This window comes from Geothrix fuzhouensis (genome assembly GCF_024609325.1).
GTDB classification, from domain to species: domain Bacteria; phylum Acidobacteriota; class Holophagae; order Holophagales; family Holophagaceae; genus Geothrix; species Geothrix fuzhouensis.
Genome location: NZ_JANHMQ010000001.1, coordinates 112956 through 169348, shown reverse-complemented (window position 1 = coordinate 169348; position 56393 = coordinate 112956). Strand labels below are relative to the sequence as shown.

Below are 56393 nucleotides of genomic sequence, written 5' to 3'. Positions count from 1 at the left end.
AAAGGCACGTAGAGGCCCTCATTGGGCGCCCAAGCCAGGCTCAGACCGACGATATGACCTCGCGTGGGATCGAGGCTGGTGGTCTCCGTGTCAAGGCCGAAGCGGCCCGCGACCCGGCAGGCGGCCACGGCCGCTTCCAGGTCCGCCAGGGTGGTCGCGGCTCGGTACTTCCGCTCGTTGCCCGCTTGCTTGGCGCTCTGGGTGAACTCTTTTGTGAGGGTCTGGAAGCCCAGGGCCTTGAAGGTCTCCCGAGCCTTGGCCTCGTCCACGCCGGGGTAGACCAGATCCTTGGGATGCAGAGGCAGCGTCAAATCCGTCACCACGGTGACGAGCCGCCTGGTCAGCTCCAGCCACTCGGCCGCGGCATCCAGGCCCTCGCGCTGCTTGGGTTTCAGCTCCGCCTTCGCGGCGATGACGCCGTCCAGGGCGCCGTACTTCTCCAGCAGCAGGGCCGCACCCTTCTCGCCAATGCCCGGCACGCCTTTGACGTTGTCGGAGGCGTCGCCCACCAGGCTGAGGAAATCCACGACCTGCTCGGGCCACACGCCCATGCGAGTCTTCACGCCCTCGCGGTCATGCCAGATCTCGCCGTCCTTGGTGTTCAGCACCTGGATCTGGAGGTTATCGTCCACGAGCTGCAGCAAGTCCTTGTCCGGGCTGACGATGACCGCCGGCAGGCCGTGAGCCGCCGATTCCCGGGCCAGCGTGCCCATCACGTCATCCGCCTCATAGCCCGACAGTTCCACGATGGGGATGTTCAGTGCCTCGACCAGCTGGCGGATCATGGGGATCTGCGGACGCAGATCCTCGGGCATCTCGGCGCGGTTGGCCTTGTACTCAGGATAGATCTCGTGCCGGAAGGTGGGCCCCGGCATGTCGAACACGCAGGCGATGTGCGTGGGCTGGTGCTTCTCCAGCAACTGGAGCACCAGGCGCGTGAAGGTGTAGGCGGCGCCGTTCTTCAACCGCGGATTGGCAAAGTAGCTTCGAAAAATGAAGGCAAAGGTGTCGATGAGATAAAGGCGGTCCTCAGCCACGGGTCACCTCCAGGTCCAGCGGCGAGGTCTCGCGTATCCGCGCAGCGGATACCGAGAAGATGAAGGCAAAGGTGTCGATGAGATAAAGGCGGTCCTCAGCCACGGGTCACCTCCAGGTCCAGCGGCGAGGTCTCGCGTATCCGCGCAGCGGATACCGAGAAAATGAAGGCAAAGGTGTCGATCAGGTAAAGGCGGTCTTCGGTCATGCCCTCAGTCTGGCAGGACTCGCCTCAGGGTCGCTTCAGTCCGTAGGCCCGGCGCAGGATCGCCTCCCACCAGGCCGCGGGCAGGAGGGCCTTCACCTTGCCCACCCAGAAGGCATCCCGCCCGATGACCACGCGCCGCGGGGGACGTTCAGCGACCAGGGCCTTCAGGATCTTCCCGGCGCAGCGCCCCGCATCCATGGCGAAGCGCTCGCTTTGATGCTTCCGCACCGCCAGGTAGCGGGCGAGGATGGCTTCGTAGCGCGTGCCGCGGGCCCGCTCGGGTAGGTCGCCCCAGGCCTTGGTCAGCGTCTCCCGGAACTCCGTGCGGATGGCGCCCGGCTCCACCAGCACCACGGCCACCTCCTCGCCGATCTCCAGGCGCAGGCTTTCCGCCAGGGCCACCACCGCATGCTTGGAGGCATTGTAGGGGCCCGCCAGGGGGATGGACAGGCGTCCCAGCATGGAGGCCACTTGGAGGATCCGCGCACCGGGTTCCCGCCGCAACAGGGGCAGGAAGGCGTTCGTCACTTGGTGCAGGCCGATGACATTTGTTTCGAATTGTGCGCGGAGTTCCTCTGGGCGCAGAAGCTCAAGCGGTCCTACCTGGCCATAGCCGGCGTTGTTCACCAGGGCCTTGAGGGACAAATCTTCACAGGCGGTGACTGCGGCAGCGATGCTGGCCGCCTCGGTCACATCAAGCGGCAGCACGCGCAGGTCTTCACCCGGGGGAAGGTCCGCCAGCGTCTCCACCCGCCGCGCCGTGGCGACCACGCCCCAACCGGACGCGCGGCAGAGCGGCACCAGGGCCCGCCCGATGCCTGTCGAACAACCTGTGATGAGGACCCAGTTCCGCATGCAGCCATCTTTCCACACCCAGAGAAACGGGGCGCATCCGCGCCCCGTTTCTCTGGTGCCACCTGCGGTGGAACTACTTCTTCTTGGTACGGCCTGTGGCCATACGCGAGGCGGCCGAAGCATCCTCCGTCTGAATGGACTACTTCTTCTTTGCAGGAGCCTTGGCGGCAGCCTTGGCTTCGATCTTGGTTGCCACCTGCTTGTAGGTGACGGTCACCTTGTCGCCGACCTTGAGGGCTTCCTTTCCGCCGGTACCACTGTCGGTGTAGAAGCGCCAGGCTTCCTTGCCGAGGTCCAAGGTGAAGCTGTCCGGGCCCACTTCCTTCACGGTGCCGGTCTTCTGATAGCTCGCGGCGGCAGCGGCCCAGCCGAGGGCAGCGCCCAGCATGACCGTAGCGGTTAGGACGGCGAGAGACTTCATACGCATGGTACTCTCCTTGAAAAGGTGCCCCAAGGCTAGCAGCCCTTAACGAAAGGGCAAGTTCTACACGATGGCCAGCAAGCCCACCAGCCAGAAACTCAGGTCCACGCTCAGTTCGAACCGGTGCCTCCCGGCGGTGAAGCGCTCATGGAAGAGCCACAGATACAGCACCGGGTAGGCGGCGCAGACCACCAGGACCAGCGCCACGGCCAGGGGATGTCCATTCTGGCGGTTGTCGAAGGTCAGCCAGAGAGTCCCAGCCAGAAGGATGCCCAGCAATCCCACCAGCACCGCCTTGGTGGCTGCTTTGCCCATGAGGATCGGCAGGGTCTCCTTGCCGACGATCTGATCATTCTGCATGTCCCGGATTTCGTAGATGACGGTGCGGACGAACGCCAGGACGCCCACCAGGAAGACGGCGGCGAAGGCGCGCAGGTCCCAGACCCGCCCCTCCTGCCAAACCGGCATAATCACCGCCACCGTGGCTAGCGCCAGGGCCACCACCACATCCTTGGAGCCGGGGATGCTGCGCAGGCTGAAGACGCGACGGCCCACCTGGAAGCGCCGCTTGTAGCCCGCACCCACCACGGAGGCCCCCACTGCCACGACCAGAGCCTTCAGGCCCAGGGTGGCCGCCAGTCCCAGCGTGAGGGTCAGGGCCACCAGACCCGCGGACAGCAGGATGCTGCGATTACGCTCTAGGAACCGCGCCCGCGCTGGGCCCTTGGCGCCAAGCCCCAGCGGGTCCAGGTAGGGGGTCAACAGGTACATCGCCAGTACGTAGGTTCCCGCCAGGAGTGGGTAACGCCAGCCCAGGGGCAAGCCCAGCCACTTGTGCACACCGAGGGTCATGAAGCCCGCCCCCATGGCCAGCAGCGAAGAACTGCCGAAGGCCGCCTGGAGGAAGCTGCGCCAGCGGCTCGGGCCGTCCCCCAACTGCTCAAGCACATCCACCACCTCGTCCACCAACCAGGTGGGCGTGGAGGCACCAGCCAGCACGCCTACGGTTTCCCGGCCGGTGAAAGCCTTCAGATCCAATTCCGCCGCGGTCTCCACGTATTGCACGGGCTTACCGTAGTGGTGGGCCAGTTCGGCCAGATGCTTGGTGTTGCTGGAGGTCTTGCCGCCCACGACAATCACCGTATCCACCGTGCGGGCCAGTTCCTTGGCCTCGTCCTGGCGCATCCAGGTGTCTTCGCAGATGGTGTTTTCAAAGACTCCGTCCACGGCCCGGGTCCGGATGTAATCCGTGATGGCGTGGTAGTCCTTCACGGTGAAGGTGGTCTGGGCCACCACCAGCACTTTCCTGAGCTGTGCATCCGTGAGGGCCTCGGCTTCGGCCATATTCGACACGATCAGCGACCCACTGTCCGCAAAACTGCGGTGGGCCAAACTTTCCGCATGGCCATGGCTGCCCAGAATCACGGTGAAGTAGCCCTTGGGGCTCCACTTCTTGATCTTGTGGTGGACCTTGGCCACCTCGGGGCACGTGGCGTTCACGATCTTCAGCTCGCCCTTGGCCTGGCGCTCCTTGAGTCCGCGCAGATCCTGGATGGGGATGCCATGCGCACGGATCACCACCGTTCCGGCTTGGACCTGGTCCGGGGCCTCGGCCACCGCCACCCCCCGCTTGCCGATGAGGGCCAGCGCCTGGGGATTGTGGATGAGGGGCCCCAAGGTCTGGACGGTGCGGCCGTCGTTCCGCATGGAAGCTTCCAGTACCGCGTCCATGGCGCGCTTGACGCCCCAGCAGAACCCCGCAGTCTTGGCGACGATGACTTTCATGGGTGCCCCAGAATCCTGACCGGGTTGGTCAGGTTATTCATCATAGCGCTCCCACCGACCCAACGCACAGCGTGTCTGTCGCCACATCCACAATCCTTGAAATCCCGAATTCCTTTACGCTGGGGTCCAGGCCGGCCTTTATTTCAAGAGCCTGAGGGGATCCCAGCCATGGACTCCGACCACCCTGACAAGGATTTCCCCCTGAAGGAGGACATCCGTCTGCTCGGGCGGCTGCTGGGGGACACGGTCCGGCTGCAGGAAGGCGAGGAGACCTTCCAGCTCGTCGAGCGGATCCGGCAAAGTTCGGTGCGCTTCCACAGGGCGCTGGATCCAAGCGCTGATATTGAGCTGAAGGCCATCCTGAAAGACCTCAGTCCCGGACGCGCCATTCTGGTGGTTCGCGCCTTCAGCTACTTCTCCCAGCTCGCCAACCTGGCGGAGGACCAGCACCACATCCGGCGCTCCCGCGCCCACCACATGGGGAGCGCCCCACCCAGGCCCAGTTCCCTGGGCCACGCCCTTAACCGGGCCGCCCGTGCGGGGCTGGATGCAGTTGGCCTGCGGGCCTTCTTCGCCAGCGCCCAGGTCCGCCCTGTGCTGACCGCCCATCCCACCGAAGTACAGCGCAAAAGCATCCTGCATGCCCAGATGGAGATCGCCCGACTGCTCGATGAGCGTGACCGCCATGCCTCGACTCCAAGAGAAACGGCGCTCCGGGACGAACACTTGCAGCGGCAGGTGTTGCTGCTCTGGCAGACCCGCATGCTGCGGCCCCAGCGGCCGGCGGTGGCCGACGAGGTAACCGGCGCCCTCTCCTACTTCGACCGCACCTTCCTGAAGGAGGTTCCTGCCCTCTATGCGGATCTGGAGGATCGGCTCGGGCTGGACCCGGCCTGGGGTGAGACTGAGCTGCCCCCCTTCTTCCAGGTCGGCAGCTGGATCGGCGGCGATCGGGACGGCAATCCCTTTGTCACCGCCCAAGTGCTTCAGCAGACGCTGCGGATGCAGTCCCGCACCATCCTGGAATTCCTGCTTCGGGAGACGCGCGCCCTCGGCGAGGAACTCTCCCTCAGCCTGCAAGTCACCCGGGCCTCCCAGGAGGTTCAGGACTTGGCGGAACGGTCTCCGGACAAATCTCCCCAGCATGTGGACGAAGTCTATCGGCGGGCCCTCTCGTTGATCTTCGAGCGGCTCTCGGCCACCCATCGGAACGAGGTGGCCTCTGAGGCAGCTCCCCTACCCGGACCAGTGGAGCCCTATCGCACACCCGTAGAGCTGACAGCGGATCTGGACACGCTGGACCGTTCTTTGCGCGCCCACGGGGGCCGGCTGCTGGCCCGGGGCCGCCTGCGGGACCTGCGCCGGTCGATATCAGTGTTCGGCTTCCACCTCGCGCCGCTGGACCTGCGGCAGAGCTCCGAGGTCCATGAACGGGTGGTGGCCGAGCTGCTGGAGGCCGTGCGGCCAGGCACCAGGTACCTGGGCTTGGGCGAAGCGGAACGGGTGGCCTTGCTGGTGTCCGAGTTGGGTAGCCCGCGTCCTCTCGCCTCGCCCTACTTGCCGTACAGCGAGGAGGCCCAGGGCGAGCTGGCTTTGTTCCGCGCCGCTGCCGAGGCCCAGCAACGCCTGGGGGTGGAGACCCTCCCCAGCTGCATCGTCAGCCACACGGAGAGCGTCTCCGATCTCTTGGAAGCCGCCGTGATGCTGCGGGAGGCGGGGATCCTGCGCCCAGCGCAGAGCCGCCTCGACAGCAACCTCATCCCCCTCTTCGAAACCATCGAGGACCTGCAGCGTTGCGGCGACATCATGGATGGATTGCTCCGGCTGCCCTTCTACCGGCGGCTGCTGGACAGCCGCGACAACGTGCAGGAGGTGATGCTGGGCTATTCAGACAGCAACAAGGACGGCGGGTTTCTCACCTCGCGGTGGGAGCTCTATAAAGCTGAGTTGCGCCTGGTGGAGGTGGCCAGGCGCCATGGCATCCGCCTGCGACTCTTCCATGGCCGCGGCGGGTCCGTGGGCCGGGGCGGCGGACCCAGCTACGAGGCCATCCTCGCCCAGCCGCCTGGTGCGGTGCGCGGCCAGATCCGCCTGACCGAGCAGGGCGAGGTGATCGCCGCCAAGTACGGTCATCCGGCCGTGGCCCGCCGCAACCTTGACGTGCTGGTAGCCGCCACTCTGGAGGGGAGCCTTCCGGATGCCGATGGCGTGAGGATGGACCCCCGCTTCCCGGAAGCCATGGATGCGCTCTCGAACGAGGCCTGCCGGGCCTATCGCGATCTCGTGTACGGAACGGAGGGCTTTGAGCAGTTCTTCTGGGAGTCCACGCCCATCGCCGAGATTGCCCAGCTCAACATCGGCTCGAGGCCGGCCAGCCGGAAGGCGGGCCACGCCATCACGGACCTCCGCGCCATCCCCTGGGTCTTCAGCTGGAGCCAATGCCGCCTGATGCTGCCGGGCTGGTACGGGTTCGGTGCGGCGGTCGAAGCCTTCCAACGGGAGCGCGGCGAAGTCGGTCTGACCTTGTTGCGGGAGATGCACGCCCGCTGGCCCACGTTCCGCGACCTGCTCTCCAACATGGACATGGTGCTCGCCAAGGTGGACCTTGGGATCGCCTCCCGCTATGCGGACCTGGTGAGCGATACGGCCTTGAGAGACCGGATCTTCGGCCGCCTGCAGGAGGAGTGCGCTGCCTCCATCCGCGCGCTTAAGGCCATCACCGGGCAACGTGAATTGCTGGAGGACAATCCCGCCCTGAAGCGCTCCATCCAGCATCGCTTCCCCTACCTCGACCCCTTGAACCACCTCCAAGTGGAGCTGCTGCGCCGCTACCGGGCCAGCGACAGCGACGACCTCACCGTGCGCAGCATCCTCCTCACCATCAACGGCATCGCCGCGGGCCTGCGAAACAGCGGCTGAACCTGGACCTCGGAGGCAGGCCCAGGTTCACCAAGCCGTAGAGCCGTTCAGAACCCTGCCGTTCCCTGGGGCGAGCCGACGCCCGTGACGTAGTCCCAGCCCACCAGGCACGGGAAGCCGTTGTTCCCGGAGGTGATATCGCGGAAGGCCGGAGTGGCTGGGGGATTCAGGTAGTTGGCATAGATGGCCGTGAGCAACTGGGTGGTGTTGGTGAAGGTCCCGCCGCCCAGGTTCACCATGCCGGCCATGCAAGGTGAGGAGACGCTGGTGCCCCCCACCACCCACCACCCGGATCGCCCCTGGTAGCGTGTGGTGTCGTACACCGCCACACCCGTTTGCGGATCCGCGTCGGAGGAGATGTCCGGCACGCCGCGGCCGGAACCCGTCATGGATACCGCCGTCTGCCAGCTGGGCTTGGTCTCATAGGGGCTGTTGCCACCACCCCCGGAGCTCCAGCCGGTCTCGCCGGTGAAGGCGCCGTTGGCATCCGTGGCCACACTGGTGCCCCCCACGGCCACGACATACCGTGAGGTGGAGGGATAGATGGTCTTGCCGCCGGTGTCCCCGCTGGCCGCGAAGAAGCTGGGGCCATTTATGTTGAAGTGCGTGTCGTAGGCGGTCTCCCCCGAGGATTCACTGCCGCCCCAGCTCATGGACACCTGCTTCACGCCCGCGAGGGACACTGCGAGATCCACCGCGGCGTAGAGGTTCGCGTTGCTGTTGGACTGGGCCTCCACGAGGATGATCTTCGCGTTGGGCGCCATGGCGTGGACCCACTCGATGTCGAGCGCCGCCTCCAGGGCCCACCCGGCATTGGTCCGGGGTTTCTTCCCACCCTGGTAGACGACCTGGAAGACCGTGTTGGAGGAGGCCGTGGGGTTGGTGGATGTTTCCTGAGGCAGGCCGAACGAGGCGGAGAAGGTGTTGAAGTCGCTCAGGGCCGACGGGTAGTCGTAGGCGTCGATGATGGCGATGACATCGTGGCCCCCGGTGGCGGGAAGGTTGTAGAAGTCGCGGAGCTGCGTCGGGGACATGCCGCCCCCGGGCCCCAGTCCACCGGCCGGACGGAGCAGCACCAGGTGGTTCGTATGGGATCGGATCCCGATGTCCTGCCGGGCCTCCAGGCTGGTATCCGGGATCAGGATGTCTCCATGGATGACCGGGGGAGCCTCCTGCCCCGCGAGCGGAGCCAGAGCCAGCCCTAGGCTGAAGATCAACGCAAATAGAATCGTCCGTCGCATGCCGCCCTCCTATGGCGTCGTGCCCGGGAGCCCCGGACATCATTCAAGACTCCGTGGTAATTGATACCGTGTCTCACATATATGAAACGGCACGGGAATCTACTGCCACCCTCTATCGTCGTCAAGGCATCGTGACGGGATAGGCGGAGGCCTAATGAGGAACTGTTTATTCCTCTACCCCACAACCTGGCCAGTTGTTCAGCCAGTTTCAGTCTGAAGAAGATCTCCGCGAAAGATGCGGATGCACCGTTCGCGGAGAGATGAAAGCGCCTGGATCAGGCAGTGCCCGGTGGATGGGCCCTCTACTTCCTGGCCGGCACCTGAATCATGGGCGTGGCTCCCCCCATGGGCGTGATGATCAGGTTGCCCTTGGCGCCGATGTCCCGCAGGGCCTGGATGCGCTGATATTCGATGATCTGGGGCGTCAGGCTCTGGCTCACGATCTGCTGGGCCTTGGCCTGGCCTTCGGCTTCGATGCGCTTACGCTCCGCCTCCTGCTTTTCCTTCTGGAGCACGAAGGCCATCTTCTGGGCATCCTGGTCCGCACTGATCTTGTCGTTGATGGACTTGGTGATCTGGTCCGGCAGGATGACATTGCGGAGCAGCATCTGCTCCAGGGTGATGCCACGGGCCTCGAAGGCCGCCTTGAGCGTCTTCGACACCTGGTCCACGAAGGCCTGGCGCTTGGACGTGTACAGTTCGGTGGCGGAGAGGGCGGCGGCGGCGTCCCGCAGGCTGGCGCGGATCTCGCTGCGGACGATGCGCTCCTCCACGTCGGGGCCGATGGTGCGGTAGATCTCCGGCAGGCGGGCCTGCTGCAGCGAGTAGAAGATGGTGGCGTCCAGCTTCACGGTGAGGCCGTCATTGCTGATGACCGAGATGGAGTCGTCCCCCTTCCGCTGGCCCTCGTCACCGACATTCGACATGGTGTAGTTCCGGGTGCGGACTTCCATCTCCACCACCTGGGCGAAGGGGTTGATGAAGTGCAGGCCGGAAGGCAGGGGCTCGCTGTTCACTTTGCCGAACAGCACCTGGATCCCCGCCTGACCCGGGGGCACGATGACCGCCATGGATGCGAGGAGAACAACCACACCCAGCCCGAGCCCCACCCACTGGACGATGATCAGACGGGCGGACAGGGGATACCCAACCTTGGTCTTCCATCGCCAAGCCAGCGCACCCACGATGAACAGCAGAAGAGCAAAGAGAACCAAAGAGCACCTCCAAGGGGCGGATCAGGTTAACAGGGCGTTCTTCGGCGACCTGGGCAAGAGAAAGGCCCCCACCTCGCGGCGGGGGCCTTTCCCGGTTCATTGAAGCGTCAGTCCTCGACCACCGCGAAGGCGGGGGCCGCGTCCACCTCCGTGCGGGCAGGCTTGGTCTCCTCGGCGGTCCTCCAGCCCCAGGCGCCGATGACGGCCTTGAAGGTGAAGATGATCACGGCGAGGGCGCCGAGGCCGAAGAGGGTGTCGCCGGGCATGCGCAGCCAGGTGAAGGTGCGCATCAAAGGCGACTGGACCACCGCGGCACTGCGGGCATACCAGGTGCCGTGTTCGAGGCTCTGGGCCACCTGGTAGAAGCCGCTGGGGATCAGCGACAGCGCCAGCATCAGGACCAGGCCCAGGTTCAGGCCCCAGAAGCCCCACTTCAGCCACTTCTCGTCCCAGGCCTTGTCCGGCGTCATGCCGCGCAGGGCGAAGAGCATGAGGGAGATCGCCAGGAAGCCGTAGACCCCGAAGAGCGCGGCGTGGCTGTGGATGGGCGTGGTGTTGAGGCCCTGGCCGAAGTAGAGCACGGAGGGCGGATTGATGAGCATGCCGAAGACACCGGCGCCCAGCAGGTTCCAGAAGCAGACTGCCGCGAAGTACTTGAACGGCCACTCATAGCCGCTACCGAGGGCCCGGCCGGCCTTGAGACTCATGGCGATCTCGAAACCCACGATGGTGAGCGGCACGATCTCCAGGGCGCTGAACACGGAGCCCAGAGCGGAGATGGAGGCCGGGGAGCCAGTGAAGTACAGGTGGTGGAAGGTGCCGATGACGCCACTGCCCAGGAACAGACCCATGGAGAGACTCACGGCGCGCAGGGCAGTGCTTTCGCGGAGCAGGCCCATGCGGGTGGAAAGCAGCGCGATGGCGACGGTGGCGAAGACCTCGAAGAAGCCCTCGACCCAGAGGTGGACCACCCACCAGCGCCAGTACTCGGCCATGGCGAGGTGGGTCTCACGGGTGTACATGAAGCCCGCGGAGTAAAAGAGCGGGATGGCGATGGCGGACAACACGAAGAGCTTGAGCAGGCCCAGACGACCCTTCTCGCCCTTCAGGGCGGGCAGCAGGGCACGCACTACCAGGACCAGCCAGATGACCATGCCCACTGTCAGCAGGATCTGCCAGAGGCGGCCCAGCTCGACGTACTCGTAGCCCTGGGTGCCCAGCATGAAAGAACCTGACAGCTTGCCCACGATGGCCTGGTGGGCGCCCACGAGAGCCCCGACGACGACCACCACCAGAGCGGCCAGCAGGCCCGCCACACCCAGCCACTGGCCCTTGGGCTCCTTGCCGCTGAGCTTGGGACCGAGGTAGAGACCCGTGGCCAGCCAGCAGGTGGCGATCCAGAAGACGGCCAGCTGCAGGTGCCAGGTGCGGGAAGCCGCATAGGGCAGGATGTGCGAAAGATCCAGTCCGTAGAGGCCGTTGCCCTCCACCGCGTCATGAGCCGTCAGGACACCCATCCCGACCTGCACGAGGAACAAGGCCATGGCCACGGCAAAGTAGATGGCTGACCACCGCTGGCTGGGGGTGGCCGGGGCGGGCGGGATGGGCTTGGGATCGGGGAACTCCTCGGCCGGCTGGGTGGCGTGATGCCAGACCATGAGGCCCACGCCCAGAATCAGCAGAATGATGGAGAGGATGCTCCAGAGGTGGCTGATGGGCGTGATGGTGTTGCCCACCAGGGGCTCCTGGGGCCAGTTCTGGGTGTAGCTGTGATCGGCGCCGGGACGACGGGCCGCGGCGGCCCAGGCCGTCCACAGCCAGAAATCGGCTACCCGTTCCCCCTCCTGCATGGTGGGGATCCACCGGGCAGGAATGGCCGCACCCTTGTCGCCTTCCACCGCGACCTTCGCCAATTCGGCGCGGGTCGCCAAATAGGCGGCGGCCTGGGCGGCATTCAGCGTCAGGGTGTTGGTGGATAATTCATACCGATTATTCTGAAATATTGATATAGTGCTTGCCTTGGCATCCGCGACGGAGACCCCCTGGGCTTTCACGCCGTCGAGCGTGTGGGCGGCCCACTGGTGCAGGGCCTTGGCGGACCAGTCCGGCGCCAGGTAGGCCCCGTGGCCCCAAACAGATCCGATGTGCTGGCCGCCGTGGCCCAGGTAGCTGACCTGGCCTTCGAGGATCTGTCCGGGGCCCACCAGCTGGGTGCCGTCCTCTGCCACAATCCGCTGCGGGATGGGGGGCGCATTCTGGGCGATCTGCCGCCCACCCAGTCCCAGCACGCCGAAGCCCGCGAGGAGCACCAGCAACACCAGCCACCACCTTGCCTTCATTGGAACCTCCGTACATGCCCGCTCTGGGCGCCGAAAAGCAGTGTTCCACAAATTCTCCACATTTAGGACCATTAATTCTTAATTGTGATCTTCGCCACGCCCTCTGGCCGGTTCGAATGCCTTGTGCGCTCTGGCAAAACCTCTAGCCCCCGAGGGCAGAATCCAAGTACCTTGACCTTGGTACTCCGGATCTCTGAAAGGGAATTTCCGTCTTATGGCCCACCCCGCCCTACTGCCCGTCGTCCTCACTTGCAACACGGACCTGCGCTTCATCGACCTGATCCAGGTGGTGGGTGCGGAGTTCCTGAAGCATCTGAGCTTCACCCAGGAGGATGGCGAGCGCCTGTGGCTGGCGATCCAGGAGGGCATCGCCAACGCCATGCGCCATGGCAACAAGCTGGACCGGGACAAGCCTGTGAAGGTCACCTTCACGCCCAAGACTGATCGTTTCGAGATCCGCATCGAAGACCGGGGGCCCGGCGTGGACCTGGAGGCCCTGCCCGATCCCAACCTGCCGGAAAACCTGCTGAAGCCCGGTGGTCGCGGGGTGTTCTTCATGCGTCAGGTGATGGATGAAGTGCACATGGAGTGCCACCCTGCGGGTTCAACCCTGGTGCTTGTGAAGGCCAGGAAGGTCCGCGAGCCGCATCCGTGACGACGAAGCCGGTGGACTGGCGGCGCCGGGCCCTCTGGCTCGCCGGGCTGACCATCGCCTACAACCTGGTGGAAGGCCTGGTGTCCATGGCGTTCGGTTGGGCGGACGATTCCGTGGCCCTCTTCGGCTTCGGCGCGGACAGTTTCATCGAGGTGGCCTCGGCCCTGCTGGTGCTGTGGAAGCTGCTGGATCACGGCAATCTCGAGCGCGAGCGTAAGGCCACGCGCGGCATCGGCTGGCTGTTCCTCTTCCTGGCCCTGGGCATCGCGGGCGGGGCTATCCTGCAGCTCACGGCCCGCACCCATCCGCCCACCACGGTGCCGGGCCTCATCATCTCGATCCTGTCCCTGTCGTTCATGGCCTTCCTCTGGCGCGCCAAGCTGAAGACGGCCAAAGCCCTGGACAGTGCCACGGTGGAGGCGGACGCCGCCTGCAGCCTGGCCTGCATCCAGCTTTCCGTGGTGCTCTTCCTCGGCAGCCTGCTGTTCCTGCTCGTCCCCGCCCTCTGGTGGGTGGATGCCGCAGCCGCACTGGGTTTGGCGCTGCTCATCGGGAAAGAGGGCCTTGGCATGGTGCGCGCCGCGCGGAGCGCGGCCTTCACGGGCGGCTGCGGCTGCGGGCACTAGGAGCTAAGAGCGCACCTGCTGGTTGATGAAGCCGCATTCGGCCGGCACGCTGATGTAGAACATGGACAGGCCTTCCGCCTCGATGAAGGTGATCAGGCGCTCCGCCTCCTCCTCCGTGGCCATGAAGGTCACCTCGACGGGCAGGTCCCCGGCCAGCTCGATGAAGTGGTCCGCATGAATCAACCCGTGGCGGCCGAAGCCCGCGATGGCCTTGAAGGCCGTGCCGCCTTTGAGGCCGAGCCGCCGCGCTTCCTTCAGGAGCCATTCATAGACCAGGATCCCGTGGTGAGTCCGGTCTTCCTGGACGAAGAAGGTCAGGTAGGTGCCCTTCATGGTTCCTCCTCAGGCCTTCATGAATGCCTTCACCGTCAACAGCCCCAGCAGGGTCATGGCAAGGGAGCCCGCGAGGTGGAGCGCCATGTGGCCGGCGGCCCAGGCGTACTCGCCCCGGGTCAGGAGATGCACCGCCTCGGCGGAGAACGTCGAAAAGGTGGTGAGCCCCCCCAGGAACCCAGTGATGATGAGGAGCCTCGCTTCAGGCGCCAAACCCGGATGCTGGGTGAACACGGCTACAGCCACGCCCACAAGGTAGCCCCCCAGCAGGTTCGCCGCCAGCGTCCCAAGGGGCAGTGAGGGAACAAATGGATTCAGGAGGGCGCCCAGGCCCCAGCGCAGCCACGCGCCCAGAGCCGCACCAACACCCACCGCCAGAAAGGAATAGAAAGCCATGCCTGTGTCCTCCAGGAGTCACAGGCGTCATCAGCCGATGGGGCGGTTATGGGGCGGACGCCATCGCCAGGAACCAGCCTATCACTTGGCCAAGTCGCTCGCCTTCACGAAGCGCACCTGGCCTTTGCTACGGGGCACCAGCTTCTCCAGGGCCTCGACGGTCTCGGGGTAGATGTGGCCGATCATGAGCACCGAACCATCCTTTTCCGCGAGCTTGATGGCCCGGTCCCACTGCTTCTCCATCTCGGGGAAGGTCTTGTCGTCGTCCAGGAATACTTTCCGTTGGACGGCCGGAATGCCCAGCTGCTCGGCCACATCGAAGGCCACGCTGTCCTTCTCCGTGCGGCTGTCCACGAAGAAGAGCTTCCGGGATTTGAGTTCCTGGAGCACCCAACCCATGCGCGTGCGGTCGGGCGTGATACGGCTGCCCATATGGTTGTTCACGCCCGCGCGGTGGGGGATGCCATCCAGGGCCATCCGCACGCGGCGGCGGACCTCAGGTTCCGGCAGGTTGTAGAGGATGGCATTGGGACCCGGATCGCGGCCCGGCCCCGGGTAGCCGATGGGCTCCATGGGCAGGTGCAGCATGACCTCCTTGCCTAGGCGGTACGCGATGTCCGCGCTGTCTCGCGTGAACTCCTGGTAAGGCAGCACCGCCACGCTGAAGGGCACAGGCAGGCTGCACAGCCGCGTCACCAGCTCCGGTTGCACGTAGCCGAGGTCGTCGATCACTAGGGCGAGGCGGGGCAGCGTGCGTTCCGACTCAGGGCTCTGAGGCTTGGCAGCCTCGGAGGTGGCCCTGGCCTTCGGCTCGGCGGCTTTCTTCTCCGGTTTTTTGGGTTCAGGTTTGGGGGCCTCATGTTTCGCCGGCGCCTCGCGCCGGCCGCAGCCCTGCTGGCCGAGCATCACGCCCGCGCCCAGGCCCAACAGCAGCGTGAAGGTGGCCCAGCCCAACAGGGCCAGGGTGGACGTGCGCTTCCCCTTGCCTCGCGCCAAGCTAGGAAGCCTTCGCGGGCGCGGGTGCGGCAGGTGCAGGCGCCTGCAGGGCCGCCATCACCTTGGCCAGGGCATCGTCCGAGTCTGTGAGCTTCAGGACCTGGTCCGGCGCCACGCCCTGGCGGTCCAGCTTCTCGCCACCGAGGCCCACCCAACGGCGGGACACCAACTCCACGGCCCCACCCTGCTTCAGGAGGAAGCGGCTCCGCTCCACACCCAGACCGGGCGTTTTTTCGCCAAAGGTCTTGGCGCCGCCCTTCTTCAGGCAGGAAGCCAGAACTTCGGGAAGGCCCAGGGTCGAGCGGCCCACCAGGAGCGCCAGATGGGCGAAGGGCGTTCCTGTGCCGACCACGGCCACTGCCCGGTCGGGTTTGCCAGCCTCCTGAAGGGTGCCAAAGGTCCCCTTGACGCCCAGCACGCCCGCCACAGCGGTGGCCTCCTCTGCGGATCCATTCCGACACTGGCGCAAATCCAGCACCAGCGTTTGGCCATGCTCGACCGGTGCCAGCAGCTTCTTCAGTTCCGCAGCCCGCCCTGGGTTCAGGTCCGGTAAGGAGATCATCACTGCACCAGTCCCCTGCTTGAGAGTCACGGCGGCCTTGGGCAGGCGCTGTCGCTGCAGGGTCGTCTTCGTGAGATCACCCGTGGCGTTGTAGCGGTAGAGGTCGAGGGTCGATCCGTCCGGGCCGAACATGCGGCGCTCCAGCGCCCAGGCACTGAGCAGGCCCACCGAATCCCCGTCCACCTTGCGGATCACGTCTCCGGGCTGGATGCCCGCCTTGGCCGCGGGTCCGCCGGATGTCACCGCCAGTACCGTGGCATAGATGCCCCGCTTCATGACCACCAGGCCCGCCTCGGCCGGTCCAGGATCCGGCAACCGGAGGTCCTCGGCCGACAGATAGGAATTCATGGGGTGTGAGCGCTCCAGCACCGCCTGGATGCCACCGGACACCACCTTCTCCATGTTGGGGGGGTCCACGTAGTTCTGCTGCACCAGGGCCAGCACATCCTGGATGTCCGAGAGGCCCGCCAGGGGATCCTGAGGCGGGGCTTTGACGCCCGGTTTGGGTTGCGCCCGGGGCTGCTCGCCCTGCTGGAGCACCGGCAGGGTGAAGGCGGCCACGAGGGGGAAGGAGAGGACCGAGAGCCAGGTTCGGGCGTGCATGAAGATAGTCTACGTGGAAATGGGCGCTCGGCTGTCAGCTATCAGCCGTCCACGAAATCCCGGCACTCGCTGGATTGGAGAGCAGCCCTACCCCTGGGCGCTGCGGAACCAGTCGCTCCCGGACTGGAAGCCCTTCTGCTTCACGGTAGTCTGGGCGTGGCGGGCCAGGGCCAGGTCGATGAGCCGGGTCAGGAGTTCGGCGTAGGGCACTCCGCTGGCGGCCATCATCTTGGGATACATGGAGATGCTGGTGAAGCCGGGGATGAAGTTCAGCTCGTTCAAGAACACCCGACCCGAGAGTCGCTCCAGGAAGAAGTCCACCCGGGCCATGCCGTAGCCGTCCGAGGCCGCGAAGGCCTTGGCGGCCAGTTTCCGCACCAGATCGGCTAGTTCCTCGGGGATGTTGGCCGGGATTTCGGTCCGGCTCTTGCCATGCAGATACTTGTCTTCAAAGGTGTAGAACTCGTCGGCCACGATCACCTCGCCCGGCTTCGAGACCAGGGGCTCGTCGCCCCCCAGTACCGCCACCTCGATCTCGCGGATATCCAGTCCCTGCTCCACCAAGACGCGCCGGTCGAAGGTGAAGGCCCGGTCCAGAGCCGCGGCCAGATCCTCGGCCCGCTTGACCTTCTCCACGCCGATGCTGCTTCCCAGGTTGGCTGGCTTCACGAAGAGAGGCAGGCCCAGCTTGGCGCACTCCGAAAGGCAGACAGCCTGCTCGCGCCGCCAGCGTTCCTCGGTGAGTCCCACGTAGGGCACCACGGGCAGGCCTTCGGACTCCCAAAGGCGCTTGGTGATCCACTTGTCCATGCCGGCGGCCATGGCCAGCAGGCCAGCTCCCGTGTAGGGCCGGTGCAACAGCTCCAGGTAGCCCTGGATCTGACCGTCCTCGCCGCCGGCCCCATGCAGGGCGTTGAAGAACAGGTCCGGCAGCGGCGTAGCCTCGGCCCCCTTCTCCAGGGGCAGGAAGGGATGGTCGCTGCGCTCCGGCAGTTCACCCGCCGCCAGCCGGGCGAAGGGGTCGCCCGTCACCACCCATACGCCATTCCGGGCGATGCCCATGGGCCGGACCAGGAACCGGATGGGATCGAGGTGCTCGGCAATGGCCCGGGCCGTGACGATGGAGACTTCGTGCTCGGGGGACTCCCCGCCGAAGAGAAGGCCGACGCTCAGATGCTCGTTCATGCCTCCACTGTACCTCCAACCAACCCGGATCGCGCACTGTGCCGCCCCGTACCGGCCCCATTGCGCTAGGCTGATTTCCCATCCTTCCGGAGCGCCCGTGCGGTCGGCCATTTATCCAGGCTCTTTCGATCCCGTGACCCTTGGCCACTGGGACCTCATCCAGCGGGCCGCGAAGCTCGTGGACCGGCTGGTGGTGGCCGTGCTCCACAACCCCACCAAGTCCCCCGCCTTCACCGTGGATGAGCGCGCCGCCATGCTCGAGGAACTGACGGCCTCGCTGCCCCAGGTCGAGGTGACCACCTTCCACGGCCTCCTGGTGGACTTTGCCAAGGCCCAGAACGCCCAGTTCATCATTCGCGGGGTGCGGGCGTTCAGCGATTTCGAGTACGAATTCCAGATGGCCCTCATGAACCGCAAGCTGGCCCCGGAACTGGAGACCGTCTTCCTCATGCCCAAGGAGAAGTACAGCGCCGTGAGCAGCCGCTTTGTGCGCGAGATCGGCAGCATGGGCGGCAACCTGGCGGACCTGGTGCCGGACATGCTGCGGGAGCGGATCGCCGAGCGCCTGAAGAAGGGGTAGGAGCCCTAGCCGAGAATCCGTTCGAGGTGCTTCACGTGCATCACGACCACGCCCCGGCACCAGGAGTATTTCACCTTCAGCCGCTCGTGGAGCGCGTTTCCCGACTGCACTTCGGCCGCCCCGGTCAGTCTGAAGCCGATGGCAGGGCCCGCGGGACTGCGCTTGTCGGCGATGATCATCTGGACCGAGGGATCCCGGGCGAGATTCGCCTCCGTCACCCGGTAGCCCCCGGCGGGGAAGGCAAGAGTTTCATCGTCTACCACCTCGAGGTAGCTCTGCCACGTCGCGACGAGGTGCGGCCCATCGGCTCCGTTCGTCAGGAACGTTGCGGAACCTTCGGCCCCAAGCACGGCGCGGATAGTTGCATCGAGGATCACGGGACGCCTCCGGATTCACGGTAACACCCGCAACGCCTGCGGCCCCACCCCCTGGCAAGGGTGGAGCCGCTCGCTGATGCTCCGCTGCCTACCTAGGTCAGCGGAGCGCTTCCAGGGCGTTCACACGGCCCTTGCCCGAATAGGGATCGACCCCGGGCTTGAGGATGTCATCAGCGCTTTGCTGGATCCTCCGCTTCAGCTCCGCGGGCGCCATCCTGCCGTACTTGCCCACGATCAGCGCCGCCACTCCGGAAACATGGGGCGCCGCCATGGAAGTGCCGGCGGCGAAGTAGTACTGCCAAGCACCGCCGCTGTTTCGGCCTGCCGGGCTGATGACCATGTCGTACGGGATTCCCGCAGCGGAGGCAGTGTCGCCGCCGGGAGCGGCCACATTCACCACCGAAACGCCGTAGTTGGTGTACGAGGCGGCCCGGTCGAAGTCGGCCAGCGCGTACGGGCCGGTGGCGGACACGGCCATCCCGTTGCCTGACTGGGCGGGGATCGCCCAGAGTCGACTGTCAAGATTGACGCCCTCGTTCCCGGCCGCACTGATGCACAGGGTGCCGGCCGCCGTGGCGTAGGTAATCGCCCGGTTGAGGGCGGCAACCAGGGGTCCGGATCCGCCACCGCCGGCATTGATGCGGTCGAAGGTGGCGCCCAGGCTCATGTTGATGACATCCGCCCGCACGTCTGGACCGGCTGCGTACAAGATGCCCGAGATGATCCACGAGAACGATCCGCTGCCGTTGGTGCTGCGGAGGACCTTGACGGCCACGATCTCGGCGAGAGGGGCCACGCCCTGGATGCCGCGATTGTTGATCGGGGCGGCGATGATGCCGGCCACATGGGTGCCGTGGTTGAACCCGTACACGGACGGGTCAATGCCGGGCTCGGTGGGAACGAACGACCGGCTCAGCGCCAGGTTGACGTTGGGCCCGATATCGGGATGGCCGCTCCAGATCCCCGAATCGAGGACCGCCACCCGTGCCCGCTTCACATCCCAGCCCTGATCGCCGTTCGCTGCAGTCTGGTCCGCGTGGATCTGACGGAGGTTCCATTGGTAGGTGGCGTAGTAGGGCTCGCTGTTCACGCCGGAAACCTGAGGTTCGGCTTCCTGGGCCGCGGTGGCGTGTTCGTCGGGTAACCACGGCACCTCAAGGTCCTCGGCGGCTTGTTGCACGCGGGGATCGGCGGTGACGAGGGTTAGGAAGGCAGGGTTGTCGGAAGAGGCCAGCACGACACCGATTTCAGGAAGTCGGCCCGTGATGGTGCCACCCGCCGAGGCCATCAGATCGTCCAGGCTCACGCTGCCGGTGCCCTGCCCCTTGGTCAGGATCAGGTAGGGACGCGGGGCGTCCGCGGCAAGGGAGGCACCCCCGGCCAGTACGAGTGCGAGGAAGAGCCTGGTTGGAAGGCATTTCATCGTTCATCTCCTTCAAGGGCCGTCGGCTTGCCGGCAGCGGGGGTTGTATTGACGAACCGCTCCATTGAAAAAACAATGATTGAATTTCGATACGGTGGTCATTTACAAACTCAATGTCAACAACCCCCGTGCTCCGCTGAAAACGCGGAATCCACCACGGAGACGCAGTTTCTCTGGAACCGGTCGGTCAGCTGACCTCGGCCAGCCTGAGCCGCACCTGTTCCCGTTTCAGCCAGGCGGCTTGAGCTTCGCTGAGGCCATGGGCCAGGGTTCGCTCTGCCGTATCACGGCACCGGGCCAGGAGAAGCCGATCCCGGACCAGATCCGCCACCTGGAACTGGGGGAGGCCGGCCTGGCGCACGCCGAAGAACTCGCCGGGCCCCCGCAGCTCCAGGTCGCGCTGGGCGATGCGGAAGCCGTCCTGGGTTTCGACCAGCGTCTGCAAACGCTCCGTCTCCGATCCGCTGATCATGAGGAAGTGGCTGCGGTGGGCGCCACGGCCCACGCGACCGCGCAGCTGGTGCAGCTGACTGAGGCCGAAGCGCTCGGCGTGGTCCACCACCATCACCGTCGCGTTAGGCACGTCCACGCCCACCTCGATGACCGTGGTGGCCAGAAGGATCTTCGCCTCGCCAGACACGAAGCGGCCCATGCGGGAGGCCATCTCGTCGGTCTTCAGGCGGCCATGGACCACCTCGATGCCCTCGTCTGGGAAGATGCTGCGCAGCAGGGCCTCCATGGCCTGGATGTCGCGGAGCTGAACCTTGCCTTCATCCGAGGGATCGATGCTGGGGCTCACCACGAAGGCTTGGCGGCCCTCGGCCAGCTCGCGGCGGACCTGCTCCCAGGCCCGTTCGGCGAACTCCGGCTTGTGCAGCTTCGTGGTGATGGGCTGGCGGCCCGGGGGCAGCTCGTCCAGCACGCTCTGGTCCAGGTCGCCGAAGACCGCCAGGGCCAGCGAGCGCGGGATGGGCGTGGCGCTCATGACCAGCCAGTGGGGATCGCCACCCTTTTCCTTCAACGCCTCACGCTGCTTCACGCCGAAGCGATGCTGCTCGTCCACCACGACGAGCTGCAACTGATGAAAAGCAACGGCTTCCTGAAACAGGGCATGGGTGCCCACCACGTAGCGGGCTTCGCCGCTGGCGATGCGGACCAGGGCCGCCCGCTTCTCCGCGGCCTTCATTCCGCCCAGCAGCAGCTGCATGCCCTCGGCGTGCTCCCCCAGGTAGCGGCGGAAGCTGGCGGCGTGCTGGCGGGCCAGCACCTCCGTGGGTACCAGCAGGGCCCCCTGGCCACCCGTTTCCGCGACCATGGCCATGGACAACAGCGCCACCAGCGTCTTGCCGCTGCCCACATCGCCCTGGAGCAGGCGGTTCATGACGCGGCCCGAGGTCAGGTCGTCCACGATCTCCTTGAAGGCCCGGCGCTGGGCAGTGGTCAGCCGGAAGGGCAGAAACGATCTCAAGCGTTCACGCAATGCGGGTGAGGTGGGCACCACGAGGCCCCTGCGTTTGAGGCGCCCCGCCCGCCGCAGGGCCACGCCCAGGGAGAACGCAAAGAGCTCTTCTGCCGCCAGGCGCTGGTGGGCCGGCGAGAGGCCCTTGTCCAGCAGCACCGGATCACTGTCGTCCGGGGGGTCGTGCAGCAGCCGAAAGGCGGTCATGCCATCCGGCAGATCCTTCGCAAGGTCCAGGGGCAGCCATTCCTCCGCCGCGTGGGCCCGGACCAGGGCCTCCTGCACCAGCTTCTGCCGGACCCGGCCCGTGAGCGGGCCCAGTTTCCGGTACAGCGGGAGAAACCGTCGGACCCAGCCGAGATCCTCGCCGCGGCCCATCAGCTCAAACTGCGGGCCCCGCATCTCCAGCCCGTGCCGACCCACCGAGAGGGTGCCGAACACCAGCAGACGGTCCCCCACCTTCATCGCGCGGGCCAGGTAGGGCTGGTTGAACCAGATCAGGCGCAAGGTTCCGGTGCCGTCCTCCAGCAAGGCTTCCGTGAGGGCCATGCGCTGCACGTGGGTGGTGCTCTGGCGCAGGTCCCGCAAGGTACCCAGGACTGTCACGATGCCGGGGTCTGCCGCCTCAAGGCCCCGCAGCTCGAGACTGCCCAGGGGCCTCAGGCTGCCCCGGTCCACGTAGCGGTAGGGCAGGCTCCACAGCAGATCCCTCAGGCTGTCGAGCCCCGCCTCCTGCAGCGCCGCCGCCCGCGCCGGTCCCAGGCCCCGGAGGACCGTGATCTTCGAGGAAAGGGGGAGGGGCGCAAGGGTCATGGCGGCTGCTTCAGCCTAGCCGCGCCTCCATGGACTCGACCACCTTCACCACGAAGCGATCGCCGTACCACGCACCGTGATGAGGGTCCTCCAGTTTCCGGAGGCCCGCCATGAGGGCCGGCAGGTCCAGCGCCCCTCGCTCCATCAACCCTCGGATCTGGATCTGGGTGCGGCCGGGGCCGTCGACGGGATGGTCCTCGGCCAGCCGCGCCAGAGCTCGGGCCATCCATGGCAGGGCGGGGATGCCGCAGCCGGCCAGGGCCCGCCACCCCCCTTCCAGAAAGCCGCTCCAGAGGCTTCGGCCCTGGGCCAGAATCTCTTCCCCCAACAGGACCCGCCCGGCGAAGAGGCCCGGCAAGGCGGCAGGCGGGGTTTGCGCCACGCTGCGGTCGAGGGGGACCAAGTCCGACAGGGCCCCTTCGGGCAGCTCAGCAAGCACCCACAGCAGGCAGGCCTGTTCCCAGGGATCGGGGCCGAACCACAGGACCGGTTCCGCAGTGCCGCCCAGATCTTCCAGGGTGAGCCGCGCCGGCGCCTCCTCCTCGGGCAAGCCCCACCAGGCGGCCCTCAGGCCCGGCAGCCGAGCAGCGTCCGCCGTCCAGGGGCCCACCGCTGGGGAGTCCCGCCAGATGCGCACGGAACCAGGCAGACCGGACCGCCGGTGCACCTCTGCAGAAGCGTCGCCGCAGTGCAGATGGATCAGGGCGCCGGACGAAGCCATGGATCGCTCCGAGGTGAGGACACCCCAGCATACGACTCGGGTCAACTCAGGCTCCCGGTGACCCGGTCGGGACGGTCAGCGAGCCGAGCCCACGGTCTGTCGTGCCATGGCCTTCGCCAGCGCCTGCTCCAGATCGGCCCACAGGTCCTCGGGGCCTTCCAGGCCCACGGAGAGCCGCATGAGCGACTGGGAGACACCGCTGTGCTCGCGGGCCTCGGCGTTCACCACCCGATGGGTGAGGGCCGCCGGATGCTGGATCAAGGTGTCCACGCTGCCCAACGACACTGCAGGCGTCATGAGCTTTACTTCAGCCATCACCACGGAGGCGGCCTCGAAACCACCCTTCAGCTCGAAGGCCATGAGCGAGCCGGGGCCCTTCATCTGGCGGCCCAGGAGACCCATGGGATCCTGGCCAGCCAGGCCCGGGAAGTGGACGGCGGACACGGCAGGATGCTTGGCCAGGCGCTCGGCGATGATCTTGGCGCCCTCCTGCTGGGCCCGTACCCGCAGGGGCAGTGTGGGCAGACCGCGATGCAGCAGGTAGGCCGCCAGCGGATGCAGCACGTTGCCGGTGATGACGCGGACCTTGCGCAGCTCCGTGGCCCAGTCGTTGTTGGTGGCCACCAGGCCCGCCAGCACGTCGCCGTGGCCGCCCAGGAACTTCGTGGCGCTATGGAGGACCAGGGTCACCCCGTGCTTGATGGGATTCTGCAGGATGGGCGTGGCGAACGTGTTGTCCACCAGCACGGGCACCTGGCCGGCCTGGCGCACCACGTCGTCCAGGTCCAGCAGGGCCAGGGTCGGATTGGCGGGGGTTTCCACGATGACCATGGCCGTGTCAGGCCGGATCGCGGCGGCGATGCCGTCGGCCTCCGCCCAGGTCACTTCCAGCCCCAGCATGCCGGAGGCCAGCAGGTGGTCGGTGCCGCCGTAGACGGGGCGCACGGCCACGATGTGGCTGCCGCGCTGCTTGGCCGCCATGAGACACGCCGTCACGGCCGCCATGCCCGAGCCAAAGGCCACGGCCTCCTCGGCACCCTCCAACTGGGCCAGGGCCTGCTCATAGCGAGCCACCGTGGGGTTGTAGAGCCGTGCATAGACAGGGCTGCCCACCGGCAGGCCGCCCATGGCCATGGCCTCCAGGCTGCGTCCGCCCTCGTCCAGATCAGTCAAGGGATAAGTGCTGCTGAGATCGATGGGCATGGCGTGGATGCCCTGCTCGTGCAGCACCTCGCGGCCAGCATGGACGGCCTGGGTTTCCAATGAGGTCGAGGCGAGGGGCTTGGACATGGAGACACTCCTGTCACCAATGTAGGTTTCGACGATTCGCCAATCCCTCGAATTTATTTCGTGAAACAATGGTTTCTATGCCACTTGACCGAATCGACTGCGACCTTTTGAGCCTTCTACAGAAGGATGCACGGCTGTCCAACAAGGAACTCGCCGCGGCCGTGGGTCTGGCCCCGTCCTCCTGCCTGGCACGGGTGCAGCGCCTGCGTTCCGAGGGTGTGCTGCGGGGCGCCCATGCAGAGGTGGATCCCCAGGCCCTGGGGGTGGGCCTCCAGGCCCTCATCGCCGTGCAGCTGCGCCAACACAGCCGCGCCCAGGTGAAGGCCTTCTGGAAGCACGCCCTGGGGCTGCCGGAGGTTCTCTCCGTCTTCCACGTGGCGGGCACCCACGATTTCCAGGTGCATGTGGCCGTGCGGGATGCGCATCACCTGCGGGATCTGGCCCTGGATGCCTTCACCACTCGGCCCGAGGTGGCCCACATCCAGACCAGCCTCATCTTCGAGTGGGCCAAGGGCCAGGTGATGCCGAACTACCGCGCCTGATCCTGCGCTTCGGGTTCCGCGATCTGGGTTCCCCAATGCGTGACAGCCTCCACCACCTGGCGGAAGCCCTGTCCCTTGCAAGTGAGCTCGTATTCCACGCGCACCGGCGTGGTGGGCAGGACGCGCCGCACCAGCAGGCCCTGGCACTCCAGCTCCTTCAGGCGGGCCGAGAGGACCTTCTCGCCAATGCCCTGCACCCTAGTGGCCAGCTCATTGAAGCGCAGGGGCCCCTCCTGGAGGATCCACAGGATCTGGCCAGTCCAGGGCTTGCCCAGCAGGTCGATGGCCATGCGGAAGCAGCGGCAGCTGGGTGATTCGGGGAGGTTCATGAGGCGGTCCATGGGCCCGGCGGAGTTCGGGGGCATCACAAAACTATCCCAAAGAAAGCTGCTTGACAAGGGGAAGTCATATTCTCAATATTGCTTTCATAGGGAAACAGGCTTCCCAAAAGAAAGCACAAACCGGACGACTCCGGCATCCAACCACCCATCGCCAGCGGCATCCCCGCGTGGCTGGGAAGGGTCATCGACCCGACTTTACCCAAGGAGCACCTCCCATGCGCGCCATTCTCGCGCTGGCCCTCGGCTTGTCCCTCCAGGCCCAGGACGAGCCCTACCCCGAGATGGGCCCCCTGCCCACCCGGAACATGTTCACCCTGCTCCAGGCCCCCATGACCTACCAGCCCCAGGCCCCGCGCCCCATCGGTGCGGGTAGGTGGCAGGTAACCCTCACCCATGTCCGGGCCAACGTCTTCGAGTTCTCCGACCTGATCAAGGACCACCCGCCCGCGTGGTTCCAAGGCCGCCACCAGATGGACCGCGCCGCCCTGGAGGCGCTGGCGGCGGAGTATCCCACGGCCCCCTTCGTCTTCTACTTCGACGAGGAGATCGCCCGTACCACCCTGCAGGTGCGCCGGGGCCTCACGGACCGCACGGACGTGTGGGCGGAGCTGCCCGTGGAGCGCCACGGCGGCGGCGATCTGGATGCCGTCATCGAGGACTTCCACAAGACCTTCGGCTTCGAGCAGTGGGGCCGCACCGAGGTCGCCCGGAATCAGGCCGTGGTGGCCACCATCCGGTACGGGCGCCTGGGCTTCGTCCGGGTCGGCGCCCAGCCCACCCGTGTCCAGGATCCCCTGTTCGGCCTGGTCCACTTGATCCACCAGGATGCGGCCACGGGCCTCAGTGCCACCTTCACCGTGAAGCCGCCCCTGGTCCGGACCTACGGCTCCTTCGAATCCGGATGGGACGTCGAGGGGGGGCTCAGTGGCTGGTGGCAGGCGACGCCCACCCAGGTGATCTACGCCGGAGTCGCCTACACCCACCGGGGACGCGGCAATGCCGCCTACAACCAGCTGGACTACACCTCCGACATGGGCGCCCACGTGACCTGGCAGGGACGCCGGAACAAGAAGGTCCAGCCGTTCATCCAGCTCTACTTCCTGAGCGGCTTCAGCACCCCCCAACCCTTCGCCAAGCTGCATGACGGCAGCCTCCAGCATGACGTGGGTCTCCACGTCTACCTGGATGCGCGGACCACGCTCACCTTCCGCTACGTGAACAACATCACCCACAATGAGAACACCGACGACGCCTCCTTCGCGGCGGGCCTCACCCACCGGTTCTGAGGGGTCTCCCAGCCCCTTCAGGGCCTGAATCCGCCCTCCCCGGCGGCCTCGCGGGCCAGGATCCGCTCGATGCGCCGATCTGGTACCAACCAGATGAGGGCCACCACCCAATAGAGTGCGAAGCCGGCCCAGCGATTGGCGAAGGACAACAGGATGGCGGCGGCATAGATCGCAATGGAGATCTTGCCCTTGAAGTCCCCGCCCACCGCAGCCTCCAGAAGCGACCCCCGTCCGTGGTGGTGGATGAGGCACTGGCTCAGCAGGTAATAGGCCAGGGCAGCCATGAGCAGGACGAACCCGTAGAGCGCCACGGGCCTAGCCGCAAACTGGTTGCCCCCCATCCAGGCCGTGGCGAACGGCACCAGGGAGAGCCAGAACAGCAGGTGCGTGTTGGCCCACAGGATCGGTCCGTTCACCTTCCTGGCCGCGTGGAGCATGTGGTGGTGGTTGTTCCAGTAGATGGCGATGTAGATGAAGCTCAGCGCATAGCCCACAAAGGTTGGCAGAAGTGGCCTGAGGACCCCGAAGGAATCGCCGCGGGGCGCTCGCAGTTCCAGGACCATGATCGTGATGATGATGGCCAGCACGCCGTCACTGAAGGCTTCCAGCCGGTTCTTGCCCATGCTCGACCTCGACTCGGGTTCGCGATTGTTCCATGACTCTCGGGGCCACGGGCAAGCTTGTGAATGCCGTCGGGCAAGTGGCTTGAGGGCGCCCTATGAACGCCCGGCTGCAGCCAGCGCCCGGTCCGCCAGCCGCCCCAGGTCCCCGCTGCCCTGGCTGTTGGCCAGGCTCTTGGCCAGGGCCACCAGCATGGCCTCCTGCACCGGAGGCGGCAGGTCGGGCAGCAGGTCCGCTGCCGCCGCCACGGCGAACAGCCGGTGGGCGTGGTTGAAGGTGGGATCGTCCTGGGCGGCTGCCTCAGCCAGGGCCGACAGGACCGCCTCGGTTCGGCCGGCCCTCGCCAAGCCGCCAGCGTGGGCCATGGCCAGGGCTGGTTCCACGTCCAGCACCGCATCCGTCAGGGCCGTAGCGTCCGGTGCTCCGATCTTGGCGGCCCGCACCCGCTCCTCGGGCTCATCCGTGGGAAAGAGGTTCACCAGGGCCGCGGCCTGACACCAGATGCGGGGATCCGCTGGGCGGGCGCGCGCGACGCTGGCCAGGTAGACGTAGGTCCACGCGGTCTTGCCCTCCAGGTCGCGGCGGGCATCCAGCTGCTTTTCTGAGGCGGCCAGCACCAGGGTCGCCAGGGTGTCCCCGCTTCCCTGGCCCGCCTTCAGGCGGGCGGTGAACCCATCCAGGACGGCCACCAGGCCCAGGTCGCAGATTTCGCGCACCTGCGCTTCCCAGGCCGAGAAGTCGAGTACTGGCGGGGTCCAGGGCACGGTTTCCCCCGATTCGCCCAGCCGCTTGGCGGCCCGGCGGGCCCAGAAGGTGTCCTCAGGCGAAGCCGCCACCCAGGCCGCCAAGCCGAAGAGCTTCCGCCCTGTGGCTCTGGGCCGTTCCAGCCGCTCGTGCAGGTCGGCGAGGTGGTCGCACACCACGGCTTTGTGCCCCACTGTGGCCATATCCAGCTCTGTGAGCTCACGCAGACGTTGGAAATCCACCTCACCAGGCAGATCGAAGCCCTGGGCCTCGGCGTACGCCAGACCCGGACGGCGGGACTGGATGAAGGCCTCCAGGTTCCGCCACTGGCCGCTGCCCTTGGCCGCCGACACCTGGGCCAGGACCTGGGGTGACCGGCGCCCTTCGTGGGCAGCCATGTGAAGCTGCGTGGCCAGGGCTCGGTGGAAGCCCCCCTGGCTCAGCAGGGGCTGCAGGCGCAGCACCGCGCGCAGGCCGAGGATGCCGTGCGGCACGTGGGGCAGGTAGGCCTCCCAGTCGATGCGGGGGACGAGCGTCTTCACCGCTTCGCGGATGCCGTCGCGCACGCCGTCGGGCTGAGCGAGCTGGGCCGCGAAGGCCTCGAAGAACCGCTCCGTGGGAGCCTCCAGCTCCTGCTGCCAGCGGGGATCCACGGTCATGCGCCCTCCAACGGCAGGTCCCAGGCCGCGGCCACGAGGCGCGCCCAGTGGTGGTTCCAGGCACGCTTCCACACCAGGCTGCCCGCCTTCATGTCGGAAGCTTCGAGCCGCTGGCGGAGGTCGGTCCTCAGCGCCTCGGCCGCCGGGCCCAGGGCCGCTTCAGCCAGGGCCAGCAGGGCTGCCCGGGCCTCCCGCTCCTGATCGTGGTGAGCCAGGTAGCCCGCGGATTCGGGTGAGGGCACCGCGGCCCGCAGCCGCTGCCACGCTTCGAAGGCGGCCTTCGCGGCTGGATCGTCCTTCAAGGGCGCCTTCACCTGGATCCAGCCCTTGCCGGCAGCCAGTTCGGGGCCGGCCCGGACCACGGCCTCGCGCAGCTTCACGGCCTTGGCCACGTCGCGGTCGATGTGTTTTAGGGCCACGAAGGTGCGTGGCTTCTCGCGCTTCTCCCGGCGGTCGAAGAATGCGTTGAGGGCCGATACCACGAGATCCATGGGCACGTCACCGGCTTCCCAGGCCAATACTTGACGGTAGTCGTCGGTGCTGAGCAGGCCGGCACGGCCCCAGGCCCGGAAGGCCCACTCGCGCTCCAGCCAGTCTTTCTCCTCGCGGGTGTAGGTCATCAACGCGCAGCCGGAGCTTCAGACACCAGCACCGTGCCATCTTTCAATTGAAGCACGCCGTTCTGCCAGGCCTGCACTTCCTCCGGGATGATTGTCGCCTTGGCGAAGCCACGCAGGCGGAAGGAGCCCGAGCCCAGGAGCTGCCCCTTCCGGTCCCAGATCTCCAGCTGCCACAGGGTGCCCTGGTGGCTGCCAACCTTGAGGAAAACCCCCTCCTTGGCCTCGGCGCACCACTTGGCTTCGGGCGGCACGGAGGCGGGGCGGGATGGGATGCCGCGGCAAGCCATTAGGCCAGCTGCCAGAGCGAGGGGCAGCAAGGCTGTCGTCACCAGGATCGTCGTAGGTCGCGCCATGCCGACATTCTACCGCCACCCCGCTAGACTGGAGATCGAGGGCAAGATGGTCCTGATCCGAGAACAGATCCGCTACAAGAGCCGCAAGGAGATCGAGAAACTCCGCGAGGCGGGCCGCGTGGCCGCCAACGCCCTGCGCCTGGCCGCCCGCGCCGCGAAACCCGGTGTGAGCCTGCTGGAGATCGACCGCGTAGCCGAGGCCTATATCCGCCAGCAAGGGGCTTCCCCCAGCTTCAAGGGCTACCACGGCTTCCCCGCCACCCTCTGCACCTCCGTGAACGACAAGGTGGTGCACGGGATCCCCTCGAAATACGTGCTCCAGGAAGGCGACATCATCGCCATCGACTGCGGCGCCAAGCTCGACGGCTACCATGGCGACACCTGCCTGACCGTGGGTGTGGGCAAGATCAGCGACGAGGCCCGGCGCCTCATCCAGACCGCCCAGCTGGCCATGTTCGTGGGCATCGAGCACTGCCGTCCCGGCGAGCGCCTGGGCGACATGGCCACCGCCGTGCAGACCTTCGCCGAGGAGCGCGGCTACTCCATCGTGCGCGAGTACATCGGCCATGGCCTGGGGCGCGACCTGCACGAGGATCCCCAGGTGGTCTTCGCCGACCAGCGCCCGGGCACCGGCTTCCGCATGGAGCCGGGCATGACCATCACCATCGAGCCCATCCTCAACATCGGCAGCCACAAGTGCCTGGTGGAGCCCGATGGCTGGACCGTCCGCACCCGCGACGGCCAGCTCTCCGCCCAGTTCGAGCACGACATCGCCATCACCAAGGATGGCCCGGAGATCCTGAGCATCCCGGATCCTGAATTCGAGCTGGAGGACGGACTGTAGGGCAGTCCTCAGGGTCCAGTCTTCAGGCCTCAGGCGCTGGCTGCACCCGTGCGCCTACGGAAATCGCGTATGCGTTTTCGACTTACCCTTTCGCCCACCGCTTGATGGCTTCCGGCAATTCGAGTTGGGGCCCTTCGTAATCCATCAGGCGGAGCACCTCGGCCATGGGGACGTTGCCGGCCTTCCCCCGGAAGAGGGCCTTCACGACGCCTTCGGCGGCGAGGTCGCCGTCCCGCTTCAGGAAGCGCTGCTCCAGGAAGACCCACTTCTCGTCCCAGCCCAGCAGCCGCGTGTGCAGGGTGAAGGGCTCGAACAGCTCGAGGCTGCGGCGGTAGCGCATGGTGATGCCGCCGACCAGCGGCTTCCAGCGGTGGCCCAGCATGGCCCGGCCCAGCTTCGTCCGGAAGGTGAGGTCGAACCGGCCCAGGTCCATGATGCTGAGGAAGCGTCCGTTGTTCATGTGGACGTTCATGTCCAGGTCGTTGGGCCACACGCGGAAATGGAGCACGGAGACGCCCATGGGATCCAGGGCCGGACGGCGCCAGAGCGTGAGCAGTTTCCAGAGGGTGCGGAAGAACAGAACCATCCTCTGAGCGTAACGGATGGTTGCGCTACCTTGGAGCCATGGTTCTCGCAATCCAGGCTCCCGCCAAGCTCAACCGCTTTCTCGCCGTCCTCGGGCGACGGGCGGACGGGTTCCACGAACTGGAGCTGGTCACCACCGTGCTGGAAGGTGTGGCCAACCTGACGGACACGCTGGAAGGTGAACCGGCTTCAACCCTCACCCTGGCCATCACGGGCCCCACGGGTGATGGCTTGGTGGCCGACGAATCCAACCTGGTGCTCAAGGCCTGGCGCCTGCTGGAGGAAGAGGCGAAGCGTCCCCTGCCTGCGACCCTGCACCTGGAGAAGCGCATCCCCCACGGCGCGGGCCTCGGCGGCGGCAGCAGCGATGCGGCGGCCGCCCTCCGCCTGGGCAACCGGATGTTCGACCTGGGCTTGGAAGATCAGGTGCTGCTGAGGATGGCCGCCCGCCTGGGCAGCGACGTGCCCCTGTTCCTGCTGGGCGGCACCGTGCTGGGCCTGGGCCGGGGCGAGCGGGTGTTTCCCCTGCGGCCGGTGCCGCTGGAACCCATCCTGCTGGTCCATCCGGGCCTGCATGTGAGCACGCCCAGCGTGTACCGGGCCCTCCAGGACGTGGGCTATCCCTTTCCCGAGGCCCTGGCCTCGCAACCTGAAGGCGCCGTGCCGCCCTGGCGCAACGACCTCACGGGCGCGGCCCTGTGGGTGTGCCCGCCCCTGGCCGAGGTGCGTGACGCCCTGCGTGACACCAGCGGCGAGCCCCTGCTCTGTGGCTCCGGCAGCTGCTGGGCGGCCCGGTACGCCCGCGTTCAGGACCGGGACGCCGCCGCGGCGCGGATCTCCGGCCTCCGGCCCGACTGGGACCTCTGGCGTGTCTGATCGATCCCAGGAGTAGGATGACCCCATCCCATCCGGACGGAGGGCAGGTGGCGGCATCCACGGAAGGCGCGACGCCCAGGGTTCTCGTGATCCTCGGCCATCCCCGCGTGGACAGCTTCTGCGGGGCCCTCGCCGGGGCCTATGAGGCAGGCGCCCGATCCGCCGGGTTCGAGGTCGAGCGCCTCGACCTCGCCAACCTCGCCTTCGACCCCCACGTGTGGCTGCCCTCGCCCCGGGACCAGGCCCTGGAGCCGGACCTGGCCCGGGCCCAGGCCCTGATCCGTTGGGCTGACCACCTGGTCTTCGTCTACCCCGCCTGGTGGGGCACCCTGCCTGCCCTGCTCAAGGGCTTCCTGGACCGCGTGCTCACGCCCGGCTTCGCCTTCGCGACCGACGAGGAGGATCCCGCCACCTGGACGAAGCTCCTGAAGGGGCGCTCGGCCCATCTACTGGTGACCATGGACACGCCATCCTGGGTCTACCGGCTCATCTACCGCCAGCCCGGCCACCAGGCCATGCGGCGGGCCACGCTGGGCTTCTGCGGCGTGGCGCCCACCTTCATCTCCACCTTCGCCCCCGTGAAGCCCGCCACCGCCGAGGCCCGGACCCGGTGGCTGGAACAGGTCCGGTTGGAGGCGACCCGACTGCCCGGACGCCTCCGCCGCCACCGCCTGCGCGCACGGGCCGGGGCGTGGCTGCGGTTGCTTCGCCTGCAGTTCTACCCCATGGCCTGGGTGGCCTACACCATCGGCGCCCTGGCGGGGTCGCGCCACGGGGGCGCCTTCTCGACCCGGACCTACTGGCTCGGCTACCTGTGCCTCTTCCTGATGGAGGCGCTCACCGTGGTCAGCAACGAGTGGTTCGACCAGGGCACGGACCGGCTCAACCGCCACGCGGGCCCCTTCAACGGCGGCAGCCGCGTACTGGCGGACGGAGAGCTCGGCCCCAGCAGCGTCCGGCGGGCCATGGCCGGGTTGGCCTTGGCACTGGGCACGGGGCTGGCGGCCCTGGGCGCCGCCCTTGCCCCGGCCGGCCGACCGGGTCTGGCGGCGATGATCGCCCTGGCGGTGCTTGCCGTGGGCTACACCGTGCCCCCCCTGAGGCTCGTCTACCGGGGCCTGGGGGAGCTGGACGTGGGCCTCACCCACAGCTTCGCGGCCATTTTCGTAGGAGGCCTGCTCCAGTCCGGCCTCTGGCGGGACCCCTTCCCCTGGCTTGTGGGCCTGCCCCTGTTCCTGGCCACCCTTTCGGCCATCACGCTGTCCGCCTTGCCAGATCACGAGGCGGACGGGGCCGTGGCCAAGCGGACGCTGGCGGTGCTGCTGGGCCGCCGGGGGGCCGCCTGGGCCGCCCTGGGATTCGCGGTGGCCGCTGCCGCCTGTGGGGTGCTCTGGCAGCAGTGGGGCCTCTTCGGCGGAGCCAGCGGAGTCGCCATCTTCCTGGCCGTCCCCCACGCGCTTCTGCTGGTCCGCGCCATCCTCCGCTACCTCCGCCGGGGTGCGCCCTGCGAACGCATCGACGGCATCATGGCCCTGGCCCTGACCTACCTCCTGTGGTTCGGGATCATCCCCCTGGCCCACCTGTCCTGAATCTCCCTGTCCCCACAGGCGCCGGCCCGGGCATGATGATGGGTTCCGAGGTCTTCATGTCCGGTTCCGCCCTCCACATTCGTGGTCTTCGCAAGGCTTTCCCCAAGGTGGTGGCCGTGGCCGGTGTGGACCTCGACGTGGCGCGGGGTGAGGTCTTCGGTCTGCTGGGCCCCAACGGCGCCGGCAAGACGACCACCCTCGAGATCATCGAAGGCCTGACCGAAGCTGACACGGGCGAGATCGAGATCCTGGGCCTGACCTGGGCGGAACAGGGCCAGGAGATCCGCGCCCGCATCGGCGTGCAGCTCCAGAGCACCAGCCTCTTCAACAAGATCACGCCCCGAGAGGCCCTGGACCTCTATGGCAGCTATTACCCGAAACGCCGGGGCACCGACGATCTGCTGGACTTGGTGCAGCTCCAGGAGAAGGCCGACGCCTACCACATCACCCTCAGCGGTGGGCAGCAGCAGCGGCTGGCCCTGGCACTGGCCCTGGTGAACGATCCGGAGCTGGTCTTCCTGGACGAACCCACCACCGGGCTCGATCCCCAGGCGCGACGCAGCCTGTGGGATGTGGTCCGCCGCATGAAGGCCGAGGGGCGGACGGTCATGCTCACCACCCACTATATGGACGAGGCCGAAGCCCTCTGTGACCGCCTGGCCATCATGGACCACGGCCAGGTCATCGCCACGGGCACGCCGACCTCGCTCATTGCCGACCTGGCCATTCCCAGCGTCGTGGAGCTGACCTTCGAGGGCGCCGCCCCCGAGCCAGCGGCTTTCGCCGCACGGCTGGACCAGACCGTGGAGCGCCGCGCGGATTTGTGGGAGATCCCCACGCCGGACCCCAAGGCCCTGCTGCCCCGGTTGCTCGAGGCCGCGGAAGCCGCCGCCGTCCCCTTCCAGCAGGTCCACATCCGGCGGGCCACGCTGGAGGACGTCTTCCTGCACCGCACCGGCCGCAGCCTGAGGGAATGATGATGATGCTCTGGCGTCAGTTCGCGATGGAATGGCGGCTCTACCGCCGGGACCGCGTGGCCATGTTCTGGACCTTCGCCTTCCCCGTGGTCCTGCTGCTGGGCTTCGGGCTCATCTTCCGGGACGGGGGCGGGCCAAAGCTCTCCGTGGTGCGAGTACAGGCTCCGGCGCCGGGCCCGCAGGACACGGCCCTGGACCAGGCCCTGGCAGACGTCCAGCTCAAGGTGCAGGCCCTCCCGAAGGCTGAGGCCGAGGCCCGCTGGGCGCGGGGCGAGACCGCCGCCCAGGTGGAGTCGGATGGCGCGGGGTACCGCCTGCGTCTAAACAGCTACCTCATGGCCCAGGCGGGCGCCACAGCAGGGCTGGTGAACCAGGCTTGGCTCATGGCGCAGGCCCGGCTGAACGGGGCCCCCGAGCCTGGCCGCATCCCCATCTCGGTGGAGAGTCCCGGCCACAAGCACTCCGCCAACTACGCCTCTTTCCTGCTGCCGGGCCTGCTGGGGCTGAACCTCGTGAGCATGGGGCTCTTCAGCGTGGGCATGGTGAACGTGTCCTACCGCGAAAAGGGCAAGTTCCGCCGCCTGGCCGTCACCCCGCTGCCCAAGTGGCTCTTCCTGCTGGGCCAGGTGCTGCACCGCCTGACGGTCACGGTTATCCAGGCCGCCATCCTGCTGCTGGTGGGTCGTCTGGTCTTCGGCATCCAGAACCAGGGCTCGTTCCTCGATCTGTTCCTCATCATGACCCTCGGCACGGGCTGCTTCATGGCCTTCGGCTTCGCCCTCAGCGGCTTCGCGGACACCTCAGAGGGCTACGCCGCCCTCTCGAACCTGGTGTTCTTCCCGTTGATGATGCTCAGCGGTGTCTACTTCACCCTGGATTCCGCCCCGGCCTGGCTGCAGCACACCGTCGCCGTGATGCCGCTGGCGCCCTTCCTCCGTGCCTTGCGGGCCGTGTTCAACGACGGCGGCAGCCTGGCTGGACACGAAGTGGGCCTGGCCATCGTAGCCGCCTGGGGCCTGGCCGCCTTCGCCCTGGCGGTGCGCCGGTTCCGCTGGGCCTGATGCCTTCCATTACTTGTGCGGTCGCCCAGAAGGGTCGATAACGGATCCATGCATCCACCAAAGGAACCCCGGGATCCGGTCGAGGCTTTGGCCCTGGTACGCCGATATCTGAAGGCCACCTACCGCATCGCCGAGGCCGCCCTGCGCGCCACGGACCTGCAGGAACTCTACAGCCGGGTCCACGCCATCGCCCGTGATCTCATGCCGGCTGAGAACCTGTACTTCGCCCTCTGGGATCGGACTTCGGGAACGGTTTCCTTCCCCTACTTCGTGGATGAATCGGATCCTGTCCCTCCGCCCCGGACCTTTCGCCGGGGATTGACGGAATACGTGCTGCGCACGGAGAAGCCCCTCCTCCTGGATCCGGAGATCCTCCATAGCCTGGAAGCTTCTGGCGAGGTCGAACCCCTCGGAACGGATACCCTGGACTGGCTGGGGGTTCCTCTCATTGGCGCCCGGGGCGTATTCGGAGTCCTGGCCATCCAGATCTATACGGGCGACCGGCACTACACCCCCGAGGAGCGGGATCTGCTTGTCTTCGTATCGGGGCAGGTGGCCATGGCCATCGAGCGCAGGGCGGCTGAGGATGGCCTCCGGCTCAGCGAGGACAAGTTCTCGAAGGCCTTCCAGGCCAGCCCGGATGCCATCAACCTCACCCGGCTGGAGGACGGCACCTACTTCGACGTCAGCGAAGGCTTCACCCGCCTCACGGGCTGGACGCGAGAGGAGGCCATCGGCCGCTCGGCCCTGGACCTGGGGATCTGGGTCGACCCCGAGGATCGGGACCAGGCTGTCCAGCTCATCCGAGAGCACGGGGCCTTCACGAGCCTCGAAGCCCCCTTCCGACGAAAGGACGGCACGATCGTCACCGGCCTCATGTCCGGAAAGATTATGGAGGTGGACGGTACCCCTTGTCTGCTCTCCATCACCCGCGACATCACAGATCGCAAGGCCGTGGAACAGGCGCTCCGCAGCGCGGAGCGACGCCTCCGGACCGTTCTGGCCTATTCCGAGGCCATCATCTACCAATTGGATCCCGAGGGCCGCTTCACCCTGTCCGAAGGTCTGGGGCTCGCCAAGATCGGCCTGCGACCCGGCCAGGTGGTGGGACACTCCTCCCTCCTGGAGCCCGCCGGCTGGGATCCGATGGTGCTGGACCAGATCCGCCGGAGCCTCCAGGGCCAACCTTCCCGCCAAGTGGCCCGCTTCCGGGACCGGATCTTCGACAATCTGCTCACGCCCGTCCTCGACGATCGTGGCCGCCTTGAATCCATCATCGGCATTGCCACGGATGTCACCGAACGCCAGCAGGCGGAGGAAGCCCTCCTCGCGGAACGCGGCCTCTTCGTGGGCGGCCCGGTGATGGTCGTGAAGTGGCGCATCGAGGAAGGCTGGCCGGTGGACTACGTGTCCCCCAACATCCAGACCATCCTCGGCTACCCGCCCGAAGCTCTGGTCAGCGGCCGCGTCTCCTACAACTCGCTGGTGCATCCCGATGACGTAGTGGCCATCCATCAAGCCGCGGCCGAGTTCAAGGCGCAGGGGCTGAACCACTACGAACAGCATTACCGCCTCCGCACTGCGAACGGCGAGTACCGCTGGTTCTATGACTTCAGCGTCGCGGTGGCGAGTCACGGCACTGATCCGGGCTACCACCTGGGCTACCTCCTGGATCTCACGGACCGCCGCCGGGCCGAGGAGGCCCTCCGCCAGACCCAGAAACTGGAGAGCCTTGGTGTGCTGGCTGGGGGCATCGCCCATGACTTCAACAACCTGCTCACGGTGGTGCTGGGGAACCTGAACCTCGCCCAGCTCAAGCTCGAGGACACCTCCCAGGCCCGCCCCTACCTCGTCAACATGGAAGCCGCCATTCTGCGCGCCACGGAATTGACCAAGCAGATGCTGGCGTACTCAGGGCGGGGCCACTTCGAGGTCCGGCCCCACGACCTCAATGCCGTCGTCCGGGACCTCACCCACCTGCTTGAGGTCTCCATCTCCAAGAAGGTCCGCTTGCACCTGGAACTGGCTCCGAACCTCCCCGCGATCCAGGCCGATGCGGCCCAGTTCCAGCAAGTGGTCATGAACCTGGTCACCAACGCCTCCGACGCCATCGGCGATCAGGAAGGCGCCATCCATATCACCACCTCGGCCCCGGATCTCGGCCTCACTGCCCTCCGGAACGAGTTCAGACTCGAGGCCCCCAAAGCCGGCCGCCATGTCGTCCTGGAGGTTGAGGACACGGGTTGCGGCATGACACCCGAAGTGCTGGAGCGGATCTTCGACCCCTTCTTCACCACCAAAGCCACGGGCCGCGGCCTGGGGCTTTCTGCCATGCTCGGGATCCTTCGCGGCCATGGCGCAGGGCTGAATATCAGCAGCCAGGTGGGCCGGGGTACCCGCTTCAGGCTCTGCTTCCCCGCCGCGGAGCAGGCCACCCCCTGCGGGGCGCCCCAGGCCCCGGTGCCCGACAAGCCTTCCTTCCGCGGCCTGGTCCTGCTCGTGGACGATGAGGAGCAGATCCTCCGGACCACGGGGATGGCCCTCGATTCCCTCGGCTTCCAGGTGCTGGTCGCCCAGGATGGCCTGGAGGCCCTGGAGCGCTTCCGGGAACATGGGAAGGACCTCCATCTGGTGATCATGGACCTCACCATGCCGCGCCTGGATGGGCGGGAGGCCTTCCTCACCATGCGGAGCCTGGATCCGACCATCCCCGTGGTCCTCAGCAGCGGGTATTCGGAACAGGACTCCCTGCAGACCTTCCCGGACGGCGGGCCGGCGGGTTTCCTCCAGAAGCCCTACCAGATCAAGGAGCTGAAGGCCGTGGTCCAGAAGGCCCTGAGAAGCTGAGGCGCATCCCAAGCTAAACTGGTCGGCTGGAGAACCTCATGCCGTCTTCCAAGCGCGCCAGACTGGCCATCTTCCTCACCGTGTTCACTGACCTGCTGGGCTTCGGCATCGTCATCCCGATCCTGCCCCTCTACGCCAAGGAGATCGCCGATCACCCGAGCGCCTGGATGGCGAGCGTCAATCATTTCCTCGGCCTCGGCGGAACCGGCACCACCCCGGGCGCCTTCTGGGCCGGCGTGGGCTTTCTCAGTTTCAGCCTCATGCAGTTCATCGCTTCGCCCATTCTGGGGCGGGCTTCGGACAAGATGGGTCGCAAGCCGGTGCTCTGGATGAGCCTGGTGGGCTCCTCGGTAGGCTACCTGATGCTGGCCCTCACCAGCCGCTTCGAATGGATGCTCGCCGCCCGGATCCTGGATGGCATCACCGGCGGCAACATCTCCGTCGCCCAGGCGGCCATGGCAGACAGCTCGGCCCCCGAAGAGCGCTCCAAGGCCATGGGCATGATCGGCGCCGCTTTTGGCCTGGGCTTCGTGCTGGGGCCGGCCATGGCCGGCGTGCTCAGCGGCAGCGCCTTCGGGCATCACCTGCTGGCGACTCGCGGCTGGCATCTCCCCTTCTTCGTGGCGGCGGGGCTGTCCCTGACCGCCTCGCTCCTGGTGGCGCTGTGGGTGCCTGAAACGCTGGACAAGGCGGCGCAGGCCCGGTCCCGCGAGACCCGTGGCCATGCCCTGGTGAAAGCCTTCAAGCGCCCGGGGATGCCCCAGCTTCTGGGGGTGTCCATGCTCGCCATGGCGGGCTTCGCGATGATGGAAGGCACCTTCGCCCTGCTGGTCCACAAGGACTTTGATTTCCACCAGCGGGAGGTGGGCTACCTCTTCGCCGGCATCGGCATCCTCCTGGTGATCTACCAGGGGGGCCTCGTCCGGGTGGTGTCCAAGCGCATTCCCGAGCGGACGGCCCTCATCACCGGCCTGGTGCTCATGGGTCTGGCGCTACCCATGATGCCGATGATGTCGGAGGCCCTGCGGTTCTGGCCCTTCCTGCTCCTGCTGATCCCCCTCTCCTGGGGTAGCGGGATGGGCAACACCGCCGGCTCAGCCCTCGCCAGCCGGCTGACCCCACCGGAAGACCAGGGCAGCCTCTTCGGTGTGCTGAACGCCATGACCGGCCTGGGCCGCATCATCGGCCCCGCGGTGGGCACCTTCACGTTCGCCCGCTGGGGCGGCCAGACCTCCTACACCGTGGCCGGACTCACCCTGGCCCTGGCCCTCTGCCTCGCCCTCACCCTCTCCCGCAAGGTGCCTGCATGATCCGCCTCGATGGACAGTCCCTCACCGCCCCCCTGCTGGCGCGCATCGCCGGCGGCGAGGGCGTCATCCTGGACGAAGGCGCCCTGGCCCTGGTGGCCGAGAACCGCGCCGTGGTGGATCGCATCGTAGCGGAAGGCCGCACGGTCTATGGCATCAATACGGGCTTCGGCCAGTTCGCCACGGTGGTCATTCCCCCGGACCAGCTCCAGCTGCTCCAGCTCAACTTGATCCGCAGCCATGCCGCTGGTGTGGGTGAGCCCCTGCCGAAGGACCAAACCCGCGCCCTCATGGCCGCCCGTATCAACTGTCTGTTGAAGGGCCACAGCGGGATCCGACCCGAGCCCATCCACCTGCTGACGGAATGCCTGAACCGCGATGTGGTTCCCGTGGTGCCCAGCCAGGGCAGCGTGGGCGCCAGTGGCGACCTGGCCCCCCTGGCCCACATGGCGCTCCTGCTGGTAGGGGAAGGATTGGCCTGGGGCAGCGATGGACAGATCCCCGGCGGGGAAGCCCTGGCCAAGGCCGGTCTGAAGCCCGTGACCCTCCAGGCCAAGGAGGGTCTCGCCCTCATCAACGGCACCCAGCTCATTACGTCTCTGGGCAACCTGGCGGCCGAGAAGTTCACCCGCCTGGCGGCCCTGGCGGACGAGATCGCGGGTCTCAGCCTGGAGGCCCTGCGCGGCACCCGTGCCGCCTTCGATCCGCGCATTCACGCCGCACGGCCCCATCCCGGCCAGATCGCGGTGGCCGAGCGTATGAGAGGAATCCTGGGTGCCTCCAGCGAAATCTCGGAAAGCCACAAGGACTGCCACCGTGTGCAGGACGCCTACAGCCTGCGCTGCATCCCTCAGGTCCACGGCGTGACGCAAGACGCGCTCCAGTTCGCCGGCGCCATCCTCGAGCGGGAACTCAACAGTGCCACGGATAATCCGATGATCTTCACAGACACCCAGGAGTCCCGTTCCGGTGGCAACTTCCACGGCCAGTACCCCGCCTTCGCCTGCGATGTCCTTGCCATCGCGGCGGCGGACCTCGCCAGCATCTCCGAGCGCCGCCAGGAGCGCCTCGTGAACCCGGCCTATTCGGACCTACCGGCCTTCCTGACCCAGAACGGCGGTCTCGAATCCGGGTTCATGATGGCCCACGTCACTTCCGCGGCCCTGGTGAGCGAGATGAAGGGTCTGGCCCATCCCGCCTGCGTGGACACCATCCCCACCAGCGCAGGCAAGGAGGACCACGTCAGCATGGGCCCCATCGCCGCCCGCAAGCTGCTACGCGCCGTGGACGCCCTGGAGCAGGTGCTGGCCATCGAGGCCCGCATGGCGCTCGAAGGACTCCGCATCATCGGGCTGGCCCCCGCGGCCGGACTTCAGCCGCTGGTCGCCCGGCTAGCGGAGGCCTGCGCCCCCTGGACGGATCGGGTGATGTACGAAGAGCTCAACGCCACCCTCGGCGCCCTCCGGGCCCATCAGGAAGCCTGCCCATGACTCAGCCCACCCCCTGGCGGCCGGCCTGCGAACAAGCCCTGCGGAGTTTTTCGGACGCGGATGCGATCCGGGTCTGGGGCATCGGCCACGAGGTGGACGGGGTTTATCAGCCCATCTTCAACTACCGCTTCGAGCACACCTATGCCGCGGTGCTCCTGGCCCGTTGGCTCGCGCCCCTCGTGGGCGCCGACCTGGAGGTGGTCGAATGTGCCGCCTGGCTGCATGACGTGGCCAAGCGTCTGAAGGATCAGCAGGGCAAGGACACCCACGCCCAGGATGCCTCGGCGCGAGTGCCCGAGATTCTCGAAGGCACAGATTTCCCGCCCGGAAAAATCCCGGCGGTGCGCCACGCCATTGAGCATCACGTGGGCTTGAAGCTCACGAAGCGGCTGGAGCCCATCGATACCGCCTGCCTCTGGGATTGCGATAAGCTCAGCAAAATCGGTGCTGCCAGCCTCATCCACTTCGGTTGCATCAGCGGCGCGTTCCAACCCATCACCACGGCCGAGATCCTGCGCCGTGGAGAGACCTGGCTGGATCTGGCCCGGGGCATCACCGCCAGCTTCAACACTGCCCCCGCCCGGGAGGAGGGCCAGAGACGCCTGGCCTTCCTGGAGGCCCACTACGCGCAGTTGCGCCGGGAATGGTCCGACCCCATGAAGGGGACCCCTGGATGAACGACTTCCTGCAGCTCGCCCAGACCCTGGTCATGGCCCTCAAGTCACTCCAGATGTACACCGCGGCGCACCCGAGGGCCAAGGGAACCGTGACGACCGCTCATGCGGCGCTGGACCGCTGGCTGGCGGAAAGCGGTCGCCTGCAGTTCGTCGTCACCGGCGCCAAGGCCTTCGTGGACGGTGTGGTGCAGGACGGGCGCAATCCTCACCTGACGACGCTGGTCCGGCTCGTGTCCGAACGCAACGTGAGCGGCTTCGTTTTTGAACGGGGGGTGACCGAAGGCGAATGTCTCACGTTCCTCCAGGCCCTGTCCCTCAAGCCCCAGAAGCTCGAAGAGCAGGGCGGCATCGAATTCGTCCTCCAGGCGGCGGACGTCCGGCACATCAAGGTCTCCCAGGTCAGGTACCAGGCTGTCCAGGAAGGCGAGGAAGGCCCCGAGGACCGCACACCCGCCAGCCTGCCGGGCCCGCCCCAGGATCCTCTTGTGAAGGCCATCCGCGAGGCCCTCCTGGCTGCCTTGTCCGGGGTTCCCGGCCCGGCCGGCCCTGGCGAGCGGCGCGGCCTTGGTTTCCTGCGGGGCTTCCAGGCGGCGGACCTGAGCGGCCTCGGCCCCCTCGGTCACGAGCTGGGCCTGGAGGACACCATGCCGTCGCCAGCCCAGCTTGGCACCCTCCGGCAAGTCCTCATGGGCCTGGAACCGGATGTGCAGCTGAGCCTCCTGGCGGGGCTGGCTTCTCTCCCGGATCACCCGACTGGGTTGGCCCTGGGCGTGAAGGCCCTGGCGGGCGAGATCCTCTCCGTGGCGGTCGGCTCCGCCCTGGCCCTGGGCGCCACCTGGCCCCAGCTCCATGGTCCCCTTGAACACATCCTGCTGCCCCTGCCCGATCGGGAGGCCCTTGTGCGCACGCTGGTGGCACATCTTCGCGGCATGGGCCTGGACGCCACCCAGGCGGAGGCCCTGCTCCACCTGACCGACTGGGACACCCTCAGCCTTGAGGCCAAGCTCGTGAGGGTGCTCGAGGAGGACTACCTGTTCGAGCTGAGCCTGGCCCAGCGCCTGGCCTTCCTCCGGGAACTCCTGGACCTCCGCCGGTATGATGCCTTCCTCCAGGTGCAGGATCTGCTCTTGGAGGCGCTTCGCGATGATCGCCTGCAGATCCGCCTCAAAGCCGCTCAGACTTTGGCAGGGGTCGCCGACTGGGCCCTGGCCCCAGGCCTGCCTCCGGACGGCGAGGGCCCTTTGGCGGAGGCCCTCCGCGCGCACTTCGCCTGGGAGCCGGACCCCCCAGTCCACCGATGGACCGCCGAGGCGCTGGTTGCCCTGCTGTCGGCCCAGATCCACCGGGGTGAGCTGGGCCGGGGAATCGCCGATCTGCAGGAGCTCGAAGGGCTCTGCGCCTTCCTTGACGAACCGCAGCCCTGGCGCCTGGAAGCCCTGGACCGCCAGCGCACCGCCCTGGCCCGGCCCGACCTGCTGGACGCCGCAGCCAACCATATCCTGAGCGTGGACCGCCATCAGATGTCTGCCGAGGTGCAGCCTTATCTGGAATTCCTCGGGGCGCCCATGGCCCGCCATCTGGTGGGCCGCCTCGGGGAAGAAGGGGACCGGACCCGGCGCGGTCGCCTCGTAGAGGCCTTGCGGAGCCTTGGCCCCCTGTCGCTCCCACCCCTGCTCGAGGTGTTGGCTTCGCCAGCGTGGTATCTGGTGCGGAACGCCCTCACCCTGCTGGCCGACCTGGGAGATGCAGGCTGCCTGCCGGCCATCGCCCCGCTCCTCCGCCACCCTGAGCCCAGGGTGCGCCGGACGGCGGTGCGGGCACTCTGGAAGCTTGGCGGTCCGGCCTCCGAGCCACAGCTGCTCGCCCGCTTGAAGGAGACGGATCCGGAGACCCTCCACGAGATCCTCTTCGCGTTGGGGCAGCTCCGTGCTGAGAGCAGCGCCGTCCCAATCGCCGAGCTGGCCCAGGACAGGCGGACCGGGGAGCGCCTCAGAATCCAGGCCATCAACACCCTGGGGCTCATCGCCTCACCGCGGAGCCTCCCCATGCTGGCCGAGCTGCTGCGGCGGCGGGGCCTGTTCGCCGCCTCGGAACCTCAGGTGATCAGACTGTCTGCCGCCCGGGCCCTGTTGGCACTGGGCCTGCCCGAGGCTCGCCAGGCCCTCCAGCGGGTGCTCGATGCCGAGCCCAAAGGCGAAACCCGTGTAGCCCTCATCCAGCTCCTGGCACCTCCGCAGGCCCCATGACTGCGTGACGCAAGTCACAGGGCATGTGAAAATAGGTGTCTTTGCGGAGCGCCCATGTCGTCCCTGGTCAACCTCGATCCCGGCAGGCAGGCGCCTGAAATCGTCAACGCCATCGTCGAGATCCCCACGGGGTCCCGCATCAAGTACGAGATCGACCATCATACGGGCCTGGTCCATGTGGACCGCGTGCTCTTCTCGCCCTTCCACTACCCGGCCGAGTACGGCTTCATCCCCGGCACCCTGGCAGAGGATGGCGATCCCGCGGACATCCTGGTGCTCATCAATGGCTCCACCTATCCCGGCGTGGTGATCCGCGCCCGTCCGATCGCCTTGCTCCGCATGACCGACGACAAGGGGCACGACGCCAAGATCCTCGCCGTGGCCACGGACGACCCCACTTATGCCCATGTGACTTCCCGTACGGATCTGCCCCCGCACTTCCTGCTTGAGGTGGAGCACTTCTTCCTCACCTACAAGGATCTGGAGCGCAAGAGCGTGTCCAGTGATGGATGGGGGGGCAAGGCCGAAGCCCATGCCTTCGTGCGGGCCTCCATCGAAGCCTTCAACCGGCAGAAGAAGTAGCCGGCGATGACCTCACCGGAGACCCCAGGCCTCGTCTGCTTCGACCTGGATGGCACCCTGGTGGATCCTCTGCTGGGGGTCCGGAACTGCGTGCGGAAGACCTGTGAGGCCTTCAGCCTTCAGCTTCCAGACGAGGCAGCGGTCCGCGCCTGGATCGGTTTTGGCATGCGCGAATCCCTCGCCACGCTCAAGGGCCTTGAAGATCCGGCCCGGTTGGAGGACGCCCTGGATTTCTACTGGGAGCGCTACCGGGAGGATGGCGTCTTCGAGCATGAGCTGTATCCCGGTGTCTTCCACCTGCTGCACCGGTTGAAGCGCCAAGGCCACCGTATCTACATCGTATCCGCCAAGCCCACCCTCTTCGCCCGTCGCATCGCCTATCAGTTCGACCTCAACCTCATCTTCGACGATATCTTCGGCAGCAACCTGAAAGGCCGCTGGCAGCCCAAGACCGAAGTGCTGGCGAGCCTCGTGGAACGGGGCTCCATCTGGCCCGGCGGTGTGTTCATCGGTGATCGCGGCGTGGACATGACCGCGGCCCACGACCATGGGCTGGAAGCCATTGGCGTGGGCTGGGGCTACGGCAGCCACGAAGAACTGGAACAAGCCGGTGCGGAGCGCATCTTCGACGGGGTGCCGGAACTGGACGCCTGGCTCCGCGTCCGCTTCCCCCAGCCTGAATGGTTCGACGCCTTCAGTCGTTCGGAATAGGCCTTCAGCCGTTCGGGGTCGCCCAGCGCGTTCCCGCCGGCACCTGGGGCTTGAAGGCGCCAGGCCCCGGCGGAGGCAGCGTCTTGGCATCCAGGAGTTCCAACCGCTGGTGCGCGCCGGTGGGATCCGTCCATTCGAGGGTGTGGAGCAGACCCTTGCGGCCAGTGGCCTTGAGCGCGGGCACCTCCGGCGACCGGGGGACCAGCCTCACCGCGTCGCCGCCCAGCGATTCGGCCCGGTAGAGTGTCGCGATCCGCGCAGGATCCAGCAGGATCCCCAGCAGGGGGAAGTCCTGCACGGCCCGAGCCAGTTCAATCCGCTGGGCTGTGCGGGTGTCCGGATCGTACTGCACGAGGTGACGACCGTCCGAAGTCACGGTCAGCCCGGAATCGTAGGTGACTTTCAGCTTTCCGCCCCGCCCCAGCAGCAGGCTCCCTTCCCTGGCCATCTTTCCGAACACGGCGCTATCGCTTTCCTGGCGGAAGCGGCTGGCCAGGACGGGCACCTTGGGGAAGGCGATCCACCATCCAGGCAGAGCCGCGGTGAGTGGGACTGCAAGCAGGGCCAGGAGACAGGGGCCGCGAAGGCGAAGGCTCACGTCAGCTCCGCTTCAGCTCGACGCTGAGCTTGGCGGTACCGCCCTTGGCGGGAGCCGGACGGGTGATCTGACCTTCGACCACCACCTCCCCCCGGTGACGCAACTGGACGAGGATCTCGATCTCCTGGCCCTCCATTTCGGGGGGGACCTCGAGCCGGAGCACCGAGGGGGCACCCTGGCGGCCTACCGAAGTCAGCTCGTCCAGCAGCGAGGAAATGGCGTCCTTGGGATCCGCGCTCCTGGGACGGAGGGCGGGGCGCTTGCCTTCCACCTTCAGCGAGGCGAAAGCGGCAAAAGGATCAGCTTTCCCCGCCGGTTTGGGGACACTTGGAAGGACAGAGGCATGGTACTCCCCGGGCGCAGGTGCCTCAGGGCCCGGAGGCAAGGCCTCGGTGGGCGTGTCCTCAGCCTGGAAGGCGGAGAACGCCTCCGCGTCGAACGGCCCGATTCCCTCATCCAGGAAACTGAGCGCGGCATCCTCCGAAGGGGGCTCCGGCAGATGGGGGGCTTCGATGTAGATGCCGGTATCGTCATCCTGGTCAGGCAGCGGCAGACCCCCAGGGGCGGCCTGGGCCGACCCTTCCATGTCGAGCAGATCCGTGATGGAAGGCAGGTCCGACAGGGTGAGGGCCCCGCCCCCGGTGGGCGCCTGGACGCTGGGGGCCGCAGGGCTGGGCGCGGGGGAGGCTTCTCCGAGCACGTGAGTCTTGATATGCGACAGGGCCAGCTTGGTGATGCCCCGCAGGGTCTCGAAGACGCCCGTGCCGTCCGAGGCCACGGACTGGAAGCTGGGCATACCACGGGGGTTGAAAGCCACTTCAAGCTCGTCCACCGGCACCACATTCTTCAGGTCCCGCTTGTTCCACTGGAACACCACCGGGATGTCCTGCAGCTTCAGCCCCAGCTCCCGCATGTTCTCTTCGAGGTTCAGCCAACTCTCCCGGCAGGCATCGAGCATGGGTACCTGGCTATCCACCACGAACACGATGCCGTCCACACCTTTGAGCACGAGCTTGCGGGTGCTGTTGTAGAACACCTGACCGGGCACCGTGTAGAGCTGGAGTTTGGTCTTGAATCCGCCCACCATCCCCACGTCCATGGGGAGCAGGTCGAAAAACAACGTGCGATCCGTTTCGGTGTTGAGGCTCACCATCTCGCCCCGGGCCTTCAGGCTCGTCTTGCCGTAGATGGTGTTGAGGTTGGTGGTCTTTCCGCACAGACCGGGCCCGTAGTAGACGATTTTCGCCGTCATCTGCCGGGTGGCGTGGTTGAAGAACACCATTCTTGAACCTCTTGGGAAGAAAAAGTTTAGCCCGGAAAACCTCCCGGGCTCAATGCAATTGCGGGTTTTCCCCGGTCGGGGTGCGCGCTCAGGTCCCGGGCAGAGCCTTCAGGAGGGCCAGCACCTGCTGGTCGTGGTCCTTTGTGCGTACGTCGCGGATGATCTTTCGGATGACCCCCTGCCGATCGATGAGGACCGTGGTCCGCTTGGCGAATCCGAGCAGGGGCATCTTCACGCCATAGGCCTGGATGATCCGCTTGTCGGGATCTGCGAGGATGCTTAAGGGCAGGTGGAACTTCTCGGCAAAGGCCTTGTGGCTCTGTGTGCTATCCGCGCTCACGCCGAGAATCACAGCGCCGGCTGCCTGGATCGCCGCGAACCCGTCCCGCAGGCTGCAGGCCTCGGCCGTGCAGCCCGGCGTGTCGTCCTTGGGGTAAAAATAGAGCACCACCGCGGACTTGCCCTGAAAATCCGCGAGGCGAACCAGAGCGTCGTGCTGGTCGCGAGCCTCAAAGGACGGAGCTTTCATGCCTTCTGTGATCTCCCCGGCAGACGTAATGCCGAAGATTGTGAGAAATCCCATCATCACTCCCCATCTCCGGACCATGGTCCCCTCCCAAGGGGAGGGAGTGTGGCACCATCGGCTTGGATTAGGGAACAAGAAACGGAGCCCTCCATTTTGGACGTGACGACACGCATCGCCCTCATTCCCGGTGACGGGGTGGGACCCGAGGTCATGGCGGAAGCTGAGCCGCTCATCGACTGGGCCCGAAGCCGTGGCCACCGCCTGGAGACGGTGCGCCTCTCCTATGGTGCTGACCACTACCTCAGCACCGGAGAAACGCTGCCCGAGGAGGCCTATGCCGATCTGCGCGACGGGTTCGACGCCGTAATCTTCGGGGCCGTGGGGGACCCACGCATTCCGGATGGACGCCATGCCGAGGAGATCCTGCTGCGCCTGCGCCGCGGCCTGGAACTGACGGTGAACTTCCGGCCCTGCCAGCCCCTGCCCGGCTTAAGCAGACAGGGACTCCACCTTGAGGTCTTCCGGGAGAACACCGAAGGGGCCTACTGCCTCCAAGGATCCACCGAACCCGGGCGCGCCGTGGATCTGGCGGTGCATACCGAGGTGGCCGTGCTCCGCCTGCTTGAAGTCGCTTTCGCCCGTGCGCAGGCACGCGGCTGCGCCTTGACCCTGGCCCACAAGGCCAACGTGCTTAAGCATGGCCACGGGCTCTGGGTCCGGGTGTTCCAGAGCCTCCAGGCCGCCCACCCGGACGTGCCCGCGCGCGGCATGCACGCGGATGCCCTGCTCTGCGCCCTGGTGCAGGATCCGGCCCCCTTCGGCGTGATCGCCGCGGACAATTACCTTGGCGATCTCATCAGCGATCTCACGGCGGCCTTCGCCGGTGGCATGGGTACGGCACCTTCCTTGAGCTGGGCCCCGCATCGGCCCTTCCGCTGCGCAGTCCTGGCGGAACCCGTGCATGGCTCCGCCCCGGATATCGCCGGGAAGGGCCTCGCCAACCCTGTGGGCATGATCCTGAGCACCGCCCTGCTCTTCCGGCACCTGGGCTGGGAGTCCGAAGCCGAAACCGTGGAACGGGCGGTGGCCGCGGCGATGCGCGACGGCGCCCGAACCCGTGATCTGGGAGGCAGCTTGAGCACCGCCGGGATGGGAGCGGCCATCCGTGACCGCCTGTCGGGCTGACCTGATAAAACAAGGAATACCGAAAAAAGCGAATCGCCCTGCGTGCGGACAGCGAACGGCCTGGCGCTCATCTCCACTGCGTTTCGCGATCTTTAGCATCTTTCGCAGTTCGAGGCCTTAGGTACGTCAGCAGCTGCGCATGACGCCGACGAGGACTCCCTGGATGTCGATGTTCTGCGGCGCATAGCAGCGGGGCTGGAGCTCGGGGTTGTGGGGAATGAGCCAGACGCCCTTGGCATCGCGCCGGAACTCCTTGAGGGTGACCTCCTCCTGGTCGATGAGCGCCACCACGCGATCGCCATTCCGGTATTCACCCTTCCGCTGCAGGACGACTAAATCGCCGTCGAGGATGGCGTCATCCACCATGGAATCGCCCCGGACACGGAGTACAAACAGTTCTTCCTTCTGGCGATGAATGCTGTTCGGCACCTCGATGGGGAGGGCACGACTCTCAGGCAGGATGGGCGAACCGGCCGCCACGTCCCCGCAGAAGGGGAAGATCCGGACGGTGCTGGCGGGTTCCTGGCGCTCCACCCGTGGAGCCGCCTCCTCGGGCGCCGAGCCTGCCGCCACCACCAGGTTGTTCCCCTTGCCGTGGCTGCGGACGAGGAAGCCCTTATCCATCAGGTGCTGGACGTGCTTGTGAATGGTCGACACCGCACTGGAACCCACCCCCTTGGCGATTTCCGCAAGGGTTGGGCTTCGCCCCTCATCCTGCACAAAGGTGCGGATGAACTTAAGCACCGCCTGCTGGCGTTTGGTGAGATCGCTGGCTTTCATAGCTTCCAAGGTAAGAGTCGATCCACAGGTCGTCAATCCCTTTTTTTTCGCTTTATTTCAGACCTTCATAGATGTAGGTTTCAGCACCTTTCCTGGATGCCCATGGTGGCCTCTGCCATACTAGCGGATGCTGTGGCGAGCCTAGTATTTACGCCCTCTTCGTCGCCATTGCCCCGATGCGAAAGGAGTCACATGACTGCCGCCCTAGCCGCCCCCTCGCCCGCCGGAGGAGCGAAAACCAGGATCAATGATTTTTCCATCCAGGTGGCCACGGTCAACGGATCAGGCTCTCAGACGGCGAACACGGTTCTGCTGCGCGCCATCTTCCAGATGGGCGTATTCGTCAGCGGCAAGAACCTCTTCCCTTCCAACATTGCGGGCCTTCCGACCTGGTTCACCATCCGCGCCAGCGCCCAGGGCTACGTAGCCCGCAAGGCCAGCAACGAGATGCTGATCCTCATGAACCCCGAAACGGCCAAGGAGGACATCGCCAAGGCCGATCCCGGCGCGCTCGTGATCTATGACGAGCCCCTGCAACTCGACAAGCTGCGCAGCGACCTGGCCTACACCCCCGTGCCCTTCCAGAAGCTCGTGACGGCCTCCTGCCCCGAGCCCAAGCTGCACAAGCTCGTGAAGAACATGATCTATGTCGGTGTGGCCGCGCGCCTGCTCGGCATCGACATGGAGGAGGTCAAGAAGGCGATCGCCAAGCAGCTCAAGGGCAAGACCAAGGCCATCGAGCTTAACCAGACCGCCTGCATGGCCGGCTATGACTGGGCCATGGAGAACCTGGAGGACCAGGACCACATCAAGGTCGTGCGCGATAACAAGACGCAGGGGCTCATCATCATCGACGGCAACGAGGCCTGCGCCCTGGGCGCCCTATTCGCTGGCGTGACCGTGGTGGGTTGGTACCCGATCACCCCCGCCTCGAGCCTGGTCGAGACTTTCATCGAATACGCGGATGAGTACCGCAAGGATCCCAAGACCGGCAAGTCCACCGTCGCGATCGTGCAGATGGAGGACGAACTGGCCTCCGCCGGCGTGGTGCTGTCCGCCGGCTGGGCCGGTGCCCGCTCCATGACGTCCACGGCCGGCCCCGGCATCTCTCTGATGAGCGAGTTCATCGGCCTGGGCTATTACGTCGAGGCTCCCGGCGTCTTCTTCAACGTGGCGCGCACGGGCCCCAGCACGGGCCTCCCCACCCGCACCCAGCAGTCGGACGTGGAGCTCTGCGCCAAGTGCAGCCATGGCGACACCCTGCACATCAACCTCTACCCAGGGACCATGGAAGAGTGCTTCCAGTTCTCCTACGACGCCTTCGACCTGGCCGAGAAGTTCCAGACTCCCATCTTCGTCGTCACCGACCTGGATCTGGGCATGCAGAACTGGGCCTCCAAGCCCTTCACCTATCCCGCCAAGCCCTATGACCGCGGCAAGGTGCTCAATCAGCAACAGCTGGCCGAGGTGAAGGACTGGGGCCGCTACAAGGACGTGGACGGCGACGGCATCCCCTACCGCAGCCTGCCCGGCACCCCCGGCGGCAAGGGCGCCTACCTGACCCGTGGCTCAGGCCACAACGCCTACGCCCAGTACTCCGAAAAGCCCGAGGACTACCTCGAGGTGATGGACCGCCTGAAGCGCAAATACGAAACAGCCAAGTCCTTCGTGCCGGGCCCCGTGTTCCGCAACCAAGGCTCGGATAAGGGCGTGCTGGCCTTCGGCTCCAGCGATCCCGCCGTCATCGAGGCCCAAGACGTCCTGGCCGAGGGCGGACTCAAGACCGACTACCTGCGCCTGCGGGCCCTGCCCTTCACCGCCGAGGTGGATACCTACGTGAAGGAAAAGAAGGTGGTCTATGTGGTCGAGCAGAACCGGGACGGCCAGTTGGCCAACCTCTTCCGAGAGACCTATCCCGAGCACGCCACCAAGTTCAAGAGTGTTCTGCACTTTGACGGCTACGCCATCGACGCCAAGTGCATCGTGGACCAGATCACCGCCTTCGAGCAGAAGTAAGAGGAGCCGACCATGACCACCGCCACCCCTTCCGCTCCGGTTCCCGCCGCTCCCACCAACAAGCTCGGCTTCACCAAGCAGGACTACGTGGGCTCCAAGTCCACGCTCTGCGCCGGTTGCGGCCACGATTCCATCACCGCCCAGATCATCAACGCCGCCTTTGAATCCAGCATCGAGGGCCACCGGGTCACGAAGTACTCCGGCATCGGCTGCTCCTCCAAGACGCCCGCCTACTTCATCAACCAGGGCTGGGGCTTCAACAGCGTGCACGGCCGCATGCCCTCCATCGCCACCGGCGCCTCCCTCGCCAACCGCACCCTCATCAACATCGGCGTCTCTGGCGACGGTGATTCCATGTCCATCGGCATGGGCCAGTTCGTGCATGCCGTGCGGCGCAACATCCCGATGATCTATATCATCGAGGACAACGGGGTATATGGCCTCACCAAGGGCCAGTTCTCCGCCACCGCCGACAAGGGTTCCCACCTGAAGTCCGGCGCCGTGAACGATTTCCCGCCTATCGACCCCTGCACCCTGGCCATCGAGCTGGGCTGCGGCTTCGTGGCACGCAGCTTCTCGGGCAACCCCAAGCAGCTGAACGCCATCCTGAAGGCTGCCTTCGCCTACCAGGGCACGGTGGTGCTCGACGTCATCAGCCCCTGCGTCACCTTCAACAACCATGACGCCTCGACCCGCTCCTACAAGCACGTGAAGGACCATGACTTTCCCCTCCATGATCTCGGCTTCATCCAGTATTCCGAGGTGGAGGAAGTGGAGATTCCCGCGGGCCAGACTGAGATCGTCACCTTCCCCGACGGCTCCAAGGTCGCCATCAAGGCCATTCACGAAGGCTACGAGCCCACGGACCGCTTTGGCGCCATGAAGGCCATCCACGAGTCCATGGCCAAGGGCGAGTTCCTCACGGGCCTGCTCTATATCAACCCCACCCAGCCGCCCCTCCCCGAGGTGCTGAACCTGGTGGACGAGCCCTTGGCCACCTTGGGCGAGGATCTGCTCAAGCCCAGCCCCGCCGAGCTGGACAAGATCATGCAGGCCCTCATGTAATTTCAAACTCGGTCCCTGTCAGCGGCCGCTCCATCGGGCGGCCGCTGTTCTACAAGGCCAAGCATTGACGCGGACCTCAGGCCGGGTAGACTGGAGATTCGTGGGCCTGTAGCTCAGCTGGGAGAGCGCTGCGTTCGCAATGCAGAGGTCGTCAGTTCGATCCTGATCAGGTCCACCACTCAGTACCTGCGGCGGTCTTCGGACCGCCGTTCGCTTGTCGGAGAATGACCTCATCGGTGCCCAGAACTGCGGTCGCTCTGAACCATTCAGGTCCTGAACTTTGTCGTCACCAGCGGGGACCAAGCCCCAGGAGGATGATGTCGGCATCGCGGTTGTAGCTGCTCGTGACGCGGTCAACCATGAGGCGCAGATTCCAACGGTCGGTGAGGCGTGTGGAGAGGCTGAGCGAAGCCAGGGGCGTGATGGCCGCCGGATTGATGTTGCCCGCATCGGCCGGGTGTTTGCGATCGATGTAGATGTAGGGACCAAATCCGATCCCAACGGTCACGCGGTCCTGGAAGAAATTGTTCACAGCCCAACCCTGCAGCGCCAGACCGCTGCGACGGACAATCTCCGGGTTGCCTTCGTAGATGAAGGTGGCCGTCCAGTCCACATGCCGGATGATGCCACGGCGGAATTCAAGGGCGTAGGCGCGGGCTGACTGACTTCGAAAGGTGTTCACCACACTCTGGCCCGCGAAGACCGTCAGTTCGTTTCCGGTCAGGGCGGCCTTCTCATCCAGTCCGTGGCCGAATTGACCGGGTGTGGGCTTTTCGTTGCGCCCAAACCAATAGCCGATCCCCAGGGTCGCGGTCGTCACCTTCAATTCATGCGCCGGGAGGATCTGGTTCAGGGCGAGGCTGTAGAACCAACGATTCGACAGGTACCCCGTGCCGGTGACGCTGAGGATGGGTGCCGTGCCATGAACATCAGCCGAACCACCAGTCGGCAGCACCTGAGTGTCATAGAAGAAATAGGCACCCGCACCGAGTGAAATCGAGAAATGGTTGTGGGGCGTGGGGAGACGGCCCCAAGCCTCGACCACATACCCATCACGGTGATGCTCCGGTACATGGCCCTCGTTGAGATAGGCGACCGAGGCGGCGAGGTTCTGGTAGAAATCCTGGCGGTACTCCAACTGGTAGGAATAGCTCGATTGCTTGATGTCAGTCGCCTTCATGGCCCCGGCGAAAAGGGTGAGTTCCTGCGCGTGAAGGCTGAGGGGCACGTACCCCAGCAAGCACACCAACGGGAGGCGGGAAAGGTATGGATGGGTCATTTCAGGTGTTGCTCCAAGCACATGGGATGTCTGGAGCAATTATCACGCCTACAATTAACTATCTTTATTTGCAACTTTTAATAAATTAAACATACAACCTTCAAGGCTGGATTCGATCAAGGTGGCGGAGCGCCTCCTTCATTCTGACTACCTCACTCCTTCAAAATGAAGGATGTGATGGCTCATTGTGATTGAGCGTTCAACTTCATTCAATCAGTAGGTCAATGTTAAATATTTAAAATGATAAACTTACATTATGGAACGGAAAGTGCATTGGTTGATGTGTTCGGAGCGCCCCACCTCTGGTGGGCGACGCATCCCCACCTTCTTCCCTCACCACACCCCCAAGAGAGAATCCTGATGATGATGGATCCGAAAATGCCCCTTTGGAAACCGGCCTCCGCGTTTCTGCTGCTGTTCTCGTTGGTCGCCTGCGGGAGCTCCAGCAGCGGGGGTTCCTCCGCACGGCTTGGCACAACCACAGGCACGCCGACGGTCCTTTCCCATACTCCCCTCACCGGTGCCACCGACGTTCCCATCAACGGAAACATCAGCGTCACGTTCAGCGAGCCGATGGATGGTGCCACCCTCACCGGCAGCACCTTCACCCTGACCACCGGGGCGGCGGCAACCCCGGTTCAGGGCACCGTGATCTACGGAAATTCGAAAGCCTACTTCACACCAAGCACACCCCTTGCCGGCAACAGCTCGTTCACCGCGACGATCAGTACCGCGGTCAAGAGCACCATGGGCATGGCCCTCGCGGCGAAGCTCACCTGGACCTTTACCACTGGCACGACCGTGGCGGCCGCGCTTCCCGTGAACCTTGGGACGGCCGGCACCTATGTGGTCCTGGCGAAAACCGGGATTTCCACCGTACCGACCTCCGCCATCACGGGAAACCTAGGCGTCAGCCCAGCCGCGGCCAGCTACATCACAGGCTTCTCGTTGACTGCGGATTCGACGAATGTGTTCTCGACCAGCCCGCAAGTCACGGGGAAGGTGTTTGCGGCTGACTACGCAGTGCCCACCCCGACCAATCTGACCACAGCCGTCAGTGACATGGGGACCGCGTTCACCGATGCGGCAGGCCGGGCGCCCAGTGTCGCCGAATTGGGCGCTGGAAACATCGGAGGGATGACGCTCGCCCCTGGTGTCTACAAATGGGGAACCAGCCTCCTGATTCCGACGGATGTCACCCTCAGCGGCAGTGCGACGGATGTCTGGATCTTCCAGATTGCCCAGAACCTGACCATGAGCAGCGCCACGAGAATCCTCCTGACTGGCGGTGCCCTGCCCAAGAACATCTTCTGGCAGGTCAGTGGCCTCGTGGATATCGGCACCACAGCCCATTGTGAAGGGGTCGTCCTGAGCCAGACGGCAGTCACCCTCCACACGGGTGCCTCGATCAATGGCAGGCTGCTGGCGCAGACCGCGGTCAACCTTGATGGAAACACCGTCGTTCAACCCGCCCAGTAGGTCGACCAGGAAGTATCCACCGTGCCACCGGGGCCGGGCGGTTATCGCCTGGCCCCGGTTTTTCATTTTTCACCCCAGGCTCCGGTTGGACTGCGGTGGTCGACACTCAGAGACAAAGCTGAGCGAGCTCTTTGTCGGCGTCAGCTAGAACATCGCCTCCATGGGGGCGGTTTCGCCAGCCTGGAGGGCCACGGCCTGGGCGGCCACGAGGGGCAAGCCGCGGTGGGCGAAGTGGATCGCGGACTGCACCTTGTTCTGGTAGAACGCAGCATCGCGGCTGTCGGCCAGGAGGGCCCGAAGGGCCTTGGGATCGGCCGCATCCACACCCCGTTCCTGCAGGAGCGCGGCGAGCTTGCCCTGTGCCAGCGCCGCCTGCTGGAGCAGGAGGTGGCCGGCCACCACATGGCCGACCATATCCAGCATGGGCACAGCGTTAAGACCCATCAGCAGGGCGGCGTTTTCGCGGACGGGGATCTCCTGGAGCACGGTGCCAAGAGCCTTCGCGGCTTCCCCCAGCTGGCGGGCGGAGGGGCCCAGCACCGGGTCCGAAGCCAGAGACTGGACGGTGGTCCCCACCAGCTTCATCAGGGCCTTCACGGGGCGGCCTTCCTGCATCCTGAACTTGCGACCCACCAGATCCAGGGCCTGGATGCCGTTGGTGCCTTCATAGATGGAAGCGATCTTGCAGTCGCGAAGGTACTGCTCGGCCGGATACTCCATGGTGTAGCCATAGCCGCCGAAGGTCTGTAGCGCCCATTCCGTCACCCGGAAACCCCAATCGGAACACCAGGCCTTGCAGACGGGCGTGAACAACTCGACCAGGCCCTGCCAGCGGTCCTTCTCTTCCCCTTCGGAGACATGGGCCATGTCCATGCACCAGGCGGTGTAGGACACGAGGGCCCGCATGGCCTGCACGTAGGCGGACTGCATGAGGAGCATCCGCCGCACGTCGGGATGTTCGACGATGAGGGACTGTCCACCGCCCTTGCCTGCGCTGGGCGCGCGGCCCTGCAGACGTTCCTTCGCATAGGCGAGGGCGGCATGGTACGCGGCGGAGGCATTGCCCAGACCCTGAACGCCGACTTCATAGCGCGCGGCGTTCATCATCAGGAACATATGGGCCAGGCCCTGCCCCTCCTGACCGAGGAGGAAGCCCTGGCTGCCGTTATTGGTACCAAACACCAGGCTG

The 56393-nt window shown here is 66.2% G+C and carries 50 protein-coding genes, 1 tRNA gene, 1 pseudogene and 1 riboswitch (2 of these 53 cut by a window edge); of the genes and pseudogenes, 23 read left to right on the top strand and 29 right to left on the bottom strand.

The genetic code is table 11. The annotated features are described in order from the left end of the window. The 4 genes from polA to ispH form a co-directional block, all read right to left on the bottom strand. A protein-coding gene (polA, locus tag NOV74_RS00765) for a DNA polymerase I (RefSeq protein WP_257308437.1) crosses the window boundary here: on the bottom strand, positions 1 to 1037 show its start. It extends 1762 nt beyond the left edge of the window; only the first 1037 of its 2799 coding nucleotides appear in the window; its start codon is at positions 1035 to 1037; its stop codon lies off the left edge, out of view. Positions 1038 to 1267: 230 nt separating this feature from the next. Further along, positions 1268 to 2098: an SDR family NAD(P)-dependent oxidoreductase gene (locus NOV74_RS00760; RefSeq protein WP_257308435.1), complete on the bottom strand. Its 831-nt coding sequence runs from the start codon at positions 2096 to 2098 to the stop codon at positions 1268 to 1270. Between the two features lie 139 nt (positions 2099 to 2237). Next, entirely contained in the window at positions 2238 to 2525 is a 288-nt protein-coding gene (locus tag NOV74_RS00755; protein ID WP_257308433.1) for a hypothetical protein, read from the bottom strand. A 57-nt stretch (positions 2526 to 2582) separates the two neighbouring features. Then, entirely contained in the window at positions 2583 to 4304 is a 1722-nt protein-coding gene (gene ispH, locus NOV74_RS00750; RefSeq protein WP_257308431.1) for a 4-hydroxy-3-methylbut-2-enyl diphosphate reductase, read from the bottom strand. 168 nt (positions 4305 to 4472) lie between these two features. Here ispH and ppc point away from each other — a divergent pair, with 168 nt between their 5' ends. Beyond that, on the top strand, positions 4473 to 7223 hold the full coding sequence (gene ppc, locus NOV74_RS00745) for a phosphoenolpyruvate carboxylase (protein WP_257308429.1): 2751 nt from the start codon (positions 4473 to 4475) through the stop codon (positions 7221 to 7223). 47 nt (positions 7224 to 7270) lie between these two features. Here the strand turns inward: ppc and NOV74_RS00740 are convergent, their stop codons facing one another. From NOV74_RS00740 to NOV74_RS00730, 3 genes are all read right to left on the bottom strand, one after another. Then, complete coding sequence (locus tag NOV74_RS00740; protein WP_257308427.1) at positions 7271 to 8464, bottom strand: S53 family peptidase; 1194 nt, start codon at positions 8462 to 8464, stop codon at positions 7271 to 7273. A gap of 302 nt (positions 8465 to 8766) precedes the next feature. Next, entirely contained in the window at positions 8767 to 9678 is a 912-nt protein-coding gene (locus NOV74_RS00735) for a prohibitin family protein (protein WP_257308425.1), read from the bottom strand. A 107-nt stretch (positions 9679 to 9785) separates the two neighbouring features. After that, positions 9786 to 12017 (bottom strand): nitric-oxide reductase large subunit, encoded by a 2232-nt coding sequence (locus NOV74_RS00730; RefSeq protein WP_257308423.1) that lies wholly within the window; start codon positions 12015 to 12017, stop codon positions 9786 to 9788. Between the two features lie 214 nt (positions 12018 to 12231). Between NOV74_RS00730 and NOV74_RS00725 the strand changes: the two genes are divergently transcribed. Further along, complete coding sequence (locus tag NOV74_RS00725) at positions 12232 to 12672, top strand: ATP-binding protein (RefSeq protein WP_257308422.1); 441 nt, start codon at positions 12232 to 12234, stop codon at positions 12670 to 12672. After that, positions 12669 to 13298: a cation efflux transmembrane domain-containing protein gene (locus NOV74_RS00720; protein WP_257308420.1), complete on the top strand. Its 630-nt coding sequence runs from the start codon at positions 12669 to 12671 to the stop codon at positions 13296 to 13298. The genes NOV74_RS00725 and NOV74_RS00720 overlap by 4 nt, the downstream gene beginning before the upstream one ends. 3 nt (positions 13299 to 13301) lie before the next feature. Here the strand turns inward: NOV74_RS00720 and NOV74_RS00715 are convergent, their stop codons facing one another. The 5 genes from NOV74_RS00715 to NOV74_RS00695 all read right to left on the bottom strand — a co-directional run bounded on the left by NOV74_RS00715 (position 13302) and on the right by NOV74_RS00695 (position 17373). Beyond that, complete coding sequence (locus tag NOV74_RS00715; RefSeq protein ID WP_257308418.1) at positions 13302 to 13631, bottom strand: DUF190 domain-containing protein; 330 nt, start codon at positions 13629 to 13631, stop codon at positions 13302 to 13304. 9 nt (positions 13632 to 13640) lie between these two features. After that, positions 13641 to 14027, bottom strand: coding sequence for a fluoride efflux transporter CrcB (gene crcB, locus NOV74_RS00710; RefSeq protein ID WP_257308416.1), 387 nt, complete (start codon positions 14025 to 14027; stop codon positions 13641 to 13643). Positions 14028 to 14041: 14 nt separating this feature from the next. Continuing rightward, a riboswitch (Fluoride riboswitch) is annotated at positions 14042 to 14104 on the bottom strand. 4 nt (positions 14105 to 14108) lie between these two features. Continuing rightward, entirely contained in the window at positions 14109 to 15023 is a 915-nt protein-coding gene (locus NOV74_RS00705; RefSeq protein ID WP_257308414.1) for a divergent polysaccharide deacetylase family protein, read from the bottom strand. A gap of 1 nt (position 15024) precedes the next feature. Next, positions 15025 to 16188, bottom strand: coding sequence for a S41 family peptidase (locus NOV74_RS00700; protein ID WP_257308412.1), 1164 nt, complete (start codon positions 16186 to 16188; stop codon positions 15025 to 15027). A gap of 87 nt (positions 16189 to 16275) precedes the next feature. Next, entirely contained in the window at positions 16276 to 17373 is a 1098-nt protein-coding gene (locus tag NOV74_RS00695) for a D-alanine--D-alanine ligase family protein (protein ID WP_257308409.1), read from the bottom strand. 97 nt (positions 17374 to 17470) lie between these two features. On the opposite strand from NOV74_RS00695, the gene coaD reads away from it, so the two are divergent. Continuing rightward, complete coding sequence (gene coaD, locus NOV74_RS00690; RefSeq protein ID WP_257308407.1) at positions 17471 to 17953, top strand: pantetheine-phosphate adenylyltransferase; 483 nt, start codon at positions 17471 to 17473, stop codon at positions 17951 to 17953. A gap of 5 nt (positions 17954 to 17958) precedes the next feature. Here coaD and NOV74_RS00685 read toward each other — a convergent pair whose 3' ends face one another. From NOV74_RS00685 to NOV74_RS00665, 5 genes are all read right to left on the bottom strand, one after another. Next, positions 17959 to 18330 (bottom strand): pyridoxamine 5'-phosphate oxidase family protein, encoded by a 372-nt coding sequence (locus NOV74_RS00685; RefSeq protein ID WP_257308405.1) that lies wholly within the window; start codon positions 18328 to 18330, stop codon positions 17959 to 17961. A gap of 97 nt (positions 18331 to 18427) precedes the next feature. Then, the gene (locus tag NOV74_RS00680) at positions 18428 to 19753 is read right to left on the bottom strand and encodes a S8 family serine peptidase (protein ID WP_257308403.1); all 1326 of its coding nucleotides are present in this window, start codon (positions 19751 to 19753) and stop codon (positions 18428 to 18430) included. Between the two features lie 187 nt (positions 19754 to 19940). After that, entirely contained in the window at positions 19941 to 22025 is a 2085-nt protein-coding gene (recG, locus tag NOV74_RS00675) for an ATP-dependent DNA helicase RecG (protein ID WP_257308401.1), read from the bottom strand. A gap of 10 nt (positions 22026 to 22035) precedes the next feature. After that, entirely contained in the window at positions 22036 to 22746 is a 711-nt protein-coding gene (locus NOV74_RS00670; RefSeq protein WP_257308399.1) for a hypothetical protein, read from the bottom strand. A gap of 75 nt (positions 22747 to 22821) precedes the next feature. Next, entirely contained in the window at positions 22822 to 24036 is a 1215-nt protein-coding gene (locus tag NOV74_RS00665) for a trans-sulfuration enzyme family protein (protein WP_257308398.1), read from the bottom strand. Positions 24037 to 24113: 77 nt separating this feature from the next. Here NOV74_RS00665 and NOV74_RS00660 point away from each other — a divergent pair, with 77 nt between their 5' ends. Beyond that, the gene (locus NOV74_RS00660; protein WP_257308397.1) at positions 24114 to 24578 is read left to right on the top strand and encodes an Lrp/AsnC family transcriptional regulator; all 465 of its coding nucleotides are present in this window, start codon (positions 24114 to 24116) and stop codon (positions 24576 to 24578) included. On the opposite strand, the gene NOV74_RS00655 is transcribed toward NOV74_RS00660, so the two are convergent. After that, positions 24566 to 24943: a winged helix-turn-helix transcriptional regulator gene (locus NOV74_RS00655; protein ID WP_257308395.1), complete on the bottom strand. Its 378-nt coding sequence runs from the start codon at positions 24941 to 24943 to the stop codon at positions 24566 to 24568. The two genes, NOV74_RS00660 and NOV74_RS00655, sit on opposite strands and share 13 nt — an antisense overlap. Positions 24944 to 25134: 191 nt before the next feature. Between NOV74_RS00655 and NOV74_RS00650 the strand changes: the two genes are divergently transcribed. Beyond that, positions 25135 to 26205, top strand: a complete 1071-nt coding sequence (locus tag NOV74_RS00650; protein ID WP_257308392.1) for a DUF3187 family protein — start codon at positions 25135 to 25137, stop codon at positions 26203 to 26205. A gap of 17 nt (positions 26206 to 26222) precedes the next feature. Here the strand turns inward: NOV74_RS00650 and NOV74_RS00645 are convergent, their stop codons facing one another. The 4 genes from NOV74_RS00645 to NOV74_RS00630 form a co-directional block, all read right to left on the bottom strand. Then, complete coding sequence (locus NOV74_RS00645; RefSeq protein WP_257308391.1) at positions 26223 to 26828, bottom strand: TMEM175 family protein; 606 nt, start codon at positions 26826 to 26828, stop codon at positions 26223 to 26225. Positions 26829 to 26921: 93 nt separating this feature from the next. Continuing rightward, the gene (locus NOV74_RS00640; RefSeq protein WP_257308388.1) at positions 26922 to 28229 is read right to left on the bottom strand and encodes a hypothetical protein; all 1308 of its coding nucleotides are present in this window, start codon (positions 28227 to 28229) and stop codon (positions 26922 to 26924) included. Further along, the gene (locus tag NOV74_RS00635; RefSeq protein WP_257308385.1) at positions 28226 to 28849 is read right to left on the bottom strand and encodes a hypothetical protein; all 624 of its coding nucleotides are present in this window, start codon (positions 28847 to 28849) and stop codon (positions 28226 to 28228) included. Before NOV74_RS00635 ends, NOV74_RS00640 begins: the two co-directional genes overlap by 4 nt. After that, a complete protein-coding gene (locus NOV74_RS00630; RefSeq protein WP_257308383.1) occupies positions 28849 to 29202 on the bottom strand; it encodes a hypothetical protein in 354 nt (117 codons plus the stop codon). The genes NOV74_RS00635 and NOV74_RS00630 overlap by 1 nt, the downstream gene beginning before the upstream one ends. Here NOV74_RS00630 and map point away from each other — a divergent pair. Next, positions 29201 to 30046, top strand: a complete 846-nt coding sequence (map, locus tag NOV74_RS00625; RefSeq protein ID WP_257308380.1) for a type I methionyl aminopeptidase — start codon at positions 29201 to 29203, stop codon at positions 30044 to 30046. The genes NOV74_RS00630 and map overlap by 2 nt on opposite strands. Before the next feature lie 82 nt (positions 30047 to 30128). Here the strand turns inward: map and NOV74_RS00620 are convergent, their stop codons facing one another. Then, complete coding sequence (locus NOV74_RS00620; RefSeq protein ID WP_257308378.1) at positions 30129 to 30632, bottom strand: thioesterase family protein; 504 nt, start codon at positions 30630 to 30632, stop codon at positions 30129 to 30131. Between the two features lie 38 nt (positions 30633 to 30670). Between NOV74_RS00620 and ispE the strand changes: the two genes are divergently transcribed. Genes ispE through NOV74_RS00560 form a run of 11 tightly spaced genes read left to right on the top strand, consistent with a single transcriptional unit; the run spans position 30671 to position 44994 of the window. Beyond that, positions 30671 to 31507 (top strand): 4-(cytidine 5'-diphospho)-2-C-methyl-D-erythritol kinase, encoded by an 837-nt coding sequence (ispE, locus tag NOV74_RS00615; protein ID WP_257308376.1) that lies wholly within the window; start codon positions 30671 to 30673, stop codon positions 31505 to 31507. Positions 31508 to 31524: 17 nt separating this feature from the next. Continuing rightward, on the top strand, positions 31525 to 33096 hold the full coding sequence (locus NOV74_RS00610; protein ID WP_257308374.1) for an NAD(P)H-dependent oxidoreductase: 1572 nt from the start codon (positions 31525 to 31527) through the stop codon (positions 33094 to 33096). 56 nt (positions 33097 to 33152) lie between these two features. Next, positions 33153 to 34073, top strand: a complete 921-nt coding sequence (locus NOV74_RS00605; protein ID WP_257308372.1) for an ABC transporter ATP-binding protein — start codon at positions 33153 to 33155, stop codon at positions 34071 to 34073. Beyond that, a complete protein-coding gene (locus NOV74_RS00600; RefSeq protein ID WP_257308371.1) occupies positions 34073 to 35134 on the top strand; it encodes an ABC transporter permease in 1062 nt (353 codons plus the stop codon). Before NOV74_RS00605 ends, NOV74_RS00600 begins: the two co-directional genes overlap by 1 nt. Before the next feature lie 48 nt (positions 35135 to 35182). Next, entirely contained in the window at positions 35183 to 37981 is a 2799-nt protein-coding gene (locus tag NOV74_RS00595) for a PAS domain S-box protein (RefSeq protein WP_257308369.1), read from the top strand. A gap of 38 nt (positions 37982 to 38019) precedes the next feature. Next, complete coding sequence (locus NOV74_RS00590) at positions 38020 to 39291, top strand: MFS transporter (RefSeq protein WP_257308367.1); 1272 nt, start codon at positions 38020 to 38022, stop codon at positions 39289 to 39291. Next, positions 39288 to 40778: a histidine ammonia-lyase gene (gene hutH / locus NOV74_RS00585; protein ID WP_257308364.1), complete on the top strand. Its 1491-nt coding sequence runs from the start codon at positions 39288 to 39290 to the stop codon at positions 40776 to 40778. Before NOV74_RS00590 ends, hutH begins: the two co-directional genes overlap by 4 nt. Then, entirely contained in the window at positions 40775 to 41455 is a 681-nt protein-coding gene (locus NOV74_RS00580) for an HD domain-containing protein (protein ID WP_257308362.1), read from the top strand. Before hutH ends, NOV74_RS00580 begins: the two co-directional genes overlap by 4 nt. Then, on the top strand, positions 41452 to 43701 hold the full coding sequence (locus tag NOV74_RS15260; RefSeq protein WP_306672247.1) for a HEAT repeat domain-containing protein: 2250 nt from the start codon (positions 41452 to 41454) through the stop codon (positions 43699 to 43701). Before NOV74_RS00580 ends, NOV74_RS15260 begins: the two co-directional genes overlap by 4 nt. 54 nt (positions 43702 to 43755) lie before the next feature. Next, positions 43756 to 44283 carry an inorganic diphosphatase gene (locus NOV74_RS00565; RefSeq protein WP_257308361.1) on the top strand — a complete coding sequence of 176 codons (528 nt, stop codon included), beginning with the start codon at positions 43756 to 43758 and terminating at the stop codon, positions 44281 to 44283. Between the two features lie 6 nt (positions 44284 to 44289). After that, complete coding sequence (locus tag NOV74_RS00560) at positions 44290 to 44994, top strand: HAD hydrolase-like protein (RefSeq protein WP_257308359.1); 705 nt, start codon at positions 44290 to 44292, stop codon at positions 44992 to 44994. 4 nt (positions 44995 to 44998) lie between these two features. Here the strand turns inward: NOV74_RS00560 and NOV74_RS00555 are convergent, their stop codons facing one another. From NOV74_RS00555 to NOV74_RS00545, 3 genes and pseudogenes are all read right to left on the bottom strand, one after another. Further along, positions 44999 to 45592: a LolA family protein gene (locus tag NOV74_RS00555; RefSeq protein ID WP_257308358.1), complete on the bottom strand. Its 594-nt coding sequence runs from the start codon at positions 45590 to 45592 to the stop codon at positions 44999 to 45001. A 706-nt stretch (positions 45593 to 46298) separates the two neighbouring features. Next, positions 46299 to 46874: pseudogene (locus NOV74_RS15405) on the bottom strand (GTP-binding protein); the annotation flags it as partial. Between the two features lie 88 nt (positions 46875 to 46962). Beyond that, positions 46963 to 47403, bottom strand: coding sequence for a peroxiredoxin (locus NOV74_RS00545; RefSeq protein WP_257308353.1), 441 nt, complete (start codon positions 47401 to 47403; stop codon positions 46963 to 46965). Between the two features lie 156 nt (positions 47404 to 47559). Here NOV74_RS00545 and NOV74_RS00540 point away from each other — a divergent pair, with 156 nt between their 5' ends. Beyond that, complete coding sequence (locus NOV74_RS00540; protein WP_257308351.1) at positions 47560 to 48585, top strand: isocitrate/isopropylmalate dehydrogenase family protein; 1026 nt, start codon at positions 47560 to 47562, stop codon at positions 48583 to 48585. Positions 48586 to 48711: 126 nt separating this feature from the next. Here the strand turns inward: NOV74_RS00540 and lexA are convergent, their stop codons facing one another. Continuing rightward, a complete protein-coding gene (gene lexA / locus NOV74_RS00535; protein ID WP_257308349.1) occupies positions 48712 to 49365 on the bottom strand; it encodes a transcriptional repressor LexA in 654 nt (217 codons plus the stop codon). A 192-nt stretch (positions 49366 to 49557) separates the two neighbouring features. Here lexA and NOV74_RS00530 point away from each other — a divergent pair, with 192 nt between their 5' ends. The 3 genes from NOV74_RS00530 (at position 49558) to NOV74_RS00520 (ending at position 52624) form a co-directional block, all read left to right on the top strand. Continuing rightward, positions 49558 to 51381, top strand: coding sequence for a 2-oxoacid:acceptor oxidoreductase subunit alpha (locus NOV74_RS00530; protein WP_257308347.1), 1824 nt, complete (start codon positions 49558 to 49560; stop codon positions 51379 to 51381). A 12-nt stretch (positions 51382 to 51393) separates the two neighbouring features. Next, complete coding sequence (locus NOV74_RS00525; protein WP_257308344.1) at positions 51394 to 52446, top strand: 2-oxoacid:ferredoxin oxidoreductase subunit beta; 1053 nt, start codon at positions 51394 to 51396, stop codon at positions 52444 to 52446. A gap of 102 nt (positions 52447 to 52548) precedes the next feature. Next, positions 52549 to 52624: transfer RNA gene (locus NOV74_RS00520), tRNA-Ala, on the top strand. Between the two features lie 108 nt (positions 52625 to 52732). On the opposite strand, the gene NOV74_RS00515 is transcribed toward NOV74_RS00520, so the two are convergent. Next, entirely contained in the window at positions 52733 to 53725 is a 993-nt protein-coding gene (locus NOV74_RS00515; RefSeq protein ID WP_257308342.1) for a hypothetical protein, read from the bottom strand. Between the two features lie 360 nt (positions 53726 to 54085). Here NOV74_RS00515 and NOV74_RS00510 point away from each other — a divergent pair, with 360 nt between their 5' ends. Next, a complete protein-coding gene (locus tag NOV74_RS00510) occupies positions 54086 to 55204 on the top strand; it encodes an ice-binding family protein (RefSeq protein ID WP_257308341.1) in 1119 nt (372 codons plus the stop codon). Positions 55205 to 55348: 144 nt separating this feature from the next. On the opposite strand, the gene NOV74_RS00505 is transcribed toward NOV74_RS00510, so the two are convergent. Beyond that, positions 55349 to 56393, bottom strand: the 3' portion of a protein-coding gene (locus NOV74_RS00505) for an acyl-CoA dehydrogenase (protein WP_257308339.1). 791 nt of this gene lie beyond the right edge of the window; only the last 1045 of its 1836 coding nucleotides appear in the window; its start codon lies off the right edge, out of view — the gene reads right to left on this strand; the stop codon is at positions 55349 to 55351.

Bases quoted from the DNA above. Each gene is read 5' to 3' on its own strand.
- NOV74_RS00630 (WP_257308383.1), bottom strand. From the start codon at position 29,202: ATGGCGCGACCTACGACGATCCTGGTGACGACAGCCTTGCTGCCCCTC.
- NOV74_RS00760 (WP_257308435.1), bottom strand. From the start codon at position 2,098: ATGCGGAACTGGGTCCTCATCACAGGTTGTTCGACAGGCATCGGGCGG.
- hutH (WP_257308364.1), top strand. From the start codon at position 39,288: ATGATCCGCCTCGATGGACAGTCCCTCACCGCCCCCCTGCTGGCGCGC.
- NOV74_RS00640 (WP_257308388.1), bottom strand. From the start codon at position 28,229: ATGACCGTGGATCCCCGCTGGCAGCAGGAGCTGGAGGCTCCCACGGAG.
- NOV74_RS00525 (WP_257308344.1), top strand. From the start codon at position 51,394: ATGACCACCGCCACCCCTTCCGCTCCGGTTCCCGCCGCTCCCACCAAC.
- ppc (WP_257308429.1), top strand. From the start codon at position 4,473: ATGGACTCCGACCACCCTGACAAGGATTTCCCCCTGAAGGAGGACATC.
- NOV74_RS00610 (WP_257308374.1), top strand. From the start codon at position 31,525: ATGACCCCATCCCATCCGGACGGAGGGCAGGTGGCGGCATCCACGGAA.
- NOV74_RS00650 (WP_257308392.1), top strand. From the start codon at position 25,135: ATGCGCGCCATTCTCGCGCTGGCCCTCGGCTTGTCCCTCCAGGCCCAG.
- NOV74_RS00645 (WP_257308391.1), bottom strand. From the start codon at position 26,828: ATGGGCAAGAACCGGCTGGAAGCCTTCAGTGACGGCGTGCTGGCCATC.
- NOV74_RS00530 (WP_257308347.1), top strand. From the start codon at position 49,558: ATGACTGCCGCCCTAGCCGCCCCCTCGCCCGCCGGAGGAGCGAAAACC.
- NOV74_RS00605 (WP_257308372.1), top strand. From the start codon at position 33,153: ATGTCCGGTTCCGCCCTCCACATTCGTGGTCTTCGCAAGGCTTTCCCC.
- NOV74_RS00715 (WP_257308418.1), bottom strand. From the start codon at position 13,631: ATGAAGGGCACCTACCTGACCTTCTTCGTCCAGGAAGACCGGACTCAC.
- NOV74_RS00515 (WP_257308342.1), bottom strand. From the start codon at position 53,725: ATGACCCATCCATACCTTTCCCGCCTCCCGTTGGTGTGCTTGCTGGGG.
- NOV74_RS00510 (WP_257308341.1), top strand. From the start codon at position 54,086: ATGATGATGGATCCGAAAATGCCCCTTTGGAAACCGGCCTCCGCGTTT.
- NOV74_RS00635 (WP_257308385.1), bottom strand. From the start codon at position 28,849: ATGACCTACACCCGCGAGGAGAAAGACTGGCTGGAGCGCGAGTGGGCC.
- NOV74_RS00590 (WP_257308367.1), top strand. From the start codon at position 38,020: ATGCCGTCTTCCAAGCGCGCCAGACTGGCCATCTTCCTCACCGTGTTC.
- map (WP_257308380.1), top strand. From the start codon at position 29,201: ATGCCGACATTCTACCGCCACCCCGCTAGACTGGAGATCGAGGGCAAG.
- NOV74_RS00695 (WP_257308409.1), bottom strand. From the start codon at position 17,373: ATGAACGAGCATCTGAGCGTCGGCCTTCTCTTCGGCGGGGAGTCCCCC.
- NOV74_RS00725 (WP_257308422.1), top strand. From the start codon at position 12,232: ATGGCCCACCCCGCCCTACTGCCCGTCGTCCTCACTTGCAACACGGAC.
- NOV74_RS00580 (WP_257308362.1), top strand. From the start codon at position 40,775: ATGACTCAGCCCACCCCCTGGCGGCCGGCCTGCGAACAAGCCCTGCGG.
- NOV74_RS00560 (WP_257308359.1), top strand. From the start codon at position 44,290: ATGACCTCACCGGAGACCCCAGGCCTCGTCTGCTTCGACCTGGATGGC.
- NOV74_RS00565 (WP_257308361.1), top strand. From the start codon at position 43,756: ATGTCGTCCCTGGTCAACCTCGATCCCGGCAGGCAGGCGCCTGAAATC.
- NOV74_RS00545 (WP_257308353.1), bottom strand. From the start codon at position 47,403: ATGAAAGCTCCGTCCTTTGAGGCTCGCGACCAGCACGACGCTCTGGTT.
- NOV74_RS00620 (WP_257308378.1), bottom strand. From the start codon at position 30,632: ATGGTTCTGTTCTTCCGCACCCTCTGGAAACTGCTCACGCTCTGGCGC.
- crcB (WP_257308416.1), bottom strand. From the start codon at position 14,027: ATGGCTTTCTATTCCTTTCTGGCGGTGGGTGTTGGTGCGGCTCTGGGC.
- NOV74_RS00595 (WP_257308369.1), top strand. From the start codon at position 35,183: ATGCATCCACCAAAGGAACCCCGGGATCCGGTCGAGGCTTTGGCCCTG.
- recG (WP_257308401.1), bottom strand. From the start codon at position 22,025: ATGACCCTTGCGCCCCTCCCCCTTTCCTCGAAGATCACGGTCCTCCGG.
- NOV74_RS00660 (WP_257308397.1), top strand. From the start codon at position 24,114: ATGCCACTTGACCGAATCGACTGCGACCTTTTGAGCCTTCTACAGAAG.
- NOV74_RS00600 (WP_257308371.1), top strand. From the start codon at position 34,073: ATGATGATGCTCTGGCGTCAGTTCGCGATGGAATGGCGGCTCTACCGC.
- NOV74_RS00655 (WP_257308395.1), bottom strand. From the start codon at position 24,943: ATGCCCCCGAACTCCGCCGGGCCCATGGACCGCCTCATGAACCTCCCC.
- ispE (WP_257308376.1), top strand. From the start codon at position 30,671: ATGGTTCTCGCAATCCAGGCTCCCGCCAAGCTCAACCGCTTTCTCGCC.
- NOV74_RS00665 (WP_257308398.1), bottom strand. From the start codon at position 24,036: ATGTCCAAGCCCCTCGCCTCGACCTCATTGGAAACCCAGGCCGTCCAT.
- NOV74_RS00755 (WP_257308433.1), bottom strand. From the start codon at position 2,525: ATGCGTATGAAGTCTCTCGCCGTCCTAACCGCTACGGTCATGCTGGGC.
- NOV74_RS15260 (WP_306672247.1), top strand. From the start codon at position 41,452: ATGAACGACTTCCTGCAGCTCGCCCAGACCCTGGTCATGGCCCTCAAG.
- NOV74_RS00730 (WP_257308423.1), bottom strand. From the start codon at position 12,017: ATGAAGGCAAGGTGGTGGCTGGTGTTGCTGGTGCTCCTCGCGGGCTTC.
- NOV74_RS00680 (WP_257308403.1), bottom strand. From the start codon at position 19,753: ATGAAATGCCTTCCAACCAGGCTCTTCCTCGCACTCGTACTGGCCGGG.
- NOV74_RS00740 (WP_257308427.1), bottom strand. From the start codon at position 8,464: ATGCGACGGACGATTCTATTTGCGTTGATCTTCAGCCTAGGGCTGGCT.
- NOV74_RS00700 (WP_257308412.1), bottom strand. From the start codon at position 16,188: ATGCACGCCCGAACCTGGCTCTCGGTCCTCTCCTTCCCCCTCGTGGCC.
- lexA (WP_257308349.1), bottom strand. From the start codon at position 49,365: ATGAAAGCCAGCGATCTCACCAAACGCCAGCAGGCGGTGCTTAAGTTC.
- ispH (WP_257308431.1), bottom strand. From the start codon at position 4,304: ATGAAAGTCATCGTCGCCAAGACTGCGGGGTTCTGCTGGGGCGTCAAG.
- NOV74_RS00670 (WP_257308399.1), bottom strand. From the start codon at position 22,746: ATGGCTTCGTCCGGCGCCCTGATCCATCTGCACTGCGGCGACGCTTCT.